The following is a 43,731-nucleotide window of genomic DNA, read 5'->3' as shown; positions in this document are numbered from 1 at the left end:
CCGCCCCCTCTCTCCCCCACCCCCCCCCCCCCCACCCGCCAACCGCTGTGGGGCGGCGCGGCATCTCCCCCCCCCCCCGCCACACATGCGTCGGGCTCCTGGGCCGGAGTCACCCGAAAGCCGCCCCCGCCGCACCCCCACGGGCGACAAACCGTTGCGTTGCCCTGGGTCGGGTCGTTGGCCGGGGCGTGCAGCATATTGACGTCGATCTCGTCGGTCCGGCCCAGGCCGTGGCCCACATCGTCGCCCGCCTTCGCGAAACGGACGTCCTGGTGTCCGCCCGCGAACTCGTCCCCAACTCCGAGAATCCGGAATACGGATGGCGCAGCATCACCGTCGCCGTCCCCAAACACGCCGCCCGCGACTAGCCCGGCAGCGAACGGGCGTCCGCGGCCGGTTCACGACCCGGCCGCGGCGCGCCCGCGCAGCCGCATCGCGTACACCAGGCAGCCGGCCGCCGCCGTCGAGGCCACCGTGCGGACGATGTTCCAGGCCACCCACGGGTCCTCGAAGTCCCGCCGCACCGCCCCCGGGTCGGCGAGCGCCGCGGCGTCGCCCGCGTCCTTGAGGGTGTTGTTGAGCGGGATGTTGAAGCCCATCGTGGTGAGCAACCCGGCCGTGTACAGCGCGAGTCCGGCGATCGTCCAGCGCAGGGCCGCACCGCCGCCCGCCTTCCGCTGCCGGAACACGGCGATCAGCGGCAGCACGAACGCGCCGAAGAAGCCCGCGAAGAACACCGGGTTCTCGATCTTCACGTTGATCGCCTGCATCGCCGCGACGAACGTCCGGTCGTCGGTGGCCGCGAGGCCCGGCATGACCGCGCACGTGAACGCGAAGTAGGTGCCCGCGACCAGCCCGGTCGCCACGGTGCCGGCGAGCAGCACCCGGTCTCGCGAGCCGCGCGCCGCGGGGGAGGCGGCGGGCGCGGGGGCGGCGGCGTGCGGGCCGGCGGGGTGCGTGTTCATCGGATCTCCTCGTCGTCCGGCGCCGACCCGTGCGGCGGCGAGCCGGGGTGGGCCGGGGGCTTGCTGGTTGATGCGTCCAGTCAAGCCCGCGCGAATGAGACTTTCCATCGGCCAGACACCCATTTCCATGTTCATTCGTCTACGCTGGCCGTCATGGATGCACTCGCGGGACTCCTCGACGGCCCACGGGCCCAAGGCGCCTTCCTGCTCCGTTCCGTCCTCGACCCGCCGTGGTCGGTCCGGGTCGAGGACGAGGCGCCGCTCACCCTGGTCGCCATGGTCCGCGGCACCGCGTGGTTCCTCCCGGACGGCCCGGACGGCGGCGAGCCCGTCGCGCTCGGCCCCGGCGACATCGCGATCGCGCGGGGCCCCGACCCGTACACCGTCGCCGACACCCCGGAGACCGCCGTGCAGGTGGTCATCAAGCCCGGCCAGGTGTGCCTGAGCCCGGACGGCACCAAGGAGTTCGCGCTGGCCGAATTCGGCGTCCGCAGCTGGGGCAACGCCGCCGAGGGCGCGACCTGCATGGTGACCGGCACATACCAGCTGGAAGGCGAGATCAGCCGCCGCCTGCTCGACGCGCTGCCGCCCCTGGTGGTGATCCGCGACGACGAACGCGTCAGCCCGCTCCTGCCGATCTTCGCCCGGGAAGTGGTCAAGGACGAGCCCGGCCAGGAAGCCGTCCTCGACCGGCTCCTCGACGTCATCCTCATCTCCGCACTGCGCGCCTGGTTCGCCCGGCCCGACGCCGAAGTCCCCGCGTGGTACCGGGCGAACAGCGACCCGGTCGTCGGCCGCGCGCTGCGCGCCCTGCACGGCGACCCGGCCTATCCGTGGACGGTCGCGAACCTCGCCCGCGCCGCCGGCGTGTCGCGGGCCGCGCTCGCCCGCCGGTTCACCGAACTCCTCGGCGAACCGCCCATGACCTACCTGACCACCTGGCGCCTCACCCTCGCCGCCGACCTGCTGCGCGAGCCCTCGGCGACCATCGGCGCGGTCGCCGAGCAAGTCGGCTACGGCAGCCCGTTCGCCCTCAGCACCGCCTTCAAACGGGTGCGCGGCGTCAGCCCCAAGGAGTTCCGCGCCCTGGCCGTCCGCGCCTGACCGCCCCGCCGCCCGGCGCTCCCGTGGCCGGGGCGGTACGAGCCGACGCCGCCCCCTGTGCATACCGCCACGAAATATCCCCCGAATATGCCCCTGAATATGGCGGCAATGCGTCGGTCCTGTCGCCTAAAGTCCGGAACATGACGACGATTGACGTGCGCGGCTACCTCGCCCGCCTGGGACTCGACGGCATATCGGATGTGCCCGGGCCGCCCTCCGGCGAGCTGCTGTTCACGCTGCACCGCGCCCACCTGGAACGCATCGCGTACGAGGGCCTGCACGCCCAGCTCGGCGAGCCGGCCCCCATCGACCCCGCCGCATCGGTCGCCCGCATCGTCGCGGGCCGCGGCGGATACTGCTTCCACCTCAACGGTGCCTTCGCCGAGCTGCTCAAAGCCCTCGGCTTCCCGGTGACCCGGCACCGCGCCGGCGTCCAGCCCCGCTTCGAGGACCCGCCGGGGGTGCTCGGCAACCACATGGCCCTGACCGTGCGCTGCGAGAGCCGCGAATGGCTCGTCGACGTCGGCCTCGGCGACGGGTTCCACGAGCCGCTGCCGCTGCGCACCGGCGTCTACGAGCAAGGCCCCTTCTCCTACGCCCTCGCCCCCTCCGACGTCGTCCCCGGCGGCTGGCGCTTCACCCACGACCGCCGGGGCTCGTTCCCGCGGATGGACTTCGCCCCCGAACCCGTCGACGTGGCGGAGTTCGAGGAGAAGCACCAGTGGCTGTCCACCTCGCCCGAATCGAGCTACCTCCGCACCTGCGCGGTCCTGCGCCGCGACGCGAAGGGCACCGACAACCTCACCGGCTGCGTGCTCAAGCGACAGGACGCGGCCGGCACCACGACCACCACCGTCACCACCGAAGCCGACTGGTACGCCGTCCTCGCCGACGTGTTCGGGCTGGACCCGGGCAGCCTCGGCCCCGAGGCGCGCCGCCGCCTGTGGGACAAGGTGGCCGCGCAGCACCGCGCATGGGAAGACACCCACGCGAGCACCTGAGCCACCGCCGGTCTCCCGGCTAGGGTCGGGCCACGAAAGCGGGCAAAGACACCACCGAGACACTACCGAGACACTACCGAGGAGGCCGAGTGGGGACGTTGCGGGACCTGTACCCGGAGATCGAGCCGGACGAGCACGGCATGCTCGACGTCGGCGACGGCCAGCGGATCTACTGGGAACTGTGCGGGAACCCCGAGGGCAAGCCCGCGGTGTTCCTGCACGGCGGGCCGGGCGGCGGCAGCACGCCGACCCACCGGCGGCTGTTCGACCCGGAGAAGTACCGCGTCCTGCTGTTCGACCAGCGCGGCTGCGGCCGCAGCACCCCGCACGTCAGCGGCCAGGACGTCGACCTCGCCGCGAACACCACGTGGCACCTCGTCGCCGACCTGGAACGCCTGCGCGAACTCGCCGGCTTCGAGCAGTGGCTGGTCTTCGGCGGCTCGTGGGGCAGCACCCTCGCGCTCGCCTACGCGCAGACCCACCCCGAACGCGTCAGCGAACTGATCCTGCGCGGCATCTTCACCCTGCGCGCCTCCGAACTGCACTGGTTCTACCAGGAGGGTGCGTCCCAGCTGTTCCCCGACCTGTGGGAGTCGTTCGTCGCGCCGATCCCGACGGGGGAGCGCGGCGACCTGATGACGGCCTACCACCGCCGCCTCAACTCGCCCGACCCCGAGGTCCGCGCCGAGGCCGCCGTGGCATGGAGCGTGTGGGAAGGCTCCACGATCTCGCTGCTGCCGCGCGCGGACGTGATCGCCAAATCCGGCGAACGCGACTACGCGCTCGCGTTCGCCCGCATCGAGAACCACTACTTCGTCAACAAGGGCTTCATGGCGGAAGGCCAGTTGATCGCCGACGCGCCCAAGCTGCGCGGCATCCCCGGGGTCATCGTGCAGGGCCGCTACGACGCCTGCACCCCCGCGCGCACCGCGTGGGACCTGCACCGGGCCTGGCCCGAAGCGGAGTTCGTCATGGTCGGCGACGCCGGGCACGCCTTCGACGAACCCGGCATCCTCGACGCGCTGATCCGCGCCACCGACACGTTCGCCTGACCCGCGCGGGGCCGCCGACTGCCGCCCCCGCGCGACCGCGGGGGCGGCGGTCACGCCGGATCCGCGAACCAGTCCCCGTGGAAGCCGAACGGCACACGCACCGGCAAATGCACCGCGGCGACCTGCTCGAGTGTCCCGGCGTCGTGCACCACGAGGTCGCTGGTCCCGTTGGCGGCGTCGTAGACGTAGCCCATCAGCAGGCCGGGGCCGCCCGCGTCGGCGGTCGACGGGACGAACGCCATCTCGTCCGGGCGCCGGCCGGGGCCGTAGGCGTGCACGGCCGCGTCGCCGGTCTCCAGGTCGTAGCGGATCAACGTGTCCTTGCCGACCGCGTGCCCGAACCGTGCCCCGCGGCCCGCGAGCCGGTCGTCGATACGCGGGAACTCGGCTTCCCGATCGTCGAGTTGCTCGCTGCGGACGGTGCCCGCGGCCACGTCGACCGTCCACCGCCACGCGACCGCGGTGTTCGTGGCGCCGGTCTGGTCGGACAGGTCCGCGAAGCGCATCGCGGTGAGCACCACGGTGTCCCCGGCGTCGTGCGCGGCGAAGGTGTGGAAGACGTAGCAGGGGTCGATCTCGAACCACCGCACGGGCGTGTCCGGGGCGTCGCGCCGCAGCACGCCGATGCGGGCGCCGCAGGACGGATCCCACCGGTAGGGCATCGTGCCCTGGTCCACCAGCGCCATGTCGAAGACGACCGGCAGGTCGAAGAACAGCACATGCCGCTCGGTCAGCTGGAAGTCGTGCATCATCGTCGACCGCGGCACCTCGATCTCCCGGCTGTGGACCAGGTTCCCGGCGGCGTCCGCGCGGTGGTAGGTGAGGAACGGCGGCAGCGGCGAGTAGCCGAAGAAGTGCAGTTCGCCGGTGACCGGGTCGGCTTTCGGGTGCGCGGTCATGGGCGTGCCCAGGCGGCCGGCGAAGTCGTAGGGGCCGATGGTGCCGAGGTCGGGCGTGATCTCGTACGGGAACGACGACTCCACCAGCGCGAGCATCCGGCCGGCGTGCCGCACGACGTGCGTGTTCGCCGCCGCGGAGCGCAGGTTGCGGGTGCCGTCGGGGCGGTGGATGCCCGACCGGTCGGTGTCGACCCAGCGGTTGCGGTACCAGGTCGCGCGGCCTTCCTCGAAGCGCACGCCGTGCAGCATGCCGTCGCCGAGGAACCAGTGGCCGGACGTGCCGGACCGCGGGTTCGGACCGTTGCGGATGTACGTCCCCGTGAGGTCCCGGGGCAGGGCTCCGGTCACCGCGAGCGCGGTCTCGGTGGTCTCGTGCAGCACGGGGGCGTAGTTGCCGGTCAGGTGGTGGGCGGTCACGGGAGCCTCCGGGAGTCCGTCATGTGAGTCGAATCAGTTTGGAAGCAAAGGGAGTTGGTCAGGCAACCGGGTTTCCGGAACGGGCCTTGGCGCGGGCGTGGGCCGGGTACCGGGCGGTGAACACCGCGGGGATCGCGAAACCTGCCACCTGCACCGCGACGGCGACGCCGGTCGGGGCGCCGGCCTCGCGCAGTCCGGCGAGCGCGGCCGCCGTCACCGTGAACGACGACGCCCACACCGCGGTGATGACGACGTTGACGCGCCGGAAGAGCGGGTGCTCCCACAGCTCGCTCGGCACCGTCCGCTTGGCGATGACCAGCGTGAACGGCCGGCGGATGGCCAGCGACGCCCACGCGGTCAGGGCCAGCCAGCCCAGCGACAGCGCCGCCGTCCACGGGTGGACCGGCGAGTCCGGGTCGGCGAACGCGACCGCGGTCAGGGCCGCGAAGTACACCGCGGTGCTCACCGTCAGCAGGTCGGCCGGGCTGCCGGTGCGGCGCCCCTGCAGCACCTGCGAGCCCGCGGACACCAGGGCCGCCGCCGCGCCCCACCGCCAGTCGGCCGTCGACACCGCGACGAACACCAGCCAGGGGATGAAGCTGCGCAGGTAGCTCATGGTCCGGTCCCTCCTCGTGCGCCGGAACCCCGGCGGCGCGGCGGCCGCGGCTTCCTGCCCCGACCTGTCACTGCTGACACGTCAAACAATGACGTTCCACAAGTGACATGTCAAGAAGGACATGTATTGTTCGAGGTATGAGTCTTCGCCACGCCCTCCTCGGGCTCCTCGACGCCCGGCCCGCCAGCGGCTACGACCTGCTGAAGACCTTCGAGACGTCGATGGCCAACGTCTGGCCCGCGACGCAGAGCCAGGTCTACGGCGAACTCGGCCGCCTCACCGACGCCGGCCTTCTGGAGGTCTCCGCGGAAGGCGCGCGCGGGCGGAAGGAGTACACGATCACCGACCCGGGCCGCGCCGAACTGCGCACGTGGCTCCTCGCCCCCGAGCCGCCCCGCCCGGTGCGCAGCGAGATGCTCCTGCGGGTGTTCTTCCTCGACCGCATCGCCGCGGATCAGGCACGCGCGTACCTGACCGCCCAGGGCGCGGCGGCGGAGGCGCGCGGCGCGGGCCTGGCCGCGCTGGAGGAGTCCGTCCCGTGGGACGACGGGCCGCTGTCGACGTACGGACGCATCGCCCTCGAATACGGCAAGCGCCAAGCCGCGATGCAGGCCTCGTGGGCGGCTTGGGCGGCCGCGCAGATCCCGGCGGACGCGTCCGCGTGGGACGGCGCGACGGGCGGCGTACCCGCGGGAGGGGACGGGGGAGGGGACGAGAACGGGACCGCGGATCGGGCCGCGGAAAACCAGTAGCCCTCCGGGTAATTCGTGCGGCATCGTGCGGAGCATGGGCTTGCTGCATTCCATGGCCTCACGCGTCGCCGAAGGCGACACCGTGCAGTTCCGTCCCAGCGGCGCGTCGATGGCGCCGCTGATCCGCAATCGGCAACTCGTCTCCGTGGCCCCGGTCGACGCCGCCAAGCTCGATGTCGGCGACATCGTGCTGGCCCGAGTTGCCGGGACCGTCTACCTCCACCAGGTGTCCGCCGTCGACCGCGAACGCGGCCGGGTCCGCATCAGCAACAACCGCGGCAGGGTGAACGGCTGGACGGCCTTCGCCCGGGTCTACGGGATCTGTGTCGCCGTCGACGGCGAAGACCGTCCGAGTGCCCGCGCCAAGGTGCGTGCGGCAGGCGTCTGGGACGGCTGACGCCGGCAGAACCATGAGGATTCCGGGCCGCCGGCCCGGAATCCGCTGCCGTGCGCGGGGGCGGGGTCGGCGGTGCGGGGCGGTGAACCAACAGGCAAATGGGTTGCCCGGTAGTCCGTAAGGGCGAATTTCGGCAGTCGACCCCGACGTCAACGCGCGGTCGACGCGGAGTCAAAACCGGGTCAAAGCAGCTCGATCGGCGGAGCGGGGCCGCGGGTCAGGACGGCTCGCGGACGAAGACCAGCTCCATCCCGGGCGGTTCGTCCGTCGGCTGCTTCGCGACCAGCGTGTAGCCCTTGCTGATAGCCAATCGGACCAGCATCTCCACCCGCACCGGGCCGCCCAGCTCGGGCACCACGACGCGCGGCGAACCGTCGAACAGCTCCTCGTCGCGCCGCCATTTGCCGCGCAGGCGCCCGCCGGTGAGCACGAGCAAGCCCACCACGATCGCCACCGCGATCGACGCGCCCAGGATCAGCATCGTGTGCCCCCAGCCCCCAACGCCTGCCACCGCCGTCCGGCCGCGGCGGGGCGGGCCGCCCGCCGCAGTGCCGCGTCCAGAGTGACGCGGCGCGGGGGCCGCGTCCACTTGCCACACGGTGCGGCTCGCACGGTTCGTCCCGGGTTCGCCGGGAGTCAACCGTGATGTGGCCTCCCGACCGCCCGCCGCTGTCGGCCGATCGCGCTAACGTTCCGGCCATCCTGACCGCGGCAGCCGCCGCTCCGGTGCCACCATCACTTGCCCCGGCGGCCCTCGGCCGCGGGCCGCGGTCAGGTCTCCGCAGGGCGCGCTCCGGCTCGGGCCGGGCGCGTCCGGCGTACCCGCGGCGGGTGCCGCGGACTCCGATCTGCCCCCCGCGTCGGCGGGCGGCTTCCGGCGGGAGGGACTTGTTCATGGGCTGGGTCCGGGCGGGCGACTACGAGGTCGCCCTCGAGGACGGCACGGTCGTGTGCCGCAATTCCGCGGGCAAGCGGCTGAAAAGCGTCCCCGCCAAACTGGCCGACGATCCGGCCGTGTCCGGGCTGCGCCAGTTCGTCGAATGGCTTGACCGGCACGAACGCGCCTGCGTCGCGGACGTCGAACGCTGGATGGTGCGGTCCCTCGCCGTCCCCGCCGACGTCGTCGTCCGTGTGTGGCCGGACACCGCCTGGCAGGCCGTGCTGCGCGACCTCGTCGTGACGACCGGCGACGGCACCACCGGATTCCTCCGCGACGCCGACCCGGAGCGCGGCATCGGCATGGTCGACCTGGACGGCGACACCGTCCGCGTCGCCGCCGACGAAGTCCGCATCCCGCACCCGGTGCTCCTCGAGGACCTCGACGACCTGCGCGAGTTCGCCGCCGAACTCGGCGTCGACCAGAAGATCGGGCAGCTGTACCGCGAGGTCTGGCACAAGCCGGAGAACCCCGCCGACGCCCGCAGCGTCGACGAGTACGCGGGCGGCAAGTTCGACCAGCTCCGCTTCCTGCTCGGCCGCGCCACGTCGCTCGGCTACCAGGTGCGCGGCGGCGACGCCGTGCTGCCCGTGCTGGAGGACGGCCGCACCACCGAGGCGCATGTGTGGCTCGGCGACTTCGACCCGTACGAGAGCACCGAAACCGGCCAGCTCACCTGGACCGGCCCCGGCGGCCGGGGCCTCCGCCTCGCCGAGGTCCCGCCCGTGGCGTGGTCCGAAGGCATGCGCATGGCCGCCGCGCTGTACGCCGGCCGCTCGACCGAGACCCAGGAGGACGCGGCGTGACCGCCCAGCAGCCCCACCCCGACACCGCCGCCGACACCGCCGCCGAGCTTCTCGACGCGGGCGCGATCCTCCCGTCGGGCAGCGTCTCCGGCGACGACGTCGACACGCTGACCGCCCGCACCTACGTCCACCCCGCGCTCGACGACCGCCGCATAGTCCGGCTCGTGCCCGGCACCCTCGGCGACGCGGAAGACCTCGCACTCGACTTCCTCGGCCTGGTGCGCGACGGCGACGCCCCCGAGGTCGGCCACGTGCGCCGCGAAACCCTCGGCTTCCCCGCGTGGGCGCTCGTCAACGACCCGGCCAACGGCCACCACGCCCTCGCCCTGGTCCGCGACATCGAACGCCTCGACCGGCAGGCCCGCAGCAAGCCCGGCTTCGCCAAGGACGGGTTCGCCGCGCTCGGCGAACGCCTCGGCCGCGCCGTCCCGCACTTCCTGCCGACGTTCTACGAGCAGGCCGCGCGCATCTTCCTCGCGCACGACAACACGACCTACGCCGCCACGTTCTTCGGCAAGGCCCGCGACGCCGAACGCGTCCACAATCTGGTGGTCGAGGAGGAACGTCTCCGCGCGGTCTTCCTGGAGTTCGCGTTCGCCGGCGCGCTCACCGCGAAGGCGCTCAAGGAGTACGCCCGCGACCTGTCCCGCCGCCTCGGCCCCGACGAAGCCTGGACGCAGTTCCGCCGCCTGTGCGTGGAACGCGGCGCCGCGGGCATGGCGCCGTACGCCGGCCTCGCCGAGGACGCCCGCGCCATGATCAAGGCGACCGGCCGGGACCAGGCCGTCGAAGAACGCGCGCTCATCGCCGAACTGCTGCCCGGCTCGGCGATCGTCCGCGCCCCCGTGTCGTTCTGGAAGACGTTCGCCAAGTCCCTCGCCGCGGCCGCCGCCGAACAGCCCGAACTCCGCATCCGGCTGCTGGAGATCATGCCGAACCCCGGCTCCGGCAAGGCCGAGGACGTCGACGACCTGTGGCTGGGCATCCTCGCCGCCGCCGGCGCCGAGGAACTCCTCACCACCCCGGGCGCCCTGGAGCCCGGCAAGGCGGCGGGCTGGCTCAGCCGCTGGGCCGGGCACATCCGGCGCGGCTACCGCGACCGCGGCCGGCACGCCGAAACCCTCGCGCTCGCCACCCGCATGGCGCCCGCCCTGCGCGCCGGCGGCGGCACCGTCGGCCTGTTCGGCGCCACGTGGCGCAAGAACGCCGACCCGGACCTGCTCGACCTCCTCCTCGCCGAGGGCGTCGCGGTCGAAACGCCGCCAGACGGCGCCTCGCTGGAACTGGCCGACTGGTTCAAGGACTCCGGCGACGGCCGCCGCGACCTCGCCGCCGCCGCGGCCGACCCGCGCATCGCCCCGCTGCTGCGTGCCGCCGTCGGGAGGCTCGGCAACGCCGACAGTGGCCGGCACCTCCCGGCCACCGCCGCCCACCCGGTGCTGCGCGGCAGCCTGCACGCCTGGCTCGAGGACCGCACCACCGAACTCGAGCAGCAGGCGGGCCTGCCCGACGCGCTCGCGCTCCTGAGCGTGCTGCGCCCGTTCGCCCGGGTCTGCGCCGACGTCCACCCGGACGCCGCCGCCCGCGTCGCCGCGTTCGACCCCGCCCCGATCCTCGCCCGCACCCTCCGCGCCGGCATCCTCGACGAACTCGGCTGGCCCGCGCTCGACGAGGCGATGAAGCTGCTCGGCGCCGAAGGCCGCGGCATCGCCCCGGGCTACCCGGACGACAGCAAGCTCGTCGTCAACACCGACGAAGCCTGGCCCGCGCTGATCCTGTCCACCCCGACCAAGGCCGTCGTGGTCGGCCCGGACGGCATCCTCCTCGACCACGACCTGCGCATCCCCGGCAAGCCCGACGACCGCGGCCGCACCCGGTTCTTCCACATCGACGGCGACCTCCTCGTCGTGTGGCGCGAGGACGACACCCCGCAGGCCTACTGGGCGTCGCGTCCGGCGGACGTCTTCGAGCCGACCGGCGAAGTCCCCAACCGCTGGGGCTACGACCCGGGCTACAAGTCCCTGCCGCACCCGGACGGCGGCCGCGTCACCGGCGACCGCACCTTCCACGCCGGCGACACCGCGCTGCCGCACCGCCGGGCGGTCGCGGGTGACGGCACCGGCTACTGGGTGTGGAACACCGACACCTACCCGTCCGCCTGGTACGAGTACGACCCGGCCACCGGCAACCGCGGCCGCGCCTCGCTGCCCGGCCCGTGGGCCGCCGCGGTCGCCGACGGCGGCAGCCTGGTCGTCGACGAGTGCACGCTGCGCCCGATGCAGCCCGGCCTGGAAAACACCCCCTTCGGCACCGACGGCCGCCTCCTCGGCTCGTGGGTCCGGATCGACGACCACGGCGTCGCGACCGCGGGCACCACCGACGGGCACACCGCGGCCCTGCCCGCCGTCGACCTGCTGTGGAACGGACGCCCGCGCTGGAGCCCCGTCGGCGGCGTCAAAGTCCCCGGCGCCCGCCCGACGGTCGCCGTCCACGACGAGCACGTCCGCCTCTACGACGGCGACCTCCACCTCGGCGACGTGAAGCTCCGGAACCGCGGCGGCGACCACGCGGCCGGCACCCGCCTCGTCCCCGACCTCGCGTACTGGCACGCGCTGCGGCCTCGCGACGAAGCCGCCTCGCAGGCGCTCCGCGCCACCGGCACCGAGCAGGCCCGCGCGCTGATCGACGGCGCCCAGGCCGAGTACGACGCCGCGAAGGCCGCCGCCGAACCGGACACGGCCGTCACCGAGCCGCTGCCGCTCGCCACCGTCGCGGCCGCGCTGCCCGGCGTCGCCCACCCGCGCATCGCCGACGGCGTCGGCGGGATCACCCTGGTCGCGGCCCGCCTCCAGCGCGGCCTGACCGCGTTCGGCAACCCGCCCGCGGCCTCCGCCCAGGACCCCGACGAGTACCAGCCCCAGCACGGCGAGGACGAGACGATCTCCGCCGCCGCCGAAGGATTCGCCGGACGCTCCTACTGGTACTCGGGCGGTACCAGCTTCGGCATCCTCAACCAGATCCGCACGATTGCCGCGCTGCTCGCCACGAGCCCCGACCCGAACGCCGCCGCCGGCTGGTCCACCACACGGATCCGCCTGGCCCCGCTGAAGACCGACTGGACCCCACTGGTCGGCAACCTCGAACCGCTGCTCTTCCGGGCGGCCTCGCCGTACCCGGCCGCGAACCATCGCGCGGCGATCCTCCTGCTCGCCGACGAACTGTCCGCCGAGGCCCTGCACCGGCCCGGACAGCTGCGCCGGGTCCGCCTCGCCGCCGAACAGGCCCCCGGCACGCGGGTCGGCGACGTGCTGCGCAACGGCGACCGCATCGTCGTGATCATCGCGCAGGACGGCTGGGGCCACGACCGGCAGCAGGTCTGGCGCGCCGTCGACTACGACCCGAGCGGCGCGTTCGCCGCGGTCGACGGGTTCACCGTCCACGACGAACACCGCTTCGACTACCCGGACGACCGCGCCCGGGTCACGGAACTGCTCCGGCTCGTCCGGGAGTCCGGCCCGACCGCGTGGAACCCGGCACACGTCGAAGCACTGTGCGCCGACACCGACCTGCGTCCCACGGAAGCCGCGTACCTGCTCGCCGGCCTCCCGCGCTTCGGCTCGGGGTCGGACTTCGAGGCGAACGGCCTGGCCGCGGTCGGTCTCAAGCCCACCGCGGCCGGCACCGCACGCCGACGCCTCGGCAACCTCGGGAGCCAGGAGGTCCGCGGGCTGCTGCGCACCGCGATTCCCCGGGACCCAGCGGCGCTGTGGACCGACGGCCCGGACACGGCCGCCGTGGTCGCCGCGTGGCGCGCCGTGTTCGGCGCGGTCGTCCGCGTCCCCGAGGAGGTCGCCGACGCGGCCGACAAGGCGCACATCGGCGCCGATGTCCTCGAAGCCGTCTTCAACCCGTCCGACGTGCCGTACCTGACCCGCACGACCACGCAGAAGCTCGACGAGCAGAACCAGCTCGTCCCCGCCGACGCCGCGGCCGTGCCGAACCTCGACCGGCTGTCCGACCTGGTCTTCGCCGCCCGCTGGCTGGCCTACCGGCTGCCGTACGGCGACCCGGTCCGCACGCACCTGCCGCGGATCACCGCGATGATCCGCGAACGGCTCCGCGACCCGAACCTGCTCGTCCACGCGGACGTGAACTGGTCCCCGGCCGGCGAATACACCTCGCCCGCGCTCCGCGAAGCGGCCGGCCTGCCCCGCGAAGGCGCCTGGGAGCCCGACGGGCTCCTCCGGATCGGCGACGCGATCGTGCTCGCCCCCTGGGGACAGGGCGAAGGCGACCACATCTGGGTCCGCCCGGCCGCGTTCACCGGCGCCGACGACCTGGAGCTGCTGCGCCTCGTCGGCCTCGGCGGCGAGTACCACGGGCACGGCCTCCGCTCCCTGCAGGAGATCCTCGGCGCCGACTTCGACCGCGTGTTCGGCACCGGGATCGGCGGCGAGGTCCACTACGCCCAGGACCCGTCCCGGTCGGTCCCCGACCTGGTCGCCGAGGTCGCCAAGACCCACGAGATCGGCGACGACGCCGCCACGCTCTACCTCCAGCTGCTGGCGCTGCCCGACCCGACCGACCGCAACGCGGCCCGCTGGACCGGCTGGAAGCCCGCCCGGCTCAAGAAGGCCCGCGCCGAACTCGCCGCGACCGACGTGGTCGTCACCGCCAAGCGCGCCCGCGCCGGCCGCTCGATGTTCCTGCCCGGCGGCTGGCACGAGTACAAGCGCGCCCTGCCGCTGGAGGTCTGGAAGGACGGCCTCTACCCGGTCGCCGACGCCGTGCGCGGAATCCTTCCGGAAGACCCCGTCGACGAGCTGTTCGTCCGCGCGTGGCAGCGTGTCGCCGAGGGCGACGCGCCCGGATTCGAGCAGCTGGAGACCCGTACCCGGAGGGGACGCCGCCGATGACCACCGACACCACCGAACCCGTGACCGCCGGACGGCAGATCCAGCCGCCGGAGGACGCCTACGCCGCCGAACTGGAGTTCCTGGCCGCGTACGACACCGGCCCGCGCCCGCCCGCGTGGCGGCTCACCCCGCGCGCCGTGGTCACCTTCGTCATGGGCTCCGACGGCGCGCTCAAGCTCCCCGACGGGTCCGCGTCGATGACGATCGCCCGCAAGTTCGTCGGCGAACGCTCCCTCGTGGAACGCTGCGTCGTGACCCTCGCCGGCGAGCGCGGCCTCCTCTTGGTCGGCGAACCCGGCACCGCCAAGTCGATGCTGTCCGAACTGCTGGCCGCGGCCGTCTGCGGCACCAGCGGACTCACCGTGCAAGGCACCGCGGGCACCACCGAGGACCAGCTCAAGTACGGCTGGAACTACGCCTTGCTGCTCGCCCAGGGCCCCAGCCGCGAGGCGCTCGTCCCGTCGCCCGTCCTCACCGCCATGTCCCGCGGCGCCGTCGCCCGCGTCGAAGAGGTGACCCGTTGCCTGCCCGAGGTGCAGGACGCGCTGGTCTCGCTGCTCTCCGAACGCCGGGTCGCGGTCCCCGAACTGGCCGGTACCGGCGACGCCCAGGTGCACGCCGCACCCGGGTTCACGCTGATCGCCACCGCGAACCTGCGCGACCGCGGCGTCTCGGAGATGTCCGCGGCGCTCAAGCGGCGGTTCAACTTCGAGACCATCGGCCCGATCGCCGACCTCGACGAGGAGACCGCCCTGGTCCGTCGCCAGGCCCGCGGCTCGGTGGAACGCGCCGGGGCGGGATTCGCGGTCGACGACGCGGTCCTCGAAGCCCTCGTCACCGCGTTCCGCGACCTGCGCACCGGCCGCAGCGCGGAAGGCTGGGAGATCGAACGCCCGTCCACGGTCATGAGCACCGCCGAGGCCGTCGCCGTCGCGTCCGCCCTCGGCGTCGCGTCGGCGTACTTCCCGGGCGACCGCGACGTGCTCGGGCTGCTGCCCGGCCATCTGCTGGGCGTCGTCCGCAAGGACGACCCCGCGGACGCCGCCCGGCTGCTCGGCTACTGGGACGCGGCGGTCCGCCGCCGCGCCGAACAGGGCTCGGCGACCTGGCGCACGCTGTGGGACCTGCGCCACGTCCTGGAGGGCTGACCGGGTGTCGGACACGCACCAGGGCACCGGGGAGGCCGCCGTGCGGCCTCCCCGGGCCTTCCCCGCCGCGGACCCGCGCGAGGCCGCGGAACACCTCGCCGCCGCCGACCGGCCGTTCCTGATCGGCGTACGCCACCACTCGCCGTCGCTCGCCGCCGCGATACCCGCGCTCCTGGGCGCCGCCCGCCCCGGCGTCCTCCTCGTCGAACTCCCGGCCGACCTCGCCGAATGGCTGCCGTGGCTCGCCCACGAGGACACCCGCGCCCCGGTGGCGCTCGCCGGGTCCGGGCCGCACGGGCTGGGCTTCTACCCGTTCGCCGACTTCTCGCCGGAACTCGCGGCCATCCGCTGGGCGTTCCGCTCCGGCGTGCCGGTCGTCGCCGCCGACCTCCCGCTCGGCCACCGCGGCTGGACGGCCGAACCCGACACCGCCCCGGCCCCCCTCGCCGACGCCGACGCCGACACTGCCGCCCACCGCACCGGGCCCGGTCTGCACGACCTGCTCACCCGGCGCCTCACCGGCCGCCCCGGCGACGACCTGTGGGACCGCCTCGTCGAAGCCGCCGCCCCCGGCGGAACCCCCGAAGCCCTCCGCCGCGCCGCACTCATGGTCGGCTGGGCCCTGCGCCACGACGCCGCGGCCGGCGACGGCGTCCCGGCCGTCGACCTGCGCCGGGAAGCCTGGATGCGCCGCGCCCTGCGCGACGCCACCGCCGACGGCACCCGCGCCGCCGCGGTCGTCGGCTCCTTCCACGCCGCCGCCCTCCTCGCCGACGGCGACCCCACGGACGCCGAACTCCCGGACACCGCGCCCGAACCCGTCGTCACCTCGCTGGTGCCCTACACCTACGCGCTCCTCGACGAACGCTCCGGCTACCCGGCCGGCATCCGCGACCCCGAATGGCAGCACGACGTCTTCACCGCCGCGGGCGACACCGCGGCCCTCGACGACGCGATCGCCCGCACCGCCACCCGGATCAGCGCCGAACTGCGCCGCCTGGGCCACCCGTCGGGGCCCGCCGACGCCCGCGAAGTGGTCCGCGTCGCGGGCGACCTCGCCCGGCTGCGCGGCCTCCCGGTGGCCGGCCGCGGCGAGTTCTCCGAAGCCGTGCAGACCGTCCTCACGCACGGCGAACCGCTCGGCCGCGGCCGGGCCGTGGCCCGCGCCCTCGAACGCGTACTGGTCGGCAGCCGGGCCGGCCGCCGCGCTCCCGGAACGCCCCGCAGCGGCCTCGGCCCCGCCGTCGAGGCCGACCTGGCCGACCTGGGCCTCCCCGGCCCGCACGACCCCGGCGCGGGAGAGCGCGAACTGCGCCTCGACCCGCAGCGCGGGGGACTGGACGCCCGGCGCGAGCTGCTGCTGCGCCGCCTCGCGGTGTGCGGGGTGCCGTACGCCGAGGAAACCGACGTGACCGGCACCGGCGGCGCCGACGCGCTCACCACGCGCTGGCGGATCCGCTGGACGCCGTCGACCGCCGCGATGCTCGACGTCGCGGGCATCCGCGGCGTGACCCTGGAACAGGCCTGCGAAGGCGTGCTGCGCGACCGCCACCGGCGTGAACACGAAGCCGACGGGCCGACTGCCGCCCAGGTTCTCGCCGGGCTCGAAGCCGCCGCCGCGTGCGGGCTGCCGGACTTGGCCGCGGAACGCGCGGCCGAGGTCGGCACCGTCCTTCCGGAGTGCGGAACGCTGCCCGAACTGCTGTCCGGCATGGCCCTGTTGGACCGCCTGAGCGCGGGCCACATGCCCGGCCTCGCGGACGTGCCGCCCGGCACCGCCGCCGCGGCTGCCGAACTCGCCGCCGCGGCCGTGCGCCAGATCGACGGCCTCACCGGCTCCGACGACCCCGCCGACGCCCGCGCGCTGGTCGAACTCGCGCGCCGCGCCGACACGTTCGGCGGCATGCGGCTCGCCGACGCGCTGCACCGACTGGCCCGCGAGGGCACCCCGCTGATGGCCGCGGCAGCCGGCGCGGTCCGGGTCCTGCTCGGCCACGACACCGCCGCCGCGTTCGGCGTACGCGCCGCGTCGTGGCTCGACGACGCCGGTACCGCACCGCGCCGGGCGGAACTCGCCCGGCGCCTCACCGGCGTCCTCACCGCCGCGAGCCCGCTACTGGCCGCGGGCGGCGGCGCCCTCGAACCGCTGCTCGACCGCGTCGGCAGCCTGTCCGACGAGGCGTTCCTGTCCCGGCTGCCCGCGCTGCGCGGCGGCTTCGACACGCTGTCCCCGGCGGCCCGCGGACGTGTGCTGGCCGTCGTCGAGGAACTCCTCGGCACGGACGTCGACGCCGAAACGGACATCGCCCCCGAGTCGCTCGCGGCGTGGACGACCGCCGACACCGCGGCCCGCCGCGTGCTGGCGGCCCGCGGCCTGTGGCCGACCGAGCCCGGCACGGCACCCGACCCGGGGACCGAACCACGACCTTCCGAAGCCGCTCATCCGACCATCAACGCCGCCTGTGGACAACCGACTTCCCCCACCACGAAGGCTCCGGTAGGCCGGGCCCTCGGGGGCGCTCCGCACTCTTCCGACCATCCCACCGGCACTACCGCCGACCACCCTGCCGACCACCCCGCCGACCACCTCGACCCCGCCACCCGCTGGCGCCTGGTCCTCGCCCGCCGCACCGACCGGCTCGGCGGCCGCGCCGCCCGCCTCAACACCGCCCTGGACGAGCTGTACGGCTCGGGCCGCGGCGAAGGCTCCCGCCGCGGACTCGGCGGCGACGGAACCGGCGCCGGCCGCGAAGCCTCCTACCCGTCGGCCCGCGACTGGTCCGAGGACCTCGCCGGCCTGTTCGGCCCCGCCGTCCGCGAGGAAGTCCTCGCCGCCGCGGTCGCCGCGGGCCGCCGCGACGCGGTGACCGAACTCGACCCGGCCGCCGCCACCCCGTCCGTCGACCTGCTCAAAACCGTCCTCGACCTGGCCACCGGCCTCCCGGAATCCCGGGTCGCCGCGCTGCGCCCGCTCGTCGACCGCATCGTCGCCGAACTCACCCGCGAACTCGCCACCCGGCTCCGCCCGGCACTGTCCGGCATCACCGTGCCGCGCCCCAGCCGCCGCCCCGGCGGCGGCCTCGACCTGCCCCGCACCATCCGCGCCAACCTGGGCACCGCCCGGACCGGCGCCGACGGCACGGTCACCGTCGTCCCCGAGCGCCCGGTCTTCCGCACCAAGGCCCGCCGCAGCGCCGACTGGCGCCTGATCCTCGTCGTCGACGTCTCCGGCTCGATGGAGGCCTCGACGATCTGGTCGGCGCTCACCGCCTCGATCCTCGCCGGCGTCCCCGCGCTCACCACGCACTTCGTGGCGTTCTCCACCGAGGTCATGGACTTCACCGACCGGGTCCACGACCCGCTCGGCCTGCTCCTCGGCGTGCAGGTCGGCGGCGGCACGCACATCGCCGGAGGCCTGCGCTACGCCCGCAAGCTGGTCACCGTGCCGTCGCGCACGCTCGTCGCCGTGGTCAGCGACTTCGAGGAGGGCGGGCCGATCGGCGGCCTGCTCGGCGAGGTCCGCGGCTTGGTCGGCGCGGGCTGCCACGTCCTCGGCTGCGCGAGCCTCGACGACCGCGGCAAGCCGCGCTACTCGACGTCCGTGGCCGCGCAGCTGGTCGCCGCGGGCATGCCCGTCGCGGCCCTCAGCCCGACCGAACTGGCCCGCTGGGTAGGGGAGAAAGTCCGTTGACCGAGCCGACCGCAGCAACCGCCGCCGACGTCTTCACGGCCGTCTCGGTGCGCCCCGACGTCGCCGCGGCCATCGTCGAGGCGCTGTCCCCGCGCCTGCGCAAGCGCCTCGACGCGGCCGTCGCCAAACTCCGCGACCGCCCCGCCACCCGCGACGGCGACACCTGGCGCATCGCCGTCGACGACGAGGCCGCGCTGACCCTCGACGCCCCCGGCGGTGTCGTGACCCGCGACGAACAGGTCGTGTGCGCCTGCCTGCTGGCCCCGGCCTGCAGCCACCGCGCGGCCGTGGTGTCGGGCCTCGGCGTCGCCCTGGAGGAGCCTGCCGAAGCCGACGCACCCGCCGAGTCCGCGGACACTCACGACCGGCCGCCCGCCGACGACCGACCGGAGGCGGTCCAGGCCGCCACAACCGACCCCAAGGAGGCCGCCGCAACCGACCCCAAGGAGGCCGCCGCCCGCGCCTCCGCCGCCCAGGCCCTGCGCGACGCGGCGGCGGCCGTCCTCGACGCCGGCACCGCCGGCTCCGGGGCCGTCGTCCAAGCCGGACTGCTCCGCGCCGCGCACACCGCCAAGCTGGCCGGGCTGCACCGCGCCGCCGCGGCGGCCGTCGCGGTCACCGCGGGCCTGCGCGCCGCCCGCGCCGACGACCCGGCCTTCCGCCTCGCCGAACTCACCGACCAGCTCGTGGAACTCCTCGACGTCGCCCACCGGGTGTCGGCGGGCGAGACCGGCGGCGAGATCACCGGGACTGCGCGCCAGGCCTACGCGCACGCCGGCTCGCTCCGCCTGCACGGCCTGTTCACCGAGCCGATCCGCACGGACACCGGTCATGCGGGGGTCGTCACCTATACCGTCGGCGCCGACGGGGTCCTCCGGACCATCGCCGACGTCATGCCCGGCGGCCCGGAGCGCATCGCGGGCGCCGCCGCCCGCGCCATCCGCATGGGCGACGCCGCCGTCGACCACCACGCGCTCACCCGCGCCGGGCTCCTCGTCTCCGGGGCCACCGAATCGCCCACCGGGCGCCTCGGTGCCGGCGCGGCCGTCAAGGCCGTCCGCTCGTCCGGCGTCTCCTGGCACGCCGAACCCCTGTCCTCTTTGTGGGACACCGCGCCGGCCGACCAGGCGGCCCGCGCGGCCGCCGCCGCGGAGCTGCCGCAGAACATCCGGCGGGCCGGGGCCGAGCTGATGTTCCTGGACGCCGAGATCCTCGGCGCCGCTCCCGGCGACGACGGCGCCGACCGGGTCCTCGCCCGCTGCGGTTCGCTGCTCGTCTCCCTGCTGGTCGCGGACGACCATCCGAAGCTGGCCTACCGCGACAACCTGCGCCTGCTCGCGTCCCGCCCCGGACTACGGCTCCGCCTCGTCGGCCGACTCGAACCGGGACCCGCTCCGGCGGTACGCGTCCTGGCCGTCGCCCCGGATCCGGACCAGCCGACCGGTCTGATCCTCGTGGACGCCCTGCAGGGCCGCGTCAACCTCGGCCTCGACCGCCTCCGACACGCCGACCTCGGCGGATCGTCCGCGGCCGCCCCGGAGCACGCCGCCGCGGCGGATGGCTCCGGCGTACGCCCCGCAACGCCACCTTTCGCCACCCTCACTGCGGCAGGCGCCGACGACGCCTCGCCCGCATATGTGATTCGCCGTCAGGTGGAGCGCGCCGTCACGGGAGGCCGCCAGGCGCTCGCGCTCGCCGCCGCGCCCCGCACCGGCCCGGGCCTCGCCCCCGGCCCCTCCGCGTTCGCCCGCGACACCTCCCGCCTGCGGCGTTGCGGGATGGCCGCCGGCGCGGCCGTCCTCGACCGGCTGGCCGCCGCGGCAGCCGACCGCGGCCGCGACGTGTTCGGGCGGCTGCTGCCCGCCGACATCGGGCGGCTCGCCGACGCCTGGCTTGCCGCTTCTCTCTACGAACGCGCCGTCGGGAGCGTGCTCACCGCGTCCGCCTGGGGCGCGCCAGAGGGCGCGAAAGCTGCTGCCGAATGACCCTCGGACATGCGGCAGCTAACCGATTTCCTGTGGGGGGCTCAGGCCGTGTATGGTTTCACCTGCTCGCCCCAATAGCTCAGTCGGCAGAGCGTCTCCATGGTAAGGAGAAGGTCTACGGTTCGATTCCGTATTGGGGCTCTGACGAGGAAGACCCCGCCCGGCAACGGGCGGGGGCCTTCGTCGAGGCGGCGTAGCTCAGTCGGTAGAGCAAGCGGCTCATAATCGCTGTGTCACCGGTTCAAGTCCGGTCGCCGCTACCCAAGGAGCCGATGTGGGGGAGACCCCAGGTCGGCTGCTTCTGCTGCAAATCACCCACGAACCAGGAAGGCGCTCCCGTGGCTGCCACTGATGTCCGCCCGAAGATCACGCTTGCCTGTGTGGAGTGCAAGGAGCGGAACTACATCACCAAGAAGAACCGGCGCAACGACCCGGACCGTCTTGAGATGAAGAAGCACTGCCCGCGCTGCAACGCCCACACGGCGCACCGCGAGACCCGCTGACCCCGCGTCCGCGACCACGACTCGGCAACACCCGCGAGGCCATCCCTGATCCAGGGATGGCCTCGTCGGCGTTTCGCAGCCCCGCCACAATGGCCGGGCCCACCACCAGCACACGCCAGGAGGCCACGCGGATGCCGCTGGATCCGAAGTTCATCGGGCGGACCTACCCGCCCACCGCGCCCTACGAGGTCGGGCGCGAGAAGATCCGCGAGTTCGCCGACGCGATCGGCGACGCGAACCCCGCGTACCGCGACCCGGAAGCGGCCCGCAAGCTCGGCCACCCGGACGTCATCGCGCCGGTCACCTTCCCGATCGTGATCTCGCTCTCGGCCGCCGAGCAGATCGTCATGGACCCCGAACTGGGGCTCGACTACTCCCGCGTGGTGCACGCCGACCAGCGCTTCGCGTACGCCCGCCCGGTGCGGGCCGGCGACCGGCTGGTGGCGGTCGTCACGGTCGAGAACATCAAGACCATGGCGGGCAACGACATCATCACCACGCGCGCGGACATCGCGACCGAGGCCGGCGAGCACGTGGTGACCGCCCACTCGACGCTGGCCGCCCGCGGCACCGCCGAAGGGGAGAGCTGAGCCATGGCCGCGAGCATCGACTACGACGCCGTCGAGATCGGCACCGAACTGCCCGCGCAGACCTTCCCGGTGCGGCGTGAGAACCTCGTCCGGTACGCGGGCGCCTCCGGCGACTTCAACCCGATTCACTGGAACGAGCGATTCGCGGTCGGCGTCGGCCTGCCCGACGTCATCGCGCACGGCATGTTCACCATGGCCGAAGCCGTCCGGGTGGTCACCGACTGGGCCGGCGACCCGGGCGCGGTCGTCGAGTACAGCGCCAAGTTCACCCGCCCGGTGGTCGTCCCCGAGCCGGACGGCGCCGTGGTGGAAGTCACCGGCAAGGTCGCGCAGAAGCTCGACGGCCGCCGGGTGCGCGTCGACCTGACCGTCACCAGCGACAACGGCAAGGTCCTCGGCGTGCCCCGCGCGGTCGTCCAACTCGGCTGAGCCGGACTCCGCTTGCCGCCCGGCGGGGGAGCAGCCCCCGCCGGGCGCCGCGGCGCACCGCGCGACCGGCCGCCCCGTAGGCTGTGCGGGTGGAACACCGCGCCGACGCCCCCCTCGCCCCGCTGACCTCGCTGCGCCTGGGCGGCCCCGCCCGCCGCCTGTACGAGGCCGCCACCACCGCCGAACTCGTCGCCGTCGTCCGCGACGCCGACGACCACGGCACCCCGCTGCTGCTCGTCGGCGGCGGCAGCAACCTGGTGATCGGCGACGAAGGCTTCGACGGCATCGCCGTCCGCATCGCCACCAAGGGGCACACGCTGAGCCCGTCCGGCCTGCTCAGCTCGGACGCCGGGGTGCGCTGGGACCACCTGGTGGAGACCGCGGTGGGCGCGGGGCTCGCGGGCGTCGAGTTCCTGTCCGGCATCCCGGGCAGCGCGGGCGCCACGCCGATCCAGAACGTCGGCGCTTACGGCCAGGAAGTCGCCGAGACCATCTCGCTCGTCGAGGTCTACGACCGCCGCACCGGCCGCATGGACCTGCTCGACCCGAGCGAATGCGGCTTCAGCTACCGCGACAGCGTCTTCAAGGGCGACGACCGGTACGTCGTGCTCCGCGTGCACTTCCAACTCCGCGACGAAGGCGGCCTGTCCGCCCCGGTGCGCTACGCCGAGACCGCCCGCGCCCTGGGCGTCGAGCAGGGCGAGCGGGTGCCGCTGGCGGCCGCCCGGGACACCGTGCTGGGGCTGCGCCGCGGCAAGGGCATGGTGCTCGACGAGGCCGACCACGACACGTGGAGCGCCGGGTCGTTCTTCACCAACCCGATCCTGACCGACGCGCAGTTCGCGGACCTGCGCGTCCGGGTCGCCGAACGACTCGGCGACGGCGCCGAACCGCCGCACTTCCCGGCGGGGGAGGGGCATGCCAAGACGTCGGCCGCCTGGCTGATCGAGCGCGCCGGCTTCCCCAAGGGCCACGGCACCGGCCCCGCCCGCATCTCGACCAAGCACACTCTCGCGCTGACCAACCGCGGCAGCGCGAAGACCGAGGACCTGCTGTCGCTCGCCCGCGAGGTCCGCGACGGCGTCCGCGAGGCCTTCGGCGTCGAGCTGGTCAACGAGCCGGTGTTCGTCGGCGCGGAACTCTGAGGAAGCCCGTTCCCCCGCACGGCGTGCGGGGGATTGACACTCTGGTTATTGAGTAATAACTTACTACTCATGGCAGCCCCCACGACCTCCGCCGGAACCGTGCGGATGACGGCCGACGAGCGTCGGGCCTCCGTCATCCGGGCGGCGATGAGCGAGTTCGCACGCGGCGGCCTGCACGGCACCTCCACCGCCGCGATCGCCAAGCGCGTCGGCGTCTCGCAGCCCTATCTCTTCCGGCTCTTCGACGACAAGAAGGCGCTGTTCCTCGCCACGGTCGACTACTGCTTCACCCGCCTGCGGGACACCTTCGACCGGGCGGTCGAAGGCCTCGAAGGCGCCGGGGCCATACACGCCATGGCCCACGCCTACACCGACCTGCTGGGCACCGAGCCGGAGTTCCTGCGCATGCAGCTCCAGGCATACGTCGCCTCGCAGGACCCGGAGTACCAGGCGCCGATCCGTGCCTGCTGGGAACGGCTCGACGAGCAGGTCCGCGTGCTGTCCGGTGCGGAAGGTGAAGAACTCACCGACTTCTTCGCCCGCGGCATGCTCTGCAACGTCATCGCGGCGCTCGACCTGCCGCGGGAGCGCTACTTCTCGTCCATGAAGGCCGGCGCCCAGCGCGTCGACTGCGCGCGCTGCGCGGCCGAGGCCGCCGGGCCCCCCGGGGCATCCGCCGAATCCTGCTGACCCCGCCGCCGGGCTTTCCCGGTGCCTCGGCGCACGTCCCCACAAGTTAGTGAGCAATAACTTAATATCTCGGCAAAAGTTAGTGACCGATAACTACGTACCCGTCGGGGGCACACCATGACCACCGCACCGTCCGCACTCGCGGCACCCGCGACCAAACAGCGAGGCCCGCGCACCGTCCTGTGGACCTTCCTCGCCAGCAGCTTCGCGCTCTTCATGGCCGGGCTCGACAACCTCGTCGTCACCACCGCCCTGCCGTCCATCAAGGAGGACCTCGGCGCCGGACTGTCCGAACTCGAATGGACCGTCAACGCGTACACGCTCAGCTTCGCGGTCCTCCTCATGCTCGGCGCCGCGCTCGGCGACCGCTTCGGCCGCCGCAAGGTCTTCGCGTCCGGCATCGCCGTCTTCACCCTCGCCTCCGCGCTTGCCGCGATAGCCCCGAGCACCGGCGGCCTGATCGCCGCCCGTGCCATCCAGGGCGCCGGCGCCGCCGCGATCCTCCCGCTCAGCCTCACGATCCTCACCCGCGCCGTGCCCGCCGAGAAGCGCCCCGTCGCCCTGGGCCTGTGGGGCGGCGTCAACGGCCTCTCCGTCGCCCTCGGCCCGCTCGTCGGCGGCGCCATCGTGGAACACGGCTCGTGGCAGTGGATCTTCTGGCTCAACGTCCCGCTCGGCCTGATCCTGGTGCCCCTGACCCTCTTCAAGGTCGAGGAAAGCCACGGCCCCTCCAAGCGCCTCGACCTGGTCGGCACCACCCTGGTCAGCCTCGGCATGCTCGGCGTCGTCTTCGGCTTGGTCCGCGGCCACGGCGACGGCTGGGCCGCGCCGCACATCATCGGCGCCCTCGCGGTCGGCGTCGCGCTCATCGCCGCGTTCGTCGCCTTTGAGAACCGCACCGCCGAACCGATGCTCCCGATGACCATGTTCAAGGACCGCGCCTTCACCGCCCTGACCTTCTCCGGGCTGCTGATGTTCGCCGGCGTCTTCGGCTCGATCTTCCTGCTCACCCAGTACTTCCAGGGCGTCCAGGGCTTCTCGCCGCTCGGCGCGGGCCTGCGCATCCTGCCCTGGACCGCGATGCCCGTCATCGTCGCCCCGCTGGCCGGCCCGCTCGCCGCCAAGATCGGCGGACGCCCGCTGGTCATCGCCGGCCTCGCGATGTCCGCCACCGGCCTGGCCTGGTTCGCGCTCGTCGCCTCGCCGCACGTCACGTACGTCGAGCAGATCCCCGCGCTCGTGCTGTGCGGCCTGGGTATGTCGCTCTACTTCATCCCGACCGCGAGCCTGCTGATGTCCGTGGTCAAGCCCGAGCAGCAGGGCGTCGCCTCCGGCACCAACAACGCCATGCGTGAACTCGGCGGCGTCTTCGGCGTCGCGGTCCTCGCCTCGGTCTTCTCCGCGAACGGCGGCTTCGTCTCCGCGCAGAACTTCGTCGACGGACTCGTCCCCGCCCTGTGGGTCGGCGCCGCCCTGGCCGCCGTCGGCTCGCTCACCGCGGCGCTGATCCCCACCCGGCGCACGCCCGCCGCCGCACCGGCCGACGCCGACGCCTCGGCCAAGGTCCCGGTCGCCGCCTGACCCGCACGATCCGCAGGACCCTGTCCGTCGGCCCCCGACCCGCACGTACGGCACCGGGCGCGGCCTCCGACCACCGGAGGCCGCGCCCGCGGCATGTCCGCGGGGCTCCCGGTCAGCGTCAGCCGGTCAGCCGGTCCACCGATCAGCCCATCAGCCTGCAGGGCGGCGCGTCAGCCGGCCAGCCAGGCGTCCACCCCGGCCAGCAGCTTCGCCCGCACGTCCTCGCGCGCCACCGACCCGCGGATCGACTGCCGGGCCAGCTCCGCGAGTTCCGCATCGTCGAAACCGTGCTCGTGCCGCGCGATCTCGTACTGCGCCGCCAACCGCGACCCGAACAGCAGCGGATCGTCCGCACCCAGCGCGATCGGCACCCCGGCCTCGAACAGCTTGCGCAACGGCACATCCGACGGCTTCTCGTACACGCCCAGCGCCACGTTGGACGCCGGGCACACCTCGCACACCACTCCGAGCCGAGCCAGTTCGTCCATCAGCAGGGGATCTTCCGCGGCCCGCACACCGTGCCCGAGCCGCCGCGCGCCGAGCACCTCGACGCACTCCCGGATGCTCCGTGGGCCGTCCAACTCGCCCCCGTGCGGGTTCGCGAACAGCCCCGAGCGGCGCGCGATCGCGAACGCCCGCTCGAAATCCAGCGCCCGGCCCCGCCGTTCGTCGTTCGACAGGCCGAACCCGACCACCCGCCCGCGGTCCGCGTACCGGGCCGCCAGCCGGGCCAGCGTCCGCGCCTCCAGCTGGTGCTTCGTCCGGTTCGCCGCGATCACCACGGCGATCCCCACCCCGGTCGCGCGCTCGGCTTCCTCGACGGCGTCCAGGATCACCTCCACGGCCGGCGTGAGACCGCCCAACCGGGGCGCGTAGGACGTCGGATCGACCTGGATTTCCAGCCACCCCGAGCCTTCCGCGGCATCGTCCTCGGCCGCCTCGCGCACCAGCCGGTGCACGTCGTCTTCGCCGCGGACACACGATCGGGCGATGTCGTACAGCCGCTGGAACCGGAACCAGCCGCGCTCGTCGGTGGCCCGCAGTCGCGGGGGAGTGCCCGAGGTCAGTGCCCCCGGGAGGTGGACCCGGTACCGGTCGGCCAGCTCCAGCAGCGTGGCCGTCCGCATGGAACCGGTGAAGTGCAGGTGCAAATGGGCTTTCGGCAGCGCGCGCACATCGCGGACGGGGTCATCCATCTCCCCGATCTTGGCCCACCGCGGCCCCGCTCGGGCGAAGTCGGCGCAGGTTGCCCCGACCGGATGATGCACAACCGGCCGGGAAAAGGACATAACGGCCGCCCCGCCGCGCAATCCACGCCCCGCCCCGCGCCCGCCCCGCCGCGCACCGGCGCCGCCCCGGAACGCCGGACGGCCCGGCCCCCGCGGGGACCGGGCCGTCCGGCGAGAAAACGCCTGTCGGCGAGACCGCGGCTACTTCGCCTCGCCCAGCAGCTTCGCGATCCGCGACACGCCCTCGACCAGGTCGTCGTCGCCCAGCGCGTACGACAGCCGCAGGTAGCCCGGCGTCCCGAACGCCTCGCCCGGCACCACCGCGACCTCGACCTCGTCCAGGATCAGACCCGCCAGCTCCGACGATGTCGCCGGCACCTTCCCGCGGATCTCCTTGCCCAGCACACCCTTGACCGACGGGTACGCGTAGAACGCGCCCTTCGGCTCCGGGCACTCGACGCCCGGGATCTCGTTCAGCATCCGCACGATCGTCCGGCGGCGCCGGTCGAACGCCACCTTCATCTCGTCCACCGCCGACAGGTCGCCGGACACCGCGGCGATGGCCGCGGACTGCGCCACGTTGCACACGTTCGACGTGGCGTGCGACTGCAGGTTGGTGGCCGCCTTGATGACGTCCTTCGGGCCGATGACCCACCCGACGCGCCAACCCGTCATCGCATACGTCTTCGCGACACCGTTCACGATGATCGTGCGGTCGAGCAGCTCCGGCACGACCGTCGGCATCGACACGAACTCGGCGTCGTCGTACACCAGGTGCTCGTAGATCTCGTCGGTCAGCACCCACAGGCCGTGCTCGGCCGCCCACCGGCCGATCTCCTCGACCTGCGCCCTCGTGTACACCGCACCCGTCGGGTTCGACGGGGACACGAACAGCAGCACCTTGGTGTTCGGCGTGCGCGCCGCCTCCAACTGCTCGACGGACACCAGGTAGCCGGTCGTCTCGTCGGCCACGACGTCCACGGGCACGCCGCCCGCGAGCCGGATCGACTCCGGGTAGGTCGTCCAGTACGGCGCCGGCACGATGACCTCGTCGCCCGGGTCGAGGATCGCCGCGAACGCCTCGTAGATCGCCTGCTTGCCGCCGTTGGTGACGAGCACCTGCGCCGGGTCGACCTCGAGGCCGGAGTCGCGCAGCGTCTTCGCGGCGATGGCCGCCTTCAGCTCCGGCAGACCCCCGGCCGGCGTGTAGCGGTGGAACTTCGGGTCCCGGCATGCCGCCACGGCCGCGTCGACGATGTAGCCCGGTGTCGGGAAGTCCGGCTCGCCGGCGCCGAAGCCGATCACCGGGCGCCCGGCCGCCTTGAGCGCCTTGGCCTTGGCGTCGACCGCGAGCGTCGCGGACTCGGCGATGGCGCCGACGCGCTGCGAAACGCGGCGCTCGGTGGGGGAGGAGACAGGGGTCTGGGGGCTGGAGGAAGGTGCCGTCATGACCCCCATCGTCCCACTGCCGCGGAGGGCCGGGCACGCAGGTTTCGCGATCCGGTCAGCGACGGGTTCGACCTGGGGCACCGCAACCCGTACACTCGTCCCCTGGCGGATCGAACCGCGCTGGACTGTGCCCGGAAACCTTTGGTGTCCGCACGGCGTTGTCCGCTAGGTTGGGACCACCGAAGGGCACTAGCTCAATTGGCAGAGCACCGGTCTCCAAAACCGGGGGTTGGGGGTTCAAGTCCCTCGTGCCCTGCGATGTACCGCCCCGATCCGACTGTGTTTCGGGGTGTGTACATGCAGTCAGCGCCAGCCATTAAGCGCCGACGACACCGTCGGTGATCCAGTCAGACCGGATCCAGGTGAGGACGAGTGACGGAGGCCCACGGCTCCACGACCACGCCCGAGGACGAAAGCTCGGACGACGTCGGCGTGGACGAGACTCCCCCGGGCGGTCGCAACCGCAAGGGACGCCGGGCCGAGTCCGAGAAGCCCGATCCGAAGAAGAAGAGCATCTTCGCGCGCCTCGCGATCTTCTACCGGCAGATCATCGCCGAACTTCGCAAGGTCGTCTGGCCGACGCGCAACGAGCTGGTCACGTACACGACCGTCGTGATCGTGTTCTGCCTGATCATCATCGGCATCGTGTACACGCTCGACCTCGGGTTCGCCCGGGCGGCGCTCGAAATCTTCGGCTGACCCCGGCGCGGCCCGCCGCCGCGACGGATCCGGGACTCCTGCGGCCGATCCCGGCCTCCGCCCGGCTACTGTGGTGTCCTGGGGAGGTCCTCCCCCGATGCCGCGGGGCCCGGCGCGTGCCAGGCCCGCCCGGCCAGCCCGTTTGATCCCCACCCAGGAAGAAGCAGCCACCGTGTCAGACTCGAACCTGTTCCCCGACGAGGCCGTCGAGGAGACGGGGTCCCAGTCGGAGCAGGCGGCGGACGCGTCCGCGGTCGCTGAAGCCGACACCGAAGCCGGCGCCGAGACCGTCGAGGAGACCGTCGAGACCGCCGTCGGCGACGACGAGGCTGCCGAGGAGACCGGCGACGCCGAGACCGTCGTCGACGACGAAGCCGCCGAAGCCCCGCAGGTCGACACGCTCGCCGAGTTCCGCGAGGCGCTGCGCCGCGCGCCGGGCGAGTGGTATGTCATCCACTCGTACGCCGGCTACGAGAACCGGGTGAAGGCCAACCTCGAATCCCGCACGACCTCCCTCAACATGGAGGAGTTCATCTTCCAGGTCGAGGTGCCGATGGAAGAGGTCGTCGAGATCAAGAACGGTCAGCGCAAGACCGTCAAGCGCAACAAGTTCCCCGGCTACGTCCTGGTCCGCATGGACCTGACGAACGAGTCGTGGGGCGCGGTGCGCAACACCCCCGGCGTCACCGGCTTCGTCGGCAACGCCCACGAGCCGTACCCGCTGACCCTCGACGAGGTCGCCAAGATCCTCGCCCCCGAGGAGGAGCAGGCCGCGGCCGGCGGCGGCACCACGACCAAGGCGCCCGCCGAGGTCAAGGTCCTCGACTTCGAGGTCGGCGACTCCGTCACCGTCATCGACGGCCCCTTCGCCACGCTGCAGGCCACGATCAACGAGATCAACGCCGACTCGCAGAAGGTCAAGGGCCTGGTCGAGATCTTCGGCCGGGAGACCCCGGTCGAGCTGTCGTTCAACCAGATCCAGAAGAACTGAGCAGCACCCCACGAGCTTCCGCAGCCGGGCCGTCCGCAAGGGCGGCCCGGACCACGGATTAGGGCGCCTTCGCAACGGTGGTTATCGTTGTGGGGGCGCCACGCCGCGTATGCCGGTCCCCAGGGACCCGGCGCGCGGGGCGCAAGCCGCGTGACAGCACACCCGCCGGTCCGTCCCGGATCCGGTCGGATGTGCCGTGCGTACCGCGCGGCACCAGGGAAGTACATCTCGTCGAAGGACCCGGAAACATGCCTCCCAAGAAGAAGCTTGCTGCCATCATCAAGCTCCAGATCAAGGCCGGCGCTGCTACGCCCGCCCCGCCGGTCGGTCCGGCGCTGGGTCAGCACGGCGTCAACATCATGGAGTTCTGCAAGGCCTACAACGCTGCGACCGAGTCGCAGCGCGGCGACATCGTGCCGGTGGAGATCTCGGTCTACGAAGACCGCTCCTTCACCTTCATCACGAAGACGCCGCCGGCCGCGCGCCTGATCCTCAAGGCCGCGGGCGTCGAGAAGGGCTCGGGCGAGCCGCACAAGACCAAGGTCGCCAAGCTCACGCGCGACCAGGTCCGCGGTATCGCCGAGACCAAGATGCCCGACCTCAACGCGAACGACCTGGACGCCGCCGAGAAGATCATCGCCGGCACCGCCCGTTCCATGGGCATCACGGTCGAGGGCTGAGCCAGAACTCCCGTCCGCGCCCCTCGGGGGGCGGACATCTCCGCAGTACGTGGCAGGGCCGTGCGTCGGCCCGAATCCACCACGACTCCTTTCGCAGCAACCAGGAGCAGAAGTGACGCAGCGCAGCAAGACCTACCGCCAGGGTGCCGCCCAGGTGGACCGCGAGCGGCTGTACGCCCCGCTCGAGGCCGTCCGCCTGGCCAAGGCCACCTCGAAGACCAAGTTCGACTCGACCGTCGAGGTCGCCCTGCGCCTGGGTGTCGACCCGCGCAAGGCCGACCAGATGGTCCGCAGCACCGTCATCCTTCCGCACGGCACCGGCAAGACCGCCCGGGTCCTGGTCTTCGCGACCGGTGACCGTGCCGAGGCTGCCAAGGCTGCGGGCGCCGACATCGTCGGCTCCGACGAACTGATCGACGAGATCCTCAAGGGCAACCTGCTCAACGAGATCGACTCGGTCGTCGCCACCCCGGACCTCATGGGCAAGGTCGGCCGCCTCGGCCGCGTCCTCGGCCCGCGTGGCCTCATGCCGAACCCGAAGACCGGCACCGTGACCCCGGACGTGGCCAAGGCCGTGTCCGAGATCAAGGGCGGCAAGATCGAGTTCCGCGTCGACAAGCACTCGAACCTGCACTTCATCATCGGCAAGACCTCGTTCACGGACGAGCAGCTGATCGAGAACTACGCCGCGGCCCTCGAAGAGGTCCTGCGGGTGAAGCCGTCGGCGGCCAAGGGCCGTTACGTCAAGAAGGTCGGCTTCACGACCACGATGGGCCCGGGCATCCCGGTCGACCCGAACCGCACCCGCAACCTCATGGTCGAGGAGGACCCGGCCGCCGTCTGATCGCGCCCGCGCTGATCGGACTGCCGCAGGGCAGCGAACTCCGGTGGCCCGCACGCCCCTTCGGGGGAGTGCGGGCCACTGTTGCATGCCCGGGCAGGGAGCCGCGCGAACGGATTTGCCCCGCGGAGCCCGTGTCACGTACCTTGTACGAAGCCAAAGACCGCCGGTCGTTGCGATGTGCCCGCAAGGGCGCCGCAATCGAAGGTTCCGCCACAGCGGACGGCCTGCGCAGGTGCCTGAGAGGTTCTCCGAGCTTCCCGCGGATTCGTCCGCCGAACGGCTCGTGTTCCGCCCCGTGCGCCTGCGCCGGGGCGTTTTCGTTTGTCCGGGCCCTTTCCGCCGGTGGTCGTCCAGGCGCCCGGCCGGTCCCACGGCCGGCCGAAGATCGCATCGCGGAAGGAGGCCCGTCCCATGGCGAGGCCCGACAAGGCAGCCGGGGTTGCCGAGATCGCGGACAAGTTCCGCGGCTCGAACGCCACCGTGCTGACCGAGTACCGCGGACTCAGCGTGGCGAAGCTCAAGGAGCTGCGCCGTTCGCTCGCTGGGAACGCAGAGTACGCCGTGGTGAAGAACACGCTGACCAAGATCGCGGCCAACGAGGCGGGCATCACCGAGCTGGACGCCCTCCTTGTGGGTCCGTCCGCCGTGGCCTTCGTCACCGGCGACCCGGTCGAGGCTGCCAAGAGCCTGCGTGACTTCGCCAAGGCGAACCCCCTTCTCGTCATCAAGGGCGGTGTCCTCGAGGGCAAGGCCCTCAGCGCTGACGAGATCAACAAGCTCGCGGACCTCGAGTCCCGCGACGTGCTGCTCGCCAAGCTGGCGGGTGCCATGAAGGCGTCGATGGCCAAGGCCGCCGCGACCTTCCAGGCCCCGCTCACGGAGTTCGTCCGCACCGCGGAAGCCCTCCGGGTCAAGCGCGAGGCCGAGCAGGGCGGTGCCGGCGAGCCGGCTCCCGCCGCCGAGGCCGCCGAGGAGGCCGCGGCCGAGTAATTCCGGCCGCAGCACCTCGCGACTCCGGTCGCCGGGGGCCCTGCCCCCGCCATCCACACCACCCGGCACCTGCCGAACTTATTAGGAAGGACCGCCCACCATGGCGAAGCTCAGCAACGACGAGCTCATCGAGGCGTTCAAGGAAATGACCCTCATCGAGCTCTCCGACCTGGTGAAGCTCTTCGAGGAGACCTTCGACGTCAAGGCTGCCGCCCCGGCCGCCGTCGCGATCGCCGCCCCGAGCTCGGGCGACGCCGCCGAGGTCGAGGTCAAGGACTCGTTCGACGTCATCCTCGAGGCGGCCGGCGACAAGAAGATCCAGGTCATCAAGGAGGTCCGCGCCCTCACGAGCCTGGGCCTGAAGGAAGCCAAGGACCTGGTCGACGGCGCCCCGAAGCCGCTGCTCGAGGGTGTCAACCAGGAGGCTGCGGACAAGGCGAAGGCCGCCCTCGAGGCCGCCGGCGCGACCGTCTCCGTCAAGTAAGTCCCGGCGCACTCGCGCAGGCTTGCCGACGGCTGCATAGCCGCACCGCCGCCGGGCGGTCTCCTTCGGGAGGCCGCCCGGCGGTTTTTTGCGTCCTCGGACGCCCCCTGCCCGCCCGCTCACCGGCCTCCCGCCGGACGTCCGGTCTGCCCCGTGCGACCGCCTCGGGACGCCTCGAAGATCGTCCGGAAACCATCGCTCCGGATGCCCCCGACCCGGCCGCCGCAAGGCCGCGACACTCCGCAGCCACTCCATCGGCCTCCCTCGGAAGAGTGATTCCGACAACACCCGGGAGCACTCCGCGGCGCCGCGCGCGCCCCTGGCCGTGAGCCTCCGCACACCCGTGCGGCGGCACCCGCCCGGGTGTCCGCGGACGTCCCACGCGCCCCGGAAACACCGGGGAATCCCGCCCCGGCGCGCCTCCCGCGACCCGCGTGTCGGCTCGCCCGCACCGCTGTGACCTGCAAAGGCGTAACGGATTCGGCGCGATTTGCAACCCGCCGGGCAGCGTGCGCCGCGGTGTCGGCGACCTGTGCAAGAGTGGTGCCCGCACCGCCGCCGGTCGGCTCCCTCTTGACGAACCGAACGCGGCGCGCAATTCTTCGGACGCGTCCCGAAGAGCACTGGCCGGGTGGCAGAAGCCCCCGAGATGGCGAGCGCCCGTTCCAGGCGCTGGACAGCGGTGTGCCGTGTGGCTACACTGACCCTTTGCGCTGCCTGTTGACCCTCCGCGGTACCCGCACCGAGGCCGTCCGGCATGCGCATAGTGAGTCCGAGCCCTCGGAAGGACCCCTCTTGGCCGCCTCGCGCACCGCCACGAACGCTACAAACCCCGGCGCCGCCAGTACCGCCCCGCTCCGCATCTCTTTCGCGAAGATCCGCGAGCCTCTCGAGGTACCGAACCTTCTCGCGCTGCAAACCGAGAGCTTCGACTGGCTGCTCGGCAACAGCGTGTGGAAGGCACGAGTCGAAAACGCTCTCGCATCCGGAGCCGATGTCCCCAGGAAGTCCGGCCTCGAGGAGATCTTCGAGGAGATCTCCCCGATCGAGGACTTCAGCGGGTCGATGTCGCTCACGTTCCGCGACCACCGCTTCGAGCCGCCGAAGAACTCGATCGAGGAGTGCAAGGAGCGTGACTTCACGTTCTCTGCGCCGCTCTTCGTGACGGCCGAGTTCACGAACAACGAGACCGGCGAGATCAAGAGCCAGACGGTCTTCATGGGCGACTTCCCGCTCATGACCAACAAGGGCACGTTCATCATCAACGGCACCGAGCGTGTCGTGGTGTCGCAGCTCGTGCGCTCGCCCGGCGTCTACTTCGACAAGCAGATCGACAAGACGTCCGACAAGGACATCTTCAGCGCCAAGGTCATCCCGTCCCGGGGTGCCTGGCTCGAGCTGGAGATCGACAAGCGCGACACCGTCGGTGTCCGCATCGACCGCAAGCGCAAGCAGTCCGTCACGGTGCTGCTGAAGGCGCTCGGCTGGACCGACTCGCAGATCCTCGAAGAGTTCGGCGAGTACGAGTCGATGCGGCAGACCCTGGAGAAGGACCACACCCAGGGCCAGGACGACGCGCTGCTCGACATCTACCGCAAGCTGCGCCCGGGAGAGCCGCCGACCCGCGAGGCCGCGCAGACGCTTCTGGAGAACCTGTACTTCAACCCGAAGCGCTACGACCTGGCCAAGGTCGGCCGGTACAAGATCAACAAGAAGCTGGGCGTCGACCGCCCGCTGGACGCGGGGACCCTCACCGTCGAGGACGTCATCGCGACGATCAAGTACCTGGTGAAGCTGCACGCCGGCGAGACCGAGATGACCGGCCTCAGCGGCCAGGAGTTCGTGGTCGAGGCCGACGACATCGACCACTTCGGCAACCGCCGCCTGCGCAACGTCGGCGAGCTGATCCAGAACCAGGTCCGCACCGGCCTGGCGCGCATGGAGCGCGTCGTCCGCGAGCGCATGACCACCCAGGACGTCGAGGCGATCACGCCGCAGACGCTCATCAACATCCGGCCGGTCGTCGCCTCCATCAAGGAGTTCTTCGGCACCAGCCAGCTGTCGCAGTTCATGGACCAGACGAACCCGCTGTCCGGCCTGACCCACAAGCGCCGCCTGTCGGCGCTGGGCCCCGGCGGTCTGTCCCGTGAGCGGGCCGGCTTCGAGGTCCGCGACGTGCACCCGTCGCACTACGGCCGCATGTGCCCGATCGAGACGCCGGAAGGCCCGAACATCGGCCTGATCGGCTCGCTCGCGTCGTACGGCCGGGTCAACGCCTTCGGCTTCGTCGAGACCCCGTACCGCAAGGTCGTCAACGGCATCGTCACCGACGACGTCGACTACCTGACCGCGGACGAGGAAGACCGCTTCGTCATCGCCCAGGCGAACGCGCCGCTGAACGCGGACAACACGTTCGCCGAGGCCCGCGCGCTCGTCCGGCGCCGCGGCGGCGAGATCGACTACCTGCCCGGCGACGAGATCGACTACATGGACGTGTCGCCGCGCCAGATGGTGTCGGTCGCGACCGCGATGATCCCGTTCCTCGAGCACGACGACGCCAACCGCGCGCTCATGGGCTCGAACATGATGCGCCAGGCCGTGCCGCTCCTGAAGGCCGAGTCGCCGCTCGTCGGCACCGGCATGGAGTACCGCGCGGCGGTCGACGCGGCCGACGTCATCACCGCGGAGAAGCCCGGCCTGATCACCGACGTGTCGGCCGACTACGTCACGGTGATGAACGACGACGCGACGTACACCACGTACCGCGTGCAGAAGTTCATGCGCTCCAACCAGGGCACGAGCTTCAACCAGAAGGTCATCGTCGAGGAAGGCGCGCGCGTCGAGGCCGGCCAGGTGCTGGCCGACGGCCCGTGCACCGAAGACGGCGAGATGGCGCTGGGCAAGAACCTGCTCGTGGCGTTCATGCCGTGGGAAGGCCACAACTACGAGGACGCGATCATCCTGTCGCAGCGCCTCGTGCAGGACGACGTCCTCTCCTCGATCCACATCGAGGAGCACGAGGTCGACGCCCGCGACACCAAGCTGGGCCCCGAGGAGATCACCCGGGACATCCCGAACGTCTCCGAAGAGGTCCTCGCCGACCTCGACGAGCGCGGCATCATCCGCATCGGTGCGGACGTCGTCCCCGGCGACATCCTGGTCGGCAAGGTCACCCCGAAGGGCGAGACCGAGCTGACCCCCGAGGAGCGCCTGCTCCGCGCGATCTTCGGCGAGAAGGCGCGCGAGGTCCGCGACACCTCGCTGAAGGTGCCGCACGGCGAGCAGGGCAAGGTCATCGGCGTCCGGGTCTTCGACCGCGAAGCCGGCGACGAGCTGCCCCCGGGCGTCAACCAGCTGGTGCGCGTCTACGTCGCGCAGAAGCGCAAGATCACGGACGGCGACAAGCTCGCCGGCCGGCACGGCAACAAGGGTGTCATCTCCAAGATCCTCCCGGTCGAGGACATGCCGTTCCTCGAGGACGGCACCCCGGTCGACGTCATCCTCAACCCGCTGGGTGTCCCGTCCCGCATGAACCCGGGCCAGGTCCTGGAAACCCACCTCGGCTGGGTCGCCAGCCGCGGCTGGCAGGTCGAGGGCAGCGACGAGGAGTGGAAGGACCGCCTCCGCGGCATCGGCGCGGACGCGGCCGAGCCCGGCACCAACGTCGCCACCCCGGTCTTCGACGGCGCGCGCGAGGAGGAGATCACCGGTCTCCTCAACTCGACCATCCCGAACCGCGACGGCGTACGGATGATCGACGGCACCGGCAAGGCCAAGATGTACGACGGCCGCTCCGGTGAGCCGTTCCCGTACCCGGTCTCGGTCGGCTACATGTACATCCTGAAGCTGCACCACCTGGTCGACGACAAGCTGCACGCCCGTTCGACCGGCCCGTACTCGATGATCACCCAGCAGCCGCTCGGTGGTAAGGCGCAGTTCGGTGGCCAGCGCTTCGGTGAGATGGAGGTGTGGGCGCTGGAGGCGTACGGCGCCGCCTATGCCCTCCAGGAGCTTCTGACCATCAAGTCCGACGACGTGCTGGGCCGCGTGAAGGTCTACGAGGCCATCGTCAAGGGCGAGAACATCCCCGAACCCGGCATCCCCGAGTCCTTCAAGGTGCTCATCAAGGAGATGCAGTCGCTCTGCCTCAACGTGGAAGTGCTCTCCAGCGACGGTATGTCCATCGAGATGCGCGACACCGACGAGGACGTCTTCCGCGCGGCGGAGGAGCTCGGTATCGACCTGTCCCGGCGCGAGCCGAGCAGCGTCGAAGAGGTCTGATGTCCGACCCGGGACCCGCTGGGAAGCGGGTTCCGGGCCCCCGGACCACAGACCTGATGAAGACACCCCCGGGGCGGCGGACACCCCGCACCGCCGCCACCGGGACCAAACCCCGAAAGAGGGATTGACGAAACAGTGCTCGACGTCAACTTCTTCGACGAGCTGCGTATCGGCCTCGCCACCGCCGACGACATCCGCACGTGGTCGCACGGCGAGGTCAAGAAGCCCGAGACCATCAACTACCGCACCCTGAAGCCGGAAAAGGACGGGCTCTTCTGCGAGAAGATCTTCGGCCCCACCCGGGACTGGGAGTGCTACTGCGGCAAGTACAAGCGCGTCCGCTTCAAGGGCATCATCTGTGAGCGCTGCGGCGTCGAGGTCACTCGCGCCAAGGTGCGCCGTGAGCGGATGGGCCACATCGAGCTTGCCGCGCCGGTCACCCACATCTGGTACTTCAAGGGCGTCCCGAGCCGCCTCGGCTACCTGCTCGACCTCGCCCCGAAGGACCTCGAGAAGGTCATCTACTTCGCGGCGTACATGATCACGTACGTCGACGACGAGCGCCGCCAGCGCGACCTGCCGTCGCTCGAGGCCAAGATCTCCGTCGAGCGCCAGCAGATCGAGCAGCGCCGCGACGCCGCGGTCGAGGAACGCCAGAAGAAGCTCGAGGGCGACCTGGCCGAGCTCGAGGCCGAGGGCGCCAAGTCCGACGTGCGCCGCAAGGTGCGCGAAGGCGCCGAGCGCGAGATGAAGCAGCTGCGCGACCGCAACCAGCGCGAGCTGGACCGTCTCGAAGAGGTCTGGACCCGGTTCAAGAACCTCAAGGTCCAGGACCTCGAAGGCGACGAGATCCTGTTCCGCGAGATGCGGGACCGCTTCGGCACCTACTTCCTCGGCAGCATGGGCGCGCAGGCGCTGCAGAAGCGCCTGGAGTCCTTCGACCTCGACGCCGAGGCCGAGAAGCTCCGCGAGATCATCCGCACCGGCAAGGGCCAGAAGAAGACCCGCGCGCTCAAGCGCCTCAAGGTCGTCTCCGCGTTCCTGCAGACCCGCAACAGCCCGACCGGCATGGTCCTGGACTGCGTCCCGGTCATCCCGCCGGACCTGCGTCCGATGGTGCAGCTGGACGGCGGCCGCTTCGCGACCTCCGACCTGAACGACCTGTACCGCCGCGTCATCAACCGCAACAACCGCCTGAAGCGGCTTCTCGACCTCGGCGCGCCCGAGATCATCGTGAACAACGAGAAGCGCATGCTCCAGGAGGCCGTCGACGCGCTGTTCGACAACGGCCGCCGCGGTCGTCCGGTCACCGGCCCGGGCAACCGCCCGCTCAAGTCGCTGTCCGACATGCTCAAGGGCAAGCAGGGCCGGTTCCGTCAGAACCTGCTCGGCAAGCGCGTCGACTACTCCGGCCGTTCGGTCATCGTCGTCGGCCCGCAGCTCAAGCTGCACCAGTGCGGTCTGCCCAAGCAGATGGCGCTGGAGCTGTTCAAGCCGTTCGTGATGAAGCGCCTGGTCGACCTGAACCACGCGCAGAACATCAAGTCGGCGAAGCGCATGGTCGAGCGCGCGCGCCCGGTGGTGTGGGACGTCCTCGAAGAGGTCATCGCCGAACACCCGGTGCTGCTCAACCGTGCCCCCACCCTGCACCGCCTCGGCATCCAGGCCTTCGAGCCGCAGCTGGTCGAGGGCAAGGCCATCCAGATCCACCCGCTCGTCTGCACCGCGTTCAACGCGGACTTCGACGGCGACCAGATGGCCGTGCACCTTCCGCTGTCCGCGGAGGCGCAGGCCGAGGCCCGCATCCTGATGCTGTCCTCGAACAACATCCTCAAGCCGGCGGACGGCCGCCCGGTCACCATGCCCACCCAGGACATGGTGCTCGGCCTGTTCTTCCTGACCTCGGAGCGCGAGGACATGAAGGGCGTCGGCCGGTCGTTCTCCTCGGTCGCCGAGGCGATCATGGCGTTCGACGCACGCGAGCTGGACCTCCAGGCGAAGATCGACCTGCGCCTGCGGGCCGGCACCGTGCCGCCGCGCGGCTGGGTCGCGCCGGACCCGGGTCCGGACGGCATCGCGTGGGAGCCGGGCCAGCCGCTGCGCCTGCACACCACGCTCGGCCGCGCGCTGTTCCACGAGCTGCTGCCCTCGGACTACCCGTTCATCGACACCGAGGTCGGCAAGAAGCAGCTCTCCACGATCGTCAACGACCTCGCGGAGCGCTACCCCAAGGTCGAGGTCGCCGCGACGCTGGACAACCTCAAGGCCGCGGGCTTCCACTGGGCCACCCGTTCCGGTGTCACGGTGTCCATCTCGGACGTCGTCGTGCCGCCGAACAAGGGCCAGATCCTCGAGGGCTACGAGGCGCAGGCCGACAAGGTCCAGAAGCAGTACGAGCGCGGTCTCATCACCAAGGACGAGCGCGCGCAGGAGCAGATCCAGATCTGGACCAAGGCGACCAACGAGGTCGCCGAGGCGATGAACGCGAACTTCCCGAAGACGAACCCCATCTTCATGATGGTCGACTCGGGCGCGCGCGGAAACATGATGCAGATGCGTCAGATCGCCGGTATGCGTGGCCTGGTCTCCAACGCCAAGAACGAGACCATCCCGCGTCCCATCAAGGCGTCGTTCCGTGAAGGCCTGTCCGTGCTGGAGTACTTCATCTCCACGCACGGTGCCCGCAAGGGTCTGGCCGACACCGCGCTGCGTACCGCCGACTCGGGTTACCTGACCCGTCGTCTGGTGGACGTCTCGCAGGACGTGATCATCCGCGAAGAGGACTGCGGCACCGACCGCGGCCTCACGCTGGACATCGCGGTCCGCGCCGCGGACGGCTCGCTGCGCAAGACCAACGACGTCGAGACCAGCGTGTACGCGCGCAGCCTCGCCGAAGACGTCGTGGTCGACGGCAAGGTCATCGCCCCCGCGGGCATCGACCTGGGCGACGTCACCATCAACACCCTCGTCGCCCACGGCGTCGAGAAGGTGAAGACCCGGTCCGTGCTGACCTGCGAGTCCAAGGTCGGTACGTGCGCGATGTGCTACGGCCGTTCGCTGGCCACCGGCAAGCTCGTCGACATCGGCGAAGCGGTCGGCATCATCGCGGCGCAGTCCATCGGTGAGCCCGGCACCCAGCTGACGATGCGTACCTTCCACACCGGTGGTGTGGCGGGTGACGACATCACCCAGGGTCTGCCGCGTGTCGTCGAGCTGTTCGAAGCCCGTACCCCCAAGGGTGTGGCGCCGATCAGCGAGGCGGCCGGCCGGGTCCGCATCGAGGACACCGACAAGACCCGCAAGGTCGTCGTCGTGCCGGACGACGGCACGGAGGAGCTGGCGTACGCCGTCTCCAAGCGTGTCAAGCTGACCGTAGAGGAAGGCGAGCACGTCGAGGTCGGCCAGCGCATGACCATGGGTGCGGTCAACCCGCACGACGTGCTGCGTATCCTCGGCCAGCGTGCGGTCCAGGTCCACCTGGTCGCCGAAGTGCAGAAGGTGTACAACTCGCAGGGCGTGTCGATCCACGACAAGCACATCGAGATCATCATCCGGCAGATGCTCCGCCGCGTGACGATCATCGAGTCGGGCGACGCCGAGCTGCTGCCGGGCGAACTGGTCGAGCGCGGCCGGTTCGAGAGCGAGAACCGGCGCGTGGTGGCCGAGGCGGGCCAGCCCGCGTCCGGCCGTCCGCAGCTCATGGGTATCACCAAGGCGTCGCTGGCCACCGAGTCGTGGCTGTCGGCGGCTTCCTTCCAGGAGACGACCCGGGTGCTCACCGACGCGGCGATCCACGCCAAGTCGGACCCGCTGCTGGGCCTGAAGGAGAACGTGATCATCGGCAAGCTCATCCCGGCCGGTACGGGCATGCCCCGCTACCGCAACATCCGGGTCGAGCCGACCGAGGAGGCGAAGGCCGCGATGTACTCGATGTCCGGGTACGACGAGGCCGACTACTCCGCCTTCGGCACCGGCTCCGGCCAGGCCGTTCCGCTCGAGGAGTACGACTTCGGCGGTTACCAGGGCTGAGCCCGAACCCCGCAGTCCCCGCTGTACCGGCAGGGCCGCCACCGTTTCGGTGGCGGCCCTGCCGTCGTTCCACGATCGCCGCACGCCGTGCACTAAGGTGCCGTGACGCCGCATCGGCGGCCGTTGCGCCACCACCGAACACCCGGGGGGAACTCGTGAGCACACCTGGCGACCCGTGGGGCCAGAACCCCTATCAGAACCCACAGCCCGGCCAGCCACCCCCGCCGCCGCCCGGCTACGGCCCCGGGTACCCGCCGCCCGGGCCGCCCGGATACGAGTACGGCTACGGCTATGGCTACGGACCCCAGCCCGGCACCAACGGCTTCTCCATCGCGTCGCTCGTCCTGGGCATCATCTGCGCCTACTGGATCGGTTCGATCCTCGCCGTGATCTTCGGCCACATCGCGCTGTCCCAGATCGAGCGCAGCGGACAGCAGGGCCGCGGCATGGCCATCGCCGGTCTCGTCCTGGGCTACGTCTGGATCGCGGTCGGGATCGTCCTGATCATCATCGCCGTCAACGATCCGCACGCGTTCGACAGCGACGACATGCTCCGGACGTTCCTCGCCGCACGTTGAGCCGGTGCCGCCCGGGACAGCCGGGCGGCACCGTGACGCTCCGGGCCGTCGAACATCGCGCGAATGTTCGGCGAACTCCGGAACGAACCCGCGACGAAACTGAGTACGTGTACGCACGCGGCAGCCCCCGACCGTGGCGCACCATGAACAAGCCGCATATGCGCGGCGGTGACCCGGAGCCTTAGGGGGAGCGATGCCGAACGGCCGCGACGGTGTGACGCCGGACGAGATGCGGTGCGCGCAGGCCGACCGCGACCGATGCGCGGACGTCCTCAAAGCCGCCTGGGTCGAAGGCCGGCTCCGCGACGACGAGTACGAGGACCGCCGCGACCGCGTCCTGCAGGCCCTCACCTACGGCGAACTCAACGCGCTGGTACGGGATCTGCCCACCGGCGCGCTGCCCGGGGCCCCGACCCCGCAGCCGTCCCCGCCCTACCCGGTGCCGCCGCACGCCCTGCACGCCCCGCACCCCGGCGGCCCGCGGCCGCCCGTGTGGGGCTACCCGCAGTACGTCATGCGCCCCGCGCCGGCCAGCGGCCTCGCGGTGACCTCTCTGGTCGTCGGCATCGTCTCGATCGTGGTGATGTGGCCGGCCAGCGCGATCCTGTTCGGCGTCCGGGACCAGTTCAACTGGGTGCCGTTCGTCTCCGCGGCCGTCGCCATCGTCACCGGCCACCTCGCGCTGTACCAGGCGCGGACCCGTGCCGACGGGCGCCGCGGCGGCACACAGCTCGCCGTCGCGGGCTCGTGCCTGGGCTGGATCCAGGTGGTGTGCGCCGCGCTGGCGGCCCTGCCGAGCTGACCGCCGTGGCGCCCTGCGCCGACGCCCGGTAGCGTGACCCGGGAAAGGGGTACGGAGGGTCGGCAACCGGCAAAACCGGAGGTCGGAGCACGCGGAGGCGTGCGATTCCAAGGTGGCGACAGGGGCGTCGGCTTTCGCTTTGACCTCTGCTCGTGTGGTAGGTACTCTCTTTCCTTGTGCCTGGGGTGTCCCCGGGTTCTTGTGCCTGCGCTCACCCGACATCCGGCTCGGATGCGTCCGTGAGAGGGTGCAGGAGACCGAAACACATACCTCCCGATTCCGTTCCGCGCTGAAGACTGGGCGACACGCCCGACCGCGGGGGCCGGATAGGCAGGTAGGCGATGGCCCTACACCCAGGGAAACAGGCCATCCAGCAGCACATTGAAGATGCAGTCAACAGACCGCTTGGCACGAAGAAGACGGAGACGCGGTGCCCACGATCCAGCAGCTGGTCCGAAAGGGCCGCCAGGACAAGGTCGATAAGGCCAAGACTCCGGCGCTCAAGGGGAGCCCGCAGCGTCGCGGCGTGTGCACCCGCGTTTACACGACGACGCCGAAGAAGCCGAACTCGGCGCTTCGCAAGGTGGCGCGTGTTCGCCTGACGAGTGGCATTGAGGTCACGGCGTACATCCCCGGTGAGGGTCACAACCTGCAGGAGCACTCGATCGTGCTCGTCCGCGGTGGTCGTGTGAAGGACCTCCCGGGTGTTCGCTACAAGATCATTCGGGGTTCGCTTGACACCCAGGGTGTCAAGAACCGCAAGCAGGCGCGCAGCCGCTACGGCGCGAAGAAGGAGAAGAGCTAATGCCTCGCAAGGGCCCGGCCCCGAAGCGACCGGTCATCATCGACCCGGTGTACAACTCGCCGTTGGTCACCTCGCTGGTGAACAAGGTCCTGCTGGACGGCAAGCGCTCCACCGCCGAGCGGATCGTGTACGGCGCGCTCGAAGGCTGCCGTGAGAAGACCGGCACCGACCCCGTCATCACGCTCAAGCGCGCGCTCGAGAACGTGAAGCCGACCCTCGAGGTCCGCAGCCGCCGTGTCGGTGGCG

General features: G+C 72.0%; 35 protein-coding genes and 3 tRNA genes (1 of these 38 running past the window's edge). 32 read left to right on the top strand and 6 right to left on the bottom strand.

All coding sequences use genetic code 11. The features are described from left to right. The first annotated feature begins 188 nt into the window (after positions 1 to 188). Positions 189 to 368: a hypothetical protein gene (locus ACPA54_RS10905; protein ID WP_423528458.1), complete on the top strand. Its 180-nt coding sequence runs from the start codon at positions 189 to 191 to the stop codon at positions 366 to 368. 30 nt (positions 369 to 398) lie between these two features. Here the strand turns inward: ACPA54_RS10905 and ACPA54_RS10900 are convergent, their stop codons facing one another. Then, positions 399 to 965 carry an anthrone oxygenase family protein gene (locus ACPA54_RS10900; RefSeq protein ID WP_423528457.1) on the bottom strand — a complete coding sequence of 189 codons (567 nt, stop codon included), beginning with the start codon at positions 963 to 965 and terminating at the stop codon, positions 399 to 401. A 153-nt stretch (positions 966 to 1,118) separates the two neighbouring features. Here ACPA54_RS10900 and ACPA54_RS10895 point away from each other — a divergent pair, with 153 nt between their 5' ends. From ACPA54_RS10895 to pip, 3 genes are all read left to right on the top strand, one after another. Then, complete coding sequence (locus ACPA54_RS10895; protein WP_423528456.1) at positions 1,119 to 2,069, top strand: AraC family transcriptional regulator; 951 nt, start codon at positions 1,119 to 1,121, stop codon at positions 2,067 to 2,069. Positions 2,070 to 2,209: 140 nt separating this feature from the next. Beyond that, positions 2,210 to 3,070, top strand: coding sequence for an arylamine N-acetyltransferase family protein (locus ACPA54_RS10890; RefSeq protein ID WP_423528455.1), 861 nt, complete (start codon positions 2,210 to 2,212; stop codon positions 3,068 to 3,070). 98 nt (positions 3,071 to 3,168) lie between these two features. Then, positions 3,169 to 4,122 carry a prolyl aminopeptidase gene (gene pip / locus ACPA54_RS10885; RefSeq protein WP_423528976.1) on the top strand — a complete coding sequence of 318 codons (954 nt, stop codon included), beginning with the start codon at positions 3,169 to 3,171 and terminating at the stop codon, positions 4,120 to 4,122. Between the two features lie 50 nt (positions 4,123 to 4,172). On the opposite strand, the gene ACPA54_RS10880 is transcribed toward pip, so the two are convergent. Both ACPA54_RS10880 and ACPA54_RS10875 read right to left on the bottom strand, forming a co-directional pair. Next, complete coding sequence (locus ACPA54_RS10880; protein WP_423528454.1) at positions 4,173 to 5,438, bottom strand: carotenoid oxygenase family protein; 1,266 nt, start codon at positions 5,436 to 5,438, stop codon at positions 4,173 to 4,175. Between the two features lie 58 nt (positions 5,439 to 5,496). Beyond that, positions 5,497 to 6,054 carry a hypothetical protein gene (locus tag ACPA54_RS10875; RefSeq protein WP_423528453.1) on the bottom strand — a complete coding sequence of 186 codons (558 nt, stop codon included), beginning with the start codon at positions 6,052 to 6,054 and terminating at the stop codon, positions 5,497 to 5,499. Positions 6,055 to 6,191: 137 nt separating this feature from the next. On the opposite strand from ACPA54_RS10875, the gene ACPA54_RS10870 reads away from it, so the two are divergent. Next, positions 6,192 to 6,806: a PadR family transcriptional regulator gene (locus ACPA54_RS10870; RefSeq protein ID WP_423528452.1), complete on the top strand. Its 615-nt coding sequence runs from the start codon at positions 6,192 to 6,194 to the stop codon at positions 6,804 to 6,806. A gap of 34 nt (positions 6,807 to 6,840) precedes the next feature. Then, the gene (locus ACPA54_RS10865) at positions 6,841 to 7,203 is read left to right on the top strand and encodes a S24/S26 family peptidase (RefSeq protein ID WP_423528451.1); all 363 of its coding nucleotides are present in this window, start codon (positions 6,841 to 6,843) and stop codon (positions 7,201 to 7,203) included. Positions 7,204 to 7,420: 217 nt separating this feature from the next. On the opposite strand, the gene ACPA54_RS10860 is transcribed toward ACPA54_RS10865, so the two are convergent. Further along, positions 7,421 to 7,684: a hypothetical protein gene (locus tag ACPA54_RS10860; RefSeq protein ID WP_423528450.1), complete on the bottom strand. Its 264-nt coding sequence runs from the start codon at positions 7,682 to 7,684 to the stop codon at positions 7,421 to 7,423. Positions 7,685 to 8,097: 413 nt separating this feature from the next. On the opposite strand from ACPA54_RS10860, the gene ACPA54_RS10855 reads away from it, so the two are divergent. The 13 genes from ACPA54_RS10855 (at position 8,098) to ACPA54_RS10795 (ending at position 25,624) form a co-directional block, all read left to right on the top strand. Further along, entirely contained in the window at positions 8,098 to 8,946 is an 849-nt protein-coding gene (locus ACPA54_RS10855) for a DUF4132 domain-containing protein (protein WP_423528449.1), read from the top strand. Further along, on the top strand, positions 8,943 to 13,862 hold the full coding sequence (locus tag ACPA54_RS10850) for a hypothetical protein (RefSeq protein WP_423528448.1): 4,920 nt from the start codon (positions 8,943 to 8,945) through the stop codon (positions 13,860 to 13,862). The genes ACPA54_RS10855 and ACPA54_RS10850 overlap by 4 nt, the downstream gene beginning before the upstream one ends. Then, complete coding sequence (locus ACPA54_RS10845) at positions 13,859 to 15,010, top strand: ATP-binding protein (protein WP_345673576.1); 1,152 nt, start codon at positions 13,859 to 13,861, stop codon at positions 15,008 to 15,010. The genes ACPA54_RS10850 and ACPA54_RS10845 overlap by 4 nt, the downstream gene beginning before the upstream one ends. Positions 15,011 to 15,050: 40 nt before the next feature. Further along, on the top strand, positions 15,051 to 18,701 hold the full coding sequence (locus ACPA54_RS10840; RefSeq protein ID WP_423528447.1) for a DUF5682 family protein: 3,651 nt from the start codon (positions 15,051 to 15,053) through the stop codon (positions 18,699 to 18,701). Beyond that, entirely contained in the window at positions 18,698 to 20,686 is a 1,989-nt protein-coding gene (locus tag ACPA54_RS10835; protein WP_423528446.1) for a hypothetical protein, read from the top strand. The genes ACPA54_RS10840 and ACPA54_RS10835 overlap by 4 nt, the downstream gene beginning before the upstream one ends. A 68-nt stretch (positions 20,687 to 20,754) precedes the next feature. After that, a tRNA-Thr gene (locus ACPA54_RS10830) sits at positions 20,755 to 20,827 on the top strand. A 46-nt stretch (positions 20,828 to 20,873) separates the two neighbouring features. Then, positions 20,874 to 20,946: transfer RNA gene (locus ACPA54_RS10825), tRNA-Met, on the top strand. Positions 20,947 to 21,024: 78 nt separating this feature from the next. After that, positions 21,025 to 21,189, top strand: coding sequence for a 50S ribosomal protein L33 (gene rpmG / locus ACPA54_RS10820; protein ID WP_004571794.1), 165 nt, complete (start codon positions 21,025 to 21,027; stop codon positions 21,187 to 21,189). 131 nt (positions 21,190 to 21,320) lie between these two features. Then, entirely contained in the window at positions 21,321 to 21,779 is a 459-nt protein-coding gene (locus ACPA54_RS10815) for an FAS1-like dehydratase domain-containing protein (protein WP_423528445.1), read from the top strand. Between the two features lie 3 nt (positions 21,780 to 21,782). Continuing rightward, positions 21,783 to 22,208 carry a MaoC family dehydratase gene (locus ACPA54_RS10810; RefSeq protein WP_345673579.1) on the top strand — a complete coding sequence of 142 codons (426 nt, stop codon included), beginning with the start codon at positions 21,783 to 21,785 and terminating at the stop codon, positions 22,206 to 22,208. An 89-nt stretch (positions 22,209 to 22,297) separates the two neighbouring features. Further along, the gene (locus ACPA54_RS10805; protein ID WP_423528444.1) at positions 22,298 to 23,353 is read left to right on the top strand and encodes a UDP-N-acetylmuramate dehydrogenase; all 1,056 of its coding nucleotides are present in this window, start codon (positions 22,298 to 22,300) and stop codon (positions 23,351 to 23,353) included. A gap of 69 nt (positions 23,354 to 23,422) precedes the next feature. Beyond that, a complete protein-coding gene (locus ACPA54_RS10800; RefSeq protein WP_423528443.1) occupies positions 23,423 to 24,043 on the top strand; it encodes a TetR/AcrR family transcriptional regulator in 621 nt (206 codons plus the stop codon). A 117-nt stretch (positions 24,044 to 24,160) separates the two neighbouring features. Further along, complete coding sequence (locus tag ACPA54_RS10795; protein WP_423528442.1) at positions 24,161 to 25,624, top strand: DHA2 family efflux MFS transporter permease subunit; 1,464 nt, start codon at positions 24,161 to 24,163, stop codon at positions 25,622 to 25,624. Between the two features lie 170 nt (positions 25,625 to 25,794). On the opposite strand, the gene ACPA54_RS10790 is transcribed toward ACPA54_RS10795, so the two are convergent. Together ACPA54_RS10790 and ACPA54_RS10785 are read right to left on the bottom strand one after the other, a co-directional pair. Next, positions 25,795 to 26,820, bottom strand: coding sequence for an adenosine deaminase (locus tag ACPA54_RS10790; protein WP_423528441.1), 1,026 nt, complete (start codon positions 26,818 to 26,820; stop codon positions 25,795 to 25,797). Between the two features lie 234 nt (positions 26,821 to 27,054). After that, the gene (locus tag ACPA54_RS10785; RefSeq protein WP_423528440.1) at positions 27,055 to 28,311 is read right to left on the bottom strand and encodes a pyridoxal phosphate-dependent aminotransferase; all 1,257 of its coding nucleotides are present in this window, start codon (positions 28,309 to 28,311) and stop codon (positions 27,055 to 27,057) included. A 174-nt stretch (positions 28,312 to 28,485) separates the two neighbouring features. Between ACPA54_RS10785 and ACPA54_RS10780 the strand changes: the two genes are divergently transcribed. The 13 genes from ACPA54_RS10780 to rpsG all read left to right on the top strand — a co-directional run. Beyond that, positions 28,486 to 28,558: transfer RNA gene (locus tag ACPA54_RS10780), tRNA-Trp, on the top strand. Positions 28,559 to 28,674: 116 nt separating this feature from the next. Beyond that, positions 28,675 to 29,001 (top strand): preprotein translocase subunit SecE, encoded by a 327-nt coding sequence (gene secE / locus ACPA54_RS10775; protein ID WP_345673585.1) that lies wholly within the window; start codon positions 28,675 to 28,677, stop codon positions 28,999 to 29,001. 172 nt (positions 29,002 to 29,173) lie between these two features. Then, positions 29,174 to 29,992 carry a transcription termination/antitermination protein NusG gene (gene nusG, locus ACPA54_RS10770; protein WP_423528439.1) on the top strand — a complete coding sequence of 273 codons (819 nt, stop codon included), beginning with the start codon at positions 29,174 to 29,176 and terminating at the stop codon, positions 29,990 to 29,992. Between the two features lie 248 nt (positions 29,993 to 30,240). Further along, positions 30,241 to 30,672, top strand: a complete 432-nt coding sequence (rplK, locus tag ACPA54_RS10765) for a 50S ribosomal protein L11 (RefSeq protein ID WP_423528438.1) — start codon at positions 30,241 to 30,243, stop codon at positions 30,670 to 30,672. Positions 30,673 to 30,784: 112 nt separating this feature from the next. Beyond that, entirely contained in the window at positions 30,785 to 31,516 is a 732-nt protein-coding gene (rplA, locus tag ACPA54_RS10760) for a 50S ribosomal protein L1 (RefSeq protein WP_423528437.1), read from the top strand. Between the two features lie 411 nt (positions 31,517 to 31,927). Then, positions 31,928 to 32,506 (top strand): 50S ribosomal protein L10, encoded by a 579-nt coding sequence (gene rplJ, locus ACPA54_RS10755; RefSeq protein WP_345673589.1) that lies wholly within the window; start codon positions 31,928 to 31,930, stop codon positions 32,504 to 32,506. A 100-nt stretch (positions 32,507 to 32,606) separates the two neighbouring features. Beyond that, entirely contained in the window at positions 32,607 to 32,990 is a 384-nt protein-coding gene (gene rplL / locus ACPA54_RS10750) for a 50S ribosomal protein L7/L12 (protein ID WP_423528436.1), read from the top strand. Positions 32,991 to 33,785: 795 nt separating this feature from the next. Further along, entirely contained in the window at positions 33,786 to 37,271 is a 3,486-nt protein-coding gene (rpoB, locus tag ACPA54_RS10745) for a DNA-directed RNA polymerase subunit beta (protein WP_423528435.1), read from the top strand. A 135-nt stretch (positions 37,272 to 37,406) separates the two neighbouring features. Further along, complete coding sequence (locus tag ACPA54_RS10740) at positions 37,407 to 41,300, top strand: DNA-directed RNA polymerase subunit beta' (RefSeq protein ID WP_423528434.1); 3,894 nt, start codon at positions 37,407 to 37,409, stop codon at positions 41,298 to 41,300. Positions 41,301 to 41,455: 155 nt separating this feature from the next. Beyond that, positions 41,456 to 41,878: a DUF4190 domain-containing protein gene (locus tag ACPA54_RS10735; protein WP_423528433.1), complete on the top strand. Its 423-nt coding sequence runs from the start codon at positions 41,456 to 41,458 to the stop codon at positions 41,876 to 41,878. A gap of 193 nt (positions 41,879 to 42,071) precedes the next feature. Continuing rightward, on the top strand, positions 42,072 to 42,680 hold the full coding sequence (locus ACPA54_RS10730; RefSeq protein ID WP_423528432.1) for a DUF1707 and DUF4190 domain-containing protein: 609 nt from the start codon (positions 42,072 to 42,074) through the stop codon (positions 42,678 to 42,680). Between the two features lie 430 nt (positions 42,681 to 43,110). Then, complete coding sequence (gene rpsL, locus ACPA54_RS10725; RefSeq protein WP_020549242.1) at positions 43,111 to 43,485, top strand: 30S ribosomal protein S12; 375 nt, start codon at positions 43,111 to 43,113, stop codon at positions 43,483 to 43,485. Then, positions 43,485 to 43,731, top strand: partial view of a 30S ribosomal protein S7 gene (gene rpsG / locus ACPA54_RS10720; RefSeq protein ID WP_345673595.1) — the 5' portion only. Its footprint extends 224 nt past the window's final position; 247 of the gene's 471 nt are visible here — the first part of the coding sequence; its start codon is at positions 43,485 to 43,487; its stop codon lies off the right edge, out of view. Before rpsL ends, rpsG begins: the two co-directional genes overlap by 1 nt.

The sequence above is a fragment of the Uniformispora flossi genome (assembly GCF_049534875.1).
In the GTDB taxonomy this organism is placed as follows: Bacteria; Actinomycetota; Actinomycetes; order Streptomycetales; family Streptomycetaceae; genus Yinghuangia; species Yinghuangia aomiensis.
This window is presented reverse-complemented; position numbering and strand designations above follow the sequence as displayed.

Excerpts from the sequence above, each read along its gene's own strand:
- ACPA54_RS10865 (WP_423528451.1), top strand. The coding sequence starts at position 6,841 with ATGGGCTTGCTGCATTCCATGGCCTCACGCGTCGCCGAAGGCGACACC.
- ACPA54_RS10790 (WP_423528441.1), bottom strand. The coding sequence starts at position 26,820 with ATGGATGACCCCGTCCGCGATGTGCGCGCGCTGCCGAAAGCCCATTTG.
- ACPA54_RS10810 (WP_345673579.1), top strand. The coding sequence starts at position 21,783 with ATGGCCGCGAGCATCGACTACGACGCCGTCGAGATCGGCACCGAACTG.
- ACPA54_RS10730 (WP_423528432.1), top strand. The coding sequence starts at position 42,072 with ATGCCGAACGGCCGCGACGGTGTGACGCCGGACGAGATGCGGTGCGCG.
- ACPA54_RS10870 (WP_423528452.1), top strand. The coding sequence starts at position 6,192 with ATGAGTCTTCGCCACGCCCTCCTCGGGCTCCTCGACGCCCGGCCCGCC.
- ACPA54_RS10855 (WP_423528449.1), top strand. The coding sequence starts at position 8,098 with ATGGGCTGGGTCCGGGCGGGCGACTACGAGGTCGCCCTCGAGGACGGC.
- ACPA54_RS10795 (WP_423528442.1), top strand. The coding sequence starts at position 24,161 with ATGACCACCGCACCGTCCGCACTCGCGGCACCCGCGACCAAACAGCGA.
- ACPA54_RS10875 (WP_423528453.1), bottom strand. The coding sequence starts at position 6,054 with ATGAGCTACCTGCGCAGCTTCATCCCCTGGCTGGTGTTCGTCGCGGTG.
- ACPA54_RS10815 (WP_423528445.1), top strand. The coding sequence starts at position 21,321 with ATGCCGCTGGATCCGAAGTTCATCGGGCGGACCTACCCGCCCACCGCG.
- rplK (WP_423528438.1), top strand. The coding sequence starts at position 30,241 with ATGCCTCCCAAGAAGAAGCTTGCTGCCATCATCAAGCTCCAGATCAAG.
- ACPA54_RS10800 (WP_423528443.1), top strand. The coding sequence starts at position 23,423 with ATGGCAGCCCCCACGACCTCCGCCGGAACCGTGCGGATGACGGCCGAC.
- ACPA54_RS10860 (WP_423528450.1), bottom strand. The coding sequence starts at position 7,684 with ATGCTGATCCTGGGCGCGTCGATCGCGGTGGCGATCGTGGTGGGCTTG.
- rplJ (WP_345673589.1), top strand. The coding sequence starts at position 31,928 with ATGGCGAGGCCCGACAAGGCAGCCGGGGTTGCCGAGATCGCGGACAAG.
- ACPA54_RS10890 (WP_423528455.1), top strand. The coding sequence starts at position 2,210 with ATGACGACGATTGACGTGCGCGGCTACCTCGCCCGCCTGGGACTCGAC.
- ACPA54_RS10900 (WP_423528457.1), bottom strand. The coding sequence starts at position 965 with ATGAACACGCACCCCGCCGGCCCGCACGCCGCCGCCCCCGCGCCCGCC.
- rplL (WP_423528436.1), top strand. The coding sequence starts at position 32,607 with ATGGCGAAGCTCAGCAACGACGAGCTCATCGAGGCGTTCAAGGAAATG.
- ACPA54_RS10785 (WP_423528440.1), bottom strand. The coding sequence starts at position 28,311 with ATGGGGGTCATGACGGCACCTTCCTCCAGCCCCCAGACCCCTGTCTCC.
- ACPA54_RS10845 (WP_345673576.1), top strand. The coding sequence starts at position 13,859 with ATGACCACCGACACCACCGAACCCGTGACCGCCGGACGGCAGATCCAG.
- ACPA54_RS10895 (WP_423528456.1), top strand. The coding sequence starts at position 1,119 with ATGGATGCACTCGCGGGACTCCTCGACGGCCCACGGGCCCAAGGCGCC.